Here is a 56409-nt window from a genome sequence, read left to right as displayed (position 1 = left end):
AGCTGCTCCACCATCTGGGACCGCGTCATGCGGGTGTAGTTCGCGGTGAAGATGATCGCCAGCACCAGCCACGGCAGCAGCAGACCGGACATCCAGGCGGCCGGGTTCTCGGTGATCGGCGTGTACGACGGCTGGCTGAGGATGCCCAGCTCCGACACCAGGAAGAACATCGCGATGTAGCCGACGAAGTAGATCTGGAGCGAGGATCCGAGCAGGGACACCGAGCTGGCGAACTTGTCCAGGAACTTGCCCTGCTTGAGCGCCGCGAGCATGCCCGCGCCGACGCCGACGATCAGGAAGACGACGGACGCGCCGAAGGCGAGCGAGAGGGTCGTCGGCAGCCGGTCCATGATCGTGCCGAAGACGGGCTCGTTGTTGGCGAACGAGTAGCCGAGGCACGGCGCGTCGCAGTAGCCGTATCCGGCGTAGTCCCGGCCGGCGAAGATGCCGGAGAGCCAGTGCCAGTACTGCATCAGGATCGACTCGTCGATGCCCAGGTTCTTCCGAATCTGCTCCAGGTTCTCCGGCGTGCAGTTCTTGCCGCAGGACATCATGGCGGGGTCACGCGGGATGGCGTAGAAGAGCCAGAAGGTGACGGCGCTGATGATCAACAGGATGACCATCGCACCGGAGACTCGGCGGACTAGGAAGCGGAGCATGGGGCGTGACTTTCCGGACGGGGCGCCGTCGCCGGGGAGGTGTGAGGGGGGTGGGCCGTCGGGGCGGCCACGCGGGTGGTGGCCGCCCCGGGGCGCGCGTGCCTACTTCTTCGCGTAGAGCTTGCAGAGCGCGATGCAGGTGTTGCCGGCGTCGTACACGACGTTGCCGACCTTGGATCCGTGCATCCAGTTGCGGATCTTGTGGTAGTCCGGCACGACCGGCGCCAGTTCCATGATCTGACGGTCGATGGCGCCCCAGGCCTTCTTGGCCTCCTCGGGGTCCGCGATCTTGGAGGCGGCGTCGATCGCCTTGTTGACGCCCGTGTCGTTCAGCTGGGCGTAGTTGTTGCCGCCTTCACGGACGGAATCGCCGTGCCAGCAGGGGTAGAAGACCGAGTAGCCGTTCGGCCAGTCCGGGCTCCAGCCGGCGGCGAACAGGTCGTAGCCGTTGTCGAGCTTGCCGATCTGGGTGTAGAAGGTCGACTTGTCGATCTGCTTGTTGACGACCTTGAAGCCGGCCTCTTCCAGGGCGTTCTTGATCGCGACGGCCTGCTTCACCGAGTTGTCCGACTGCTGGTAGGCGATCACCAGCTTCTGGCCGACCTTGCCGGCCTCCTTCAGCAGTGCCTTGGCCTTGGCGGGGTCACCGCCGGGCTTCTTGGTGGTGCCGTACTGGTCGAACTTGGCGTAGCCGGGGGTCACCGGGCTGAGGATCGTGGTGGCGATCTCGCTGCCGGAGGCACCGCCCTTGATCGTCTGCAGCTGCTGGTGCGGCCAGGCCCAGTTGATGGCCTGACGCACCTTGACGTCGGTGATGCGGGTGGTGTTGATCGGCCAGTAGTAGGTGACCGTGTCGACCTGGGTGAGCACGCGCTTCTTCAGCTCGGCGTCGGTGAGTACCTGGGCGACCCGCTCGGGCGCGACCTCGTTGAAGATCGACATCGTGTACTGGTCGTTGCCCCGGTCCGCGAGGTAGCGGTCGGTGGAGGCCAGCAGTTCGAAGCCGAACTGGAAGTGGAACTTGTCCGGGTACGCGTTGCGGATCGGGTCCGTCTTCGGGTCCCAGTGCTCGTTGCGCACGTAGGTCAGGGACTTGCCGGCGCTGCGGCTCTCGATCTTGTACGGGCCGCAGGAGAACGGACGCTTGTCGTACTTCTCCTTGGTGTCGTGCTTCTTGGGCACCAGGGAGTAACCGCGCATGCCGAGCGTGTAGTTGAAGTCGCCGCGTGCTTCGCTGAGGCGGAAGGTGATGGTGCGGCCGTCGATCTCGATCGAGTCGAGGTGCTTGCCCTCGTAGGGGCCCTTGTACTTGTCGCCGCCCTCCAGCCACGACTGGACGTAGTGCGGGCCCTCGGTGAGGAAGGAGGCGAAGAGGCGCTCGAAGGTGTGACGGACGTCGTCCATCGAGACCTCGGAGCCGTCCTCCCACTTGAGGCCCTCCTTGATGGTGAAGGACCAGGTCTTCCCGCCGTCCTTCACCGTGCCGGCGTCGGTGGCGGCGTCGCCGACCAGGGTGGTGGCGCCCTTGTCGTCGATCTTGTAGCCGGTCAGTCCGCGCATGATCGGGACGGTGATGGCGCCCTCGGTCGAGACATAGATCTGCGCCGGGTCCATGTGGTCCATGTCGAACTGGTCGAGCGAGTAGATCGTCCCGCCCTTCACCGCGCCCTTGACCTCGGGGGCGGGACCGGTGGAGTCGGCCTTCGTGCCGACCGGGATGTCCATCGTCTTGCTGCCGCTGACCTTGAGGCCGCTGTCCTTGGACGAGCCGCCCTTGTCACCGCCGCAGGCGGTCAGGACCGAGGAGGAGGCCGCGACGACACCGGTCGCTATGAGGAAGTTTCTACGGGAGAAAGCCATGGTGAACCTACCAAGGGTGGGCATACGGGACGGAGTGGGCCGGCCGGACTCCTGTGTACGGACCGGGGAGGAACGGGTCAGCGCTTGGACTTCGGGTCGAGCGCGTCGCGCACCGAGTCGCCGAGCAGGTTGAAGGCGAGGACGAAGATCACCATCGACAGGCCCGGGAAGAGCATGAAGGTGATGTCCTCGGTGTAGAACTGGGCACCGCGCTGGATCATGACGCCCCAGTCCGGGGTCGGGTCGATCATGCCGACGCCGAGGAAGGCCAGACCCGCTTCGGCGGTCACGAAGGCCGGGAGCATGAGCGTGGACTGGATGATGATCGGTGTCCACAGGTTGGGCAGCAGCTCCTTGAAGACGATGCGCCGCGGCGAGGCGCCCGTGACCTTGGCGGCCTCGACGAACTCCCGCTCGCGCAGGCCCAGGACCTGGCCGCGCAGCAGACGGGCGAGGGAGGCCCAGCCGAAGCCGGAGAGCACGAGGATCAGGGAGACGGCCCGCAGCCAGGTCGGGATGTTCTCGTCGGGGGCGACGAACAGGCCGTAGACGACCGGCATGAAGGCGATGAAGAACAGCGTGGACGGGAACGACAGCAGGATGTCGATGACCCGGCCGACGAGGTAGTCCGTCTTGCCGCCGAGGTAGCCCGCCGTGATGCCGATCACGATGCCGAGGAAGGCGGTGACCAGCGTGGCGGCCACCGCGATGCCCAGCGAGGTCCGGATGCCGTAGAGCAGGAAGGTGAAGACGTCCCGGCCGAGCTGCGGCTCGACGCCGAACCAGAACTCCGAGCTCATTCCGCCGTTGGGGCCGGCCGGGTACGAGAAGGCGTCGAGCAGTTCGGGGCGCTGGCTCGCGTACGTGGTGTACGGGTCCTTGCCGTACAGCTTGGCTATGAGCGGCGCGGCGAGCGCGATCACGAAGAAGAAGATCACGATGGCCGCGGAGGCGACACCCGCACGGTCACGCTTGAAGCGCTTCCAGGCCAGCCGGCCCGGGGAGCGGCCCTCGCTGCCCTGAGGAGTGGTGGGCGTGGGCGACGTGACGACGCTGTCGTCGGTCACCGCGAGCGGGGCAGCCGCTGATGGAGTTGGGGGGGTCATGGTGCTCCTGGCCCAAGGGAGGGTCTGATGACTCCGCAGGGCGTCCCCCTACGGGCTACGCCGGACTTTTTCAACGCAATTCGTTCAAGGTCAATAAAATCCGGAACGGCTTGGCTCTGTCTTTACCTTCTTTACTGTTGCTTGAGCGAACCATAGCTACGCGTGTAGCGTGCTGTGATCGATTCGTGCCCTACATCGGGCCAACTGGACTAATCGGTCAAGGTGTTCGTTATGCGGACGCTAGATCGTCGAAATGTGTACACCGAGGGTTCTGAATCCAACGGTTCCGCATCGGATGGTGAAGATCTGTTGCGCCCCGTGTTCAAGATCCTTTGCGCCGGGTAGAAGCGCTGCCCCCCGACGGACCGCCGGTCGGTGACGGTGTGCTGTGGGGTTCCTCCAAAGGGAGGTATGCGTGTGCGATGTGCACCCTTTGCCCTGATGCTGACCGGTAATGGACCAGAGGACGAGTCAGCGATCCAGCCGAACGAGCCGGACGAGTCAGGGCACGAGGAGGCACTCCATGCGCGGAGCCAGGCACGCCAGATGGGCCGCATGCGCTGCGGCGGCAGCCCTCGCGGCGACGGCCTGCGGAGGCGGTGGCGACAGCGGCGGGGACACCGGCGCGGTGCTCAGCTCCTCGTGGGGCGACCCGCAGAACCCGCTGGAGCCGGCCAACACCAACGAGGTGCAGGGCGGCAAGGTCCTCGACATGATCTTCCGGGGGCTGAAGAAGTACGACCCGAAGACCGGCGAGGCCCAGGACATGCTCGCCGAGAAGATCGAGACCTCCGACTCGCAGAACTTCACCGTCACCGTCAAGGACGGCTGGACCTTCAGCAACGGCGAGAAGGTGACCGCCCAGTCCTTCGTGGACGCCTGGAACTACGGCGCGAGCCTGAAGAACAACCAGCGCAACGCCTACTTCTTCAGCTACATCGACGGCTACGACAAGGCCCACCCCGAGGACGGCGGCGAGCAGAGCGCCGACACCCTGTCCGGGCTGAAGGTCACCGGGCCCCGCACCTTCACCGTCAAGCTCAGCCAGAAGTTCTCGACGTTCCCCGACACCCTCGGCTACCCGGCCTTCGCCCCCCTGCCCCGCGCGTTCTTCGACGACCACGACGCCTGGCTGAAGAAGCCGGTCGGCAACGGCCCCTACCAGGTCGACAACTACACCCGCGGCTCCCAGATGTCCCTCAGGAAGTGGGACCAGTACCCCGGTGACGACAAGGCGCAGAACGGCGGCGTCGACCTGAAGGTCTACACCGACAACAACACCGCCTACACCGACCTGATGGCGGGCAACCTCGACCTGGTCGACGACGTCCCGGCCGCCCAGCTCAAGAACGTCGAGAACGACCTCGGCGACCGGTACATCAACACCCCGGCCGGCATCATCCAGACCCTCGCCTTCCCGTTCTACGACGAGGCCTGGAACAAGCCGGGCTCCGAGAAGGTCCGCAAGGGCCTCTCCATGGCGATCGACCGCAAGCAGATCACCGACACGATCTTCCAGCAGACCCGCACCCCGGCCACCGACTGGACCTCACCCGTGCTCGGTGAGGACGGCGGCTTCAAGGAGGGCCTGTGCGGTGAGGCCTGCGAGTACAACCCGGAGGAGGCCAGGAAGCTGGTCAAGGACGGCGGCGGACTGCCCGGCGGCCAGGTGAAGATCACCTACAACGCGGACACCGGCTCCCACGGCCAGTGGGTCGACGCGGTGTGCAACTCCATCAACAACGCCCTGGAGAACGACCGCGCCTGCGTCGGGAACCCCGTCGGCACCTTCGCCGACTTCCGCAACCAGATCACCGACCGCAAGATGAGCGGCCCCTTCCGGGCCGGCTGGCAGATGGACTACCCCCTCATCCAGAACTTCCTCCAGCCGCTGTACTACACCAACGCCTCCTCCAACGACGGCAAGTGGTCCGACAAGGAGTTCGACGACCTCGTCGACAAGGCCAACGCCGAGGCCGACACCGCCAAGGCCGTCGGCATCTTCCAGCAGGCCGAGGAGGTCCTGCGGGACGAGATGGGCGCCATCCCGCTCTGGTACCAGAACGGCAGCGCCGGCTACTCCGACCGGCTGTCCGACGTGGAGCTCAACCCGTTCAGCGTCCCGGTCTACAACGAGATCAAGGTCGGCTGAGGGGGCGCCATGGGACGCTACGTCGTCCGGCGGCTGCTCCAGATGATCCCGGTCTTCATCGGGGCCACGCTGCTGATCTTCCTGATGGTCAACGTGATGGGCGACCCCATCGCGGGACTCTGTGGCGACCGGGAGTGCGACCCGGCGACCGCCGCGCAGCTGCGGAAGGAGTTCGGCCTCGACAAGCCCGTGTGGCAGCAGTACCTGACCTACATGGGCAACGTCTTCACCGGGGACTTCGGCACCGCCTTCAACGGTCAGCCGGTCACCGAGCTGATGGGCACGGCCTTCCCCGTCACCATCCGCCTGACGATCGTGGCGATCCTCTTCGAGATCGTCGTCGGCATCGTCCTCGGCGTCGTCACCGGCCTGCGCCGCGGCCGCCCGGTCGACACCGGGGTCCTGCTGCTCACCCTGGTCGTGATCTCCGTCCCGACCTTCGTCACCGGCCTGCTGCTCCAGCTGCTCCTCGGCGTCAAATGGGGCTGGATCGACCCGGCCGTCTCCTCCGAGGCGGCCTTCGGCGAGCTGATCGTCCCCGGCCTGGTCCTCGCCTCGGTCTCCCTGGCCTACGTCACCCGCCTGACCCGGACCTCCATCGCGGAGAACCGGCGCTCCGACTACGTCCGCACCGCCGTCGCCAAGGGCCTGCCCCGGCACCGGGTCATCACCCGGCACCTGCTGCGCAACTCCCTCATCCCGGTCGTCACCTTCATCGGCACCGACATCGGCGCCCTGATGGGCGGCGCCATCGTCACCGAGCGGATCTTCAACATCCACGGCGTCGGCTACCAGCTCTACCAGGGCATCCTCCGGCAGAACACCCAGACCGTCGTCGGCTTCGTCACCGTCCTGGTCCTCGTCTTCCTCGTCGCCAACCTCCTCGTCGACCTCCTGTACGCCGTACTCGACCCGAGGATCCGCTATGCCTGACCAGCAGCAGCCCTACGAGCCCGAGCGCGCCGTCGCAGGCACCGGCATGGGCGGCACGATGGACCTGGGCGCGAGCGAGGCGATCACGCTGGAGCAGCCGCCCGGCCCCGACGGAGCGCGCCCCGAGGACAAGCCCCGCAGCCTCTGGTCCGACGCCTGGCACGACCTGCGCCGCAACCCCGTCTTCATCATCTCGGCGCTGGTGATCCTCTTCCTGGTCGTCATCTCGATCTGGCCCTCGCTGATCGCGTCCGGCAGCCCCCTCAAGTGCGACCTCGCCAAGGCCCAGGAGGGGTCGCAGGCCGGCCACCCCTTCGGCTTCAACGGCCAGGGCTGCGACGTCTACACCCGCACCGTCTACGGCGCCCGCACCTCGGTGGCGGTCGGCGTCCTCGCCACGCTCGGCGTCGCCGTCCTCGGCAGCGTGCTCGGCGGGCTCGCCGGTTTCTTCGGCGGCGTGGGGGACTCGATCCTGTCCCGGATCACCGACGTGTTCTTCGCCATCCCGGTCGTCCTCGGCGGGCTGGTCCTGCTCTCCGTCATCACCAGCAACACCGTCTGGCCGGTCATCGGCTTCATCGTGCTGCTCGGCTGGCCGCAGATCTCCCGCATTGCCCGCGGCTCGGTCATCACCGCCAAGCAGAACGACTACGTCCAGGCCGCCCGCGCGCTGGGCGCCTCCAACTCCCGGCTCCTGCTGCGGCACATCGCGCCCAACGCCGTCGCCCCCGTCATCGTCGTCGCCACGATCGCGCTCGGCACCTACATCTCCCTGGAGGCGACGCTGTCCTTCCTCGGCGTCGGCCTCAAGCCGCCCAGCGTCTCCTGGGGCATCGACATCTCCGCCGCCGCCCCCTACGTCCGCAACGCCCCGCACGCCCTGCTGTGGCCCTCGGGCGCGCTGGCGATCACCGTCCTGGCGTTCATCATGCTCGGCGACGCGGTGCGCGACGCCCTCGACCCGAAGCTGAGGTGAGCCGCCGCATGCTGCTCGAAGTGCGCGACCTGCACGTGGAGTTCCGCACCAGGGACGGCGTCGCCAAGGCCGTCAACGGCGTCAGCTACGGCGTGGACGCGGGCGAGACCCTCGCCGTCCTCGGCGAGTCCGGCTCCGGCAAGTCGGTCACCGCACAGACGGTCATGGGCATCCTCGACGTGCCGCCGGGCCGGATCACCGGGGGCGAGATCCTCTTCGAGGGCCGGGACCTGCTGAAGCTCAAGGAGGATGAGCGCCGCAGGATCCGCGGCGCCGAGATGGCGATGATCTTCCAGGACGCGCTGTCGTCGCTGAACCCGGTCCTGACCGTCGGTGACCAGCTCGGCGAGATGTTCACCGTGCACCGGGGCATGTCCCGCAAGGACGCCCGCGCCAAGGCCGTCGAACTGATGGACCGCGTGCGCATCCCGGCCGCGAAGGAGCGGGTGCGGCAGTACCCGCACCAGTTCTCCGGCGGCATGCGCCAGCGCATCATGATCGCCATGGCGATGGCCCTGGAGCCGAAGCTGATCATCGCCGACGAGCCCACCACCGCCCTCGACGTCACCGTCCAGGCCCAGGTCATGGAACTCCTCGCGGAACTCCAGCGCGAGCTGCACATGGGCCTGATCCTCATCACCCACGACCTGGGCGTGGTCGCGGACGTCGCCGACAAGATCGCCGTGATGTACGCGGGCCGGATCGTGGAGACGGCACCGGTGCACGACATCTACAAGGCACCGGCCCACCCGTACACCCGCGGCCTGCTGGACTCCATCCCGCGCCTGGACCAGAAGGGCCAGGAGCTGTACGCCATCAAGGGCCTGCCGCCCAACCTCACCCGCATCCCGCCCGGCTGCGCCTTCCACCCCCGCTGCCCGATGGCCCAGGACGTCTGCCGCACCGACGTACCGCCGCTGTACGAGGTGACGGAGTCGGAGTCGGAGCGGGGCAGCGCCTGCCACTTCTGGAGGGAGTGCCTGCATGGCTGAGCCGATCCTGGAGGTCCGGGGCCTCGTCAAGCACTACCCGCTCACCACCGGCATCCTCTTCAGGAAGCAGGTCGGGGCCGTCAAGGCGGTCGACGGCGTCGACTTCCACCTCGACCGCGGCGAGACCCTCGGCATCGTCGGCGAGTCCGGCTGCGGCAAGTCGACGGTCGCCAAGATGCTGGTCAACCTGGAGCGGCCGACGGCCGGCGAGATCCGCTACAAGGGCGAGGACATCACCCGCCTCTCGGGCCGTGCGCTGAAGGCCGTGCGCCGCAACATCCAGATGGTCTTCCAGGACCCCTACACCTCCCTCAACCCCCGGATGACGGTGGGCGACATCATCGGGGAGGCGTACGACATCCATCCGGAGGTCGCCCCGAAGGGCGACCGGCGACAGCGGGTCCAGCACCTGCTCGACGTGGTCGGCCTGAACCCCGAGTACATCAACCGCTACCCCCACCAGTTCTCCGGCGGCCAGCGCCAGCGCATCGGTATCGCCCGCGGACTCGCCCTGCGCCCGGAGATCATCGTCGCGGACGAACCGGTCTCGGCCCTGGACGTCTCGGTGCAGGCGCAGGTCATCAACCTGATGGGCCGGCTCCAGGACGAGTTCGACCTGTCCTACATCTTCATCGCCCACGACCTGTCGATCGTCCGGCACATCTCGGACCGGGTCGGCGTGATGTACCTCGGCCGCATCGTGGAGACCGGCCGGGACGCCGAGATCTACGACCACCCCACCCACCCGTACACCCAGGCCCTGCTGTCCGCCGTGCCGGTGCCCGACCCTCGGGCCCGGGAGCACCGCGAGCGGATCATCCTGACCGGTGACGTCCCCTCGCCCACCGCCATCCCCTCCGGATGCCGCTTCCGCACCCGCTGCTGGAAGGCGCGGGAGCGGTGCGCCCTGGAGGTGCCGGCGCTCGCGGTGCCCGCGGAGTTCCGGCACGCCACCGGCCCCGCGGCCCATGACTCGGCGTGCCACTTCGCGGAGGAGAAGCAGGTGGTGCCGCCGGAGACGGACGCCGACGGCGACGGCGGACGGAAGGGCGGGCACGGCAGCGGGCCGGGGTGACATGGCACTCCCCGGCCCGCTCACGGCACCCGCACGGCCGCACGCTGAACAGCGTCACGCGTCCGTATATCGGTACCGCTTCGGTTGAGTTGCCCGCGTGTTAAAGCGGCCGGCGCGAACGCGTGACGTCAGCCGAGCGACCGCTTGAGGAAGTCCACCTGGAGCAGCAGCAGGTTCTCGGCGACCGACTCCTGCGGGGTCATGTGGGTGACGCCGGACAGGGGGAGCACCTCGTGGGGGCGGCCGGCGGCGAGCAGGGCCGAGGACAGGCGCAGGGAGTGGGCGACGACCACGTTGTCGTCCACCAGCCCGTGGATGACCATCATCGGGCGGTGCGGCTCTGCCGCGTCCACCAGGCCCGCGTCGTCGATCACCGAGTTGCGGCGGTAGACCTCCGGCTGCTCGTCGGGATGGCCGACGTACCGCTCCTGGTAGTGCGTGTCGTACAGGCGCAGGTCGGTGACCGGGGCGCCCACGACCGCGGCGTGGAAGACGTCCGGCCGGCGCAGGGCCGCCAGCGCCGCCAGGTACCCGCCGAAGGACCAGCCGCGGACGGCGACACGGTTCAGGTCGAGCGGGAAGTCGGCGGCGAGGGCGTGCAGCGCGTCCACCTGGTCCTGGAGCACGACGGCGGCCACGTCGTCCTTGATGGCCTTCTCCCAGGCGGGGGACCGTCCCGGAGTGCCCCGCCCGTCGGCGACGATCACCGCGAACCCCTGGTCGGCGAACCACTGCGAGGTGAGGTGGGCGTTGTGGGCGGCGACCACGCGCTGGCCGTGGGGGCCACCGTACGGGTCGAGGAGGACGGGGAGGGGGGTGTCACCGTGGTAGTCCCTTGGCATAAGCACGGCGCACGGGACACGGCGTGCGCCCCCCTGGGTGAGCGTCACGCGCGGGGACAAACCGGGGTCTTCGGCATAGGAGGCCACGGTCGAGACCGGCTTCCCGTCCCGCAGTACCTGAGCCCGGGCGCCGGGCCGGTCGAGCGTCGCGGAGACGAGAACGGTCACGCCCCCGGCGCGCACCGCCGAGTGCACGCCGGCCTCCTGCGAGACGCGCTCCACGCCGAGTTCGTTGACCCGGTACACATGCACTTCACCGATTTCCGGATCGGCCGCCTCCGCACCGGCGGACGCGGAGACCAGCACGTCGTCGCCCGAGACGTCCAGTACGGCCCGCAGGTGCAACTGCGCTCCGGTGAGCGGTCGTTCCCCCACCGCCAGCACCCGCGCACCACCCTCGTCGGTGATCCGTACGAGCTGTCCGGAAGGGCTCCAGCAGGGCACCCCGGGGAAGAGTTCCAGCCAAACTGGATCTTCGTCGGCGTGCACCATCCGGGTCGTGCCGGACTCGGTGTCCACGGCCAGGAACAACTGGCTGCGCTGGTCGCGCGCCTGGACGAGGAGGAGCGGCGCACCCGCCGCTGACCAGTGCACTCGCGCCAGATACGGATACCGCGCCCGGTCCCAGAGGACCTCCGTGCGCCCCCCGTCCAGCCCGATCAGGAACAGCCGTACGTCCGCGTTGGCGGTGCCCGCCGCCGGGTACGGCACGTGGTGTGGATCACGCTCGGGGTGGGCCGGGTCGGAGATCCACCAGCGGCTGACCGGCGTGTCGTCCACGCGCGCCACCAGCAGCCGGTCCGACTCCGGACCCCACCAGAAGCCCCGGCTGCGCGCCATCTCCTCGGCGGCGATGAACTCGGCCAGCCCGTAGGTGACGCCCTCCGCGTCGGCCTCGGCCAGTGCCCGGTCCCCGTCCCCCTCGGCCCCCACCACGCGCAGGGCGCCCTGGGCGACGTAGGCGACGTGCCGTCCGTCGGGGGAGGGGCGCGGGTCGATCACCGGCCCCGGGGCGGGCAGTTCGCGTGCCGTCCCGGCCCGCAGTTCGGCCGCGAAGAGCCGCCCCGACAGGGCGAAAGCGGCCAGCTCGACGGTCGAGTCGGTGGCATAGCCGACGATGCCGGCGCCGCCCTCGCGGCTGCGCTCGCGCCGGGCCCGCTCCTCGGGCGACAGGTGCTCCTCGGCGCCGCCGAGCAGGGCGCGGGGGTCGGCCGCGACGCGCTCCCCGCCCTCCTCGACGTCGAGGACCCACAGCGCGTTGGCCCGGTCCGCACCGGAACCGGAGCGCAGGAAGGCGACCCGTGAACCGTCGGGTGCCACGGTGAACGAACGCGGCGCGCCGAGCGTGAACCGCTGGGTGCGGGCGTGCCGTTTGGGGAAGGAATCGGACTCGGTCGTCATGCCCTGACCATATTGGCCATGCGCCCCCTTGTGCGGCTGTGCGCCGAGAGATGCGCGCGCACGGATAGTTATGATCACTAGCGCATAGTGGGTACCAACCAGTTGCCTGCTGCGTGGATTTATCTGCTCCGAGCTCTGACTGCGTCCGACCCCCCGTGTCCCTGGGCCCATTGGAGGTGAGCCGCCGTGGCACTCTCGATTTCGGCGGTTGTGCTGCTGGCGATCATCGTCTTCCTGCTGGTCAAGAAGTCAGGACTGAAGGCGGGGCACGCGGTCGTGTGCATGCTCCTCGGCTTCTACCTGGCCTCGTCGACCGTCGCGCCCACGATCAGTGAGCTGACGACGAACATCGCAGGGATGATCGGGAGCATCGACTTCTGACCCGGCCGTGCACCCGGCCGCACGCCGGCCCGCGCCCGGACGGTCTCCCGCGTGAGGAGGACGGGCGCGCGGCCTCATAGGGTGGTCCCATGACGGAACAGCCCGCCCGGCGTCTGCTGCTGGTGCACGCGCACCCGGACGACGAGTCGATCAACAACGGCGTCACCATGGCCAGGTACGCGGCCGAGGGCGCCCACGTGACCCTGGTGACCTGCACCCTCGGCGAGCGCGGCGAGGTCATCCCGCCCGAGCTGGCGCACCTGACCGGGCCCGCGCTCGGCGGGCACCGCCGCGAGGAGCTGGCGGCCGCGATGCGCGCGCTCGGCGTGGACGACGTCCGGCTGCTGGGCGGGCCGGGGCGCTTCGCCGACTCGGGGATGCTGGGCCTGCCCGACAACGAGGACCCCGGCTGCCTGTGGCAGGCGGACGTCGACCGGGCCGCAGCGCTCCTCGTCGACGTGATCCGCGAGGTGCGCCCCCAGGTCCTCGTCACCTACGACCCCGACGGCGGCTACGGCCACCCCGACCACATCCAGGCCCACCGCATCGCCATGCGCGCCGTCGAGCTGGCGGAGGAGGCCGGCTGCCCGGTCGCCAAGGTCTACTGGAACCGCGTGCCGCGCACCGTCGCCGAGGACGCCTTCGCCCGCCTCCGCGACGAGCTGCCCGGGCTGCCGTTCGACGAGGCGGCCGGGGTCGAGGACGTCCCGGGTGTCGTACCGGACGAGGTGATCACCACCGAGATCCGCGGCGACGCCCCCGCCCGCGCCGCCAAGGCCGCCGCCATGCGCGCCCACGCCACGCAGATCACCGTGGCCGAACCGTACTTCGTCCTCTCCAACGAACTGGCCCAGCCGCTCTTCACCACCGAGTACTACGAACTGGTGCGGGGCGAGCGGGCCGGCGACGCGGGCGCCCGCGAGGAGGACCTGTTCGCCGGGCTCGGACTCGGGACCGGGACCGGTACGGGCAACGGGACCGGGATCGGAGCGGCGTGGTGAGCGGGCGGAACGAGCCGTCGGCCTCCGCCCTGGCCCAGCCGCTGCGGGCGCCGTCCCTCGGCCGGGCCGCCCTGTACCTGGGCCTCTTCCTGCTCGGTGCCGTGGTCGGGGTGGCCGGGGCACTGCTCCAGCCCGCGTGGTTCCCGGGCGGGCTGCTGCTCGCGCTGGCCGCGGAGGCGGGCCTCTGCCTCGGCGCGGGCCGGGCCGTGGGGCGCCGGGGCGGGGCCGTCGCGCCCGCCGCGGGCTGGGCCCTCGCCGTGGTCCTGCTCACCACCAGCCGCCCGGAGGGCGACTTCCTCTTCGCCGCGGGAAGCGGCTCCTATCTCTTCCTGCTCGGTGGTATCGCCGTCGCTGTGATGTGCGCCACCCTCGCGCCGGTGCGGCAACCGGACGGCGGCGCCGACCGACTTCGCAAGTGACGTACTGCTTCGCCAAGACGTCGGCGTGGGAGTCCCGTGTGGGTTTCCCCGGCGGTCCCGGGATACACGCGGGAAGTGGCCAGTATGGTGGTGCGCGCCGCCGGGCCGCCCGCTCTGAAGGGGTGACGGGCGGCGGAGCCAACCGGGAGAACCTGCCTTGAGTCGTGAAACTGACAGTTCGTCCTCCGGGCCCCACGGGCGCGGCGGAGCCGCATACCCGTCGGGCACCCCGCCCTACGGGACACCCACGGCTCCCGATGCCGGTGCGGACGCGGGCCGTTCGGCCTCGCGGCCGGAGGAGCGCAAGACCGAGACGACGCTGACGACCCGCATCCGGATCAACATCCCCGGATCACGGCCCATCCCGCCGGTCGTCATGCGCAAGCCCGTCGCGGACGCCGAGGGCGACACCGCCGACGCGGAGACGGCCGAGCGGTCCGAGCCGGGCCCCGCCGTCCCCGAGAGCGCCGGCGAGACTCCCGCCGAACCCGCGCAGCACTCCGGCCCGGCCGACGACAAGCCGGCCAGCGACTGGTTCGCGCCGCGCAAGTCCGGCCCGGGCAAGGGCCCGCAGGGTGGAGGCGCGGCCAACGGCGCGGCCCAGCCCGGCGGTTCGACCCCGGCGCCGACCGCTCCCGGGGCCGGTGCTCCCGGCACCGGTGCCGGTGCCGCCGCACGCCCGGGCGGCGGGAGCGGCCGTCCCGGTGGCGTCGTCGGCTCCATGAACGTGCCGGGCGGCTCCCGGTCCGGGTCCACCAACGGCGCCGGGATGTCCGGAGCCACCGGCGGTCCGGTGGCGCCCGGCCACGGCGGCGGCACGGGCTCCTTCGACGTGACGGAGGCCCTGGCGGCGGGCCCGCTGGGCAACGGCAACGGCAACGGCAACGGCAACAGCAACGGCACGGGCACCGGCCCGGGTGCCGACGGCGGACCGCGCCGCGACGACCTGCCGTACTTCTCGGGGAACGGCCAGGGCCACCAGGCCGCCGCGCCCCGCGGCGAGCAGCACGGCCCGAACGGGCAGTCGCCCTACGGCGGTAACCCCGCGGGCCCGACCGGCGGCCCGGTCACCGGCGCCAGCCCGCTGACGCCGCCGCCCCCGGTCGCCGACCTCGGCCTCCCGGGCAGGCCCACGGGCACCGGCGCCCCCCAGGGGCAGACCGGGCCCGCGCCCGACGGAATGCGCGGCTCCGACGGCCTGCGCGGACCGGGCGGCCCCGCAGGACCGGGCGGCCCCGCAGGACCGGCTGGCCCGGGCATGCCCCAGAGCCCCGGTGCCGCCGCTGTCGGCCCCGACGCCACCCGGCGCGCCCCGGGCGGCGGGCTGAGCGACGACACCGCGATCCTCACCCCGCAGAAGCCGGTTCCCCCCGGCTACGGCAACCCGGACAACGTCTCCGGCAACACCGTCACCAGCGGTATCCCCGTCGTGCCGGCCGACCGGAGTACCCCGTTCCAGTCCGCCGCGCCCGCCGACGGACCGCTGTCGCACACCCCGCCGAAGCTCCCCGAGCCGGTCTCCACGCCCCCCGCCGGGGCCAGTAAGCCGGCCAGGAAGAAGGGGCGCGGTAAGCTTCCGCTGCTCGTCGGCGGCCTGGTCGTGATCGCCGGTGTCACCTACGGCGCCGGCCTGCTCATGAACCGCTCCGACGTACCCAAGGGCACCAGCGTGCTCGGCGTCGACATCGGCGGCGGCACCCGCGACGACGCCGTCGAGAAGCTGGACGACGTCCTCTCGGCCCGCGCGAGCAAGCCGCTCAAGCTCACGGTGGGCGGCGAGACCGTCTCCCTGAAGCCGGACCAGGCGGGCCTGCAGATCGACACCCAGGCCACGGCCAGCTCCGCGGCCAAGAGCGACTACAACCCGGTCTCCGTGATCGGCTCGCTCTTCGGACAGCAGCGGGTCGTGGAGCCGGTCATGCCCGTCGACGAGGAGAAGCTGCACGCGGCCCTGGAGGACGCCGCCGGTGGTGCGGGGGCGGCGGCCGAGGGCACGATCAAGTTCGAGTCCGGCAAGGCCGTGCCGGTGTACGGCAAGGCGGGACAGGGCATCGACGTCGACAAGTCGACCGAGGCCGTCGCGGCGGCGTACCGCGCCCAGGTGGAGACGGGCACCGCCACCTCCGTGAACGTGCCGACCACCAGCCGGCAGCCCACGGTCTCCAACGCCGAGGTCGACCGGATGCTGAAGGAGTTCGCCGAACCGGCGATGTCGGGCATCGTCACCGTCGAGGCGGGCGGGGTGGAGGTCAAGTTCAGCCCCCAGAACTCCCTGTGGAAGTTCCTCGCCGTCGAGCCGGTCGACGGCAAGCTGGTCGAGAAGTACGACAAGGCCGCGCTGAAGGAGCTGTACGGCGGCGCGTACGACGGCGTGCTGATCACCCGGGGCAACGGCAAGAAGACCCCCGTGACCCCGGAGGACGTCATCAGCGCCATGCGCCCGGCCCTGAAGAGCAAGACGGACCGCGTCGCGGTCATCGAGACCGACCCGACCTGACGCGACCCGACGGCAGGGGGCGCCCGGCGACCGCCGGGCGCCCCCTGCCGTTGTCGGGAAGGGCGGAAGGCACCGCCGGAGTGTGGGGGCGACCTCAGTTGAGCAGCGCGCGGGCCGCCCGGGCCTCCCCGCGGATCTCCTCCGCGACCGCCTCGTCCACCGCCGCCACCACCTCGGCGTACGCCTCCAGCTCACCGGCCCCCGCCGTGAACTCCCCGCGCTGCACCAGCAACCGGGCCCGCTCGTACCGCAGCCGCGCCGCATGGGCAGGCAGCAGCAGCGCCAGCTCGATCGCCCACAGGCCGACGTCCGACCGCTCCGGCCGGGCCGCCGCCCAGGCCCGGATGTTGTTCAGGATGCGCGCCACCACGTCCAGCGGCGCCGCGGGCTCCAGCATCGAGGCCCGCAGGCCGGCCCCCGTGGCGCCCACCACCAGCGCCTCCGCGTCGTTCCCGCTCAGTACCCGCCCGCCGTCGAAGGGATCGACGAGCACCCGCTCCTCCCGCGACCGGGACGCCGACCCGGACGCCGACCCGGACTCCGGACCGGACGCCGACCCGGACGCCGGACCGGACTCCGGCCCGAACCCGACCACGAAGTGCCCCGGCAGCGCGACCCCGTACACCGGGGCCCCCGCCCGCCGGGCCACCTCCAGCCACACCACGGACAGCATGATCGGCAGCCCGCGCCGGCGCCGCAGCACCTCGTGCAGCAACGACGACTCCAGGCGCTGGTAGTCCGCCGCGACCCCGTGGAACCCGTAGCGCTCGCCGAGCAGGTCCCGCACCGCCACCGCCCAGGCCTCCGGCGAACCCGGCCGGAACGGCAGCTGCCCGGCCAGCCGGTCCAGCTCCACCTGCGCGGCGTCCAGACCCGCCTCGTCCAGCGTCCCGTCCGCCTGCGCGCCCACCAGCAGGCAGAGCGCCGCCAGGTCGGGCCGTTCGGACCGCGCCTCCTCGGCGAACCGCCGCCGCAGGTCGGCGGAGCGTTCCGGTGACGGGGGACGGGGGTGACGCATAGCCGGTTCGTGCCCTTCCACGGAGATCGGTTTACCGGTCCGTCCCGGCATCCGCCGGTTCCCGGTAGTGGTGGTACGCGTGATGCGCGGCGAAGCCCATCCCGGCGTAGAGCGCCCGTGCCCGGGCGTTGTCCGTCTCGACCTGGAGCCAGGCCGCCGACGCGCCCTCGTCGAGCGCCCGCCGGGCCAGCGCGGCCATCACGGCGGTCGCGAGCCCCCGGCGGCGCAGCGCGGGATCGACCTCGACGGCCGCGAAGGAGGCCCACCGCCCGTCCACGACGCACCGCCCGATCGCGGCCGGGGCCTCCCCGTCCGCACCCGGAACCGTCGCGAACCACACCGACGGCCCCCCGCCCAGCACCCGCAGGGCCACCTCGCTCACGCCCTTGCGCCGGTACCGCGCGAGCCACGCCTCGTCCGCCTCCCGGGCCAGGGCCACACCGGCCCCCTCCGCCCGGTCGGCGACCGGTGCCAACGCGCCGGTCCACACCTCCGCCGACACCTCCCGCATCCAGCCCCGCCGCTCCAGCTCGCCGCAGAGCACCTCCTGGGTGCCCGCGGCACCGGTGGCGGTCTGCACGTACGCGGGCAGTCCGCGTGCGGCGTACCAACCGCGTACGGCGGTCAGCGCCGCGTCGAGCGGCAGACCCGGATCACCGAGCGGCAGCACCGAGTTGGCCCGCCGCGTGAACCCGGCGGCGGCCCGCAGCTCCCAGTCGCCGATCCACTCGCTCTCCACCGGCCGCCACGCCCGCGAGGCGGCCCGGGCCAGCTCCGCGTAGGTGGCGGAGGGGCCGCGTCGACGGGCGGGCGCGGACGGCACGACCTTGCCCGCGACCAGCGCGGATTCCGGGACACGCACGCTCTCGCCGCTCTTCCGTGTGATGAGCAGCACACCCTTGTCCCATGATGTGAGAACACCGACCGTATCGGTGAACTTCTCACCCGGCGCACCAGCCTCGCTCAAGCGCCGCACGGAGACTCGTTTGCCCACGTCAGCAGCGGTGATACGGACTTCGAGACGCCCAGCGGCAGAGATTTCCACGGGTCGGTCCACCCCTCCTGTTCGGATCATGCCCAAGAACGGAGATACTAGGGGCGGGCATCGACGACGCCGCGCTCCCGCGCGCCAGGCGGCGGAGCCTGAGGAGGCCCGCCAGCGCCCTATCGAGGAGGAACGACAGCGTGACCTACGTCATCGCGCAGCCTTGTGTCGACGTGAAGGACAAGGCGTGCATCGAGGAGTGCCCGGTCGACTGCATCTACGAGGGCCAGCGGTCCTTGTACATCCACCCGGACGAATGCGTCGACTGTGGTGCCTGTGAGCCGGTCTGCCCGGTCGAGGCGATCTTCTACGAGGACGACACTCCCGAGGAGTGGAAGGACTACTACAAGGCGAACGTCGAGTTCTTCGACGAGCTCGGCTCGCCCGGCGGCGCCAGCAAGCTGGGGCTGATCGAGCGCGACCACAGCTTCATCGCCGCGCTGCCGCCGCAGAACCAGTAGGAGCGGCCCCGCACCGCACCGCCTCGGTCCCGTACGGCTGATCGCCCCTGATCCGTGCCGTGCGGGACCGAGGCGTTTCCGCCGCTCGAGCCGCACCGAGCCGCACCGAGAAAGTGAGCCAGAAACCGTGTCCGCAGTCTCCGACCGCCTCCCCACCTTCCCCTGGGACAGGCTGGAGCCGTACAAGAAGACGGCCGCCGCGCACCCCGACGGCATCGTCGACCTCTCCGTCGGCACCCCGGTCGACCCGGTCCCCGAGCTGATCCAGAAGGCCCTGACCGACGCGGCGGACTCCCCGGGCTACCCGACGGTCTGGGGCACCCCGGCGCTGCGCGACGCGATCACCGGCTGGCTCGGGCGCCGTCTCGGCGCCCGCGACGTCACCCACCGCCACGTGCTGCCCATCGTCGGTTCCAAGGAACTCGTCGCCTGGCTCCCCACCCAGCTGGGCCTCGGCCCCGGCGACAAGGTGGCCTTCCCGCGCCTGGCCTACCCGACCTACGAGGTCGGCGCGCGCCTGGCCCGCGCGGAGTACGAGGCGTACGACGACCCGACCGAGCTGGACCCGGCCGGGCTGCGGCTCCTGTGGCTCAACTCCCCGTCGAACCCGACCGGCAGGGTCCTGTCCCGGGCCGAGCTGACCCGCGTCGTGGCCTGGGCGCGCGAGCACGGCGTCCTCGTCGTCTCCGACGAGTGCTACCTGGAGCTGGGCTGGGAGGCCGACCCGGTCTCCGTCCTGCACCCGGACGTCAACGGCGGCTCCTACGACGGCCTGGTGGCCGTCCACTCGCTCTCCAAGCGCTCGAACCTCGCGGGCTACCGCGCGGCCTTCCTGGCGGGCGACCCGGCGGTCCTCGGCCCGCTCCTGGAGATCCGCAAGCACGGCGGCATGATGACGTCCGCGCCGACCCAGGCGGCCGTGGTGGCGGCGCTCGGCGACGACGAGCACGTCCGCGTCCAGCGCGAGCGCTACGCGGCCCGCCGCACGGCGCTGCGCGAGGCGCTGACCGGTCACGGCTTCCGCATCGAGCACAGCGAGGCCAGCCTCTACCTCTGGGCCACCCGCGAGGAGTCCTGCTGGGAGACGGTGGCCCACCTCGCCGAGCGCGGCATCCTGGCGGCCCCCGGCGACTTCTACGGCCCGGCGGGGGAGAACTTCGTCCGGGTCGCCTTCACGGCGACCGACGAACGCGTCGAGGCGGCGGTGCGACGTCTGACGGCCTGAGCAGGGCGAGGGGGCCCGGGAAACTCCCGGGCCCCCTCGTCGCGCAGGTCGGAGACCGTCAGCCGAGCGGCAGACCCTGCACCGGCAGCGAACCGGCGGCGGGCAGGCCGCCCTTGCCCAGCGCGTCCGTCGGCAGGCCGCCCTGGGTGGCGGTCCCCGCGGTGTCACCGACGATCTCGCCGGCGGAGCCGGCCGCGTCCCCGGCGGCCTTCTGCGCCACGGGCGTGCTCTTCTTGACGACCGAGCCACCGGTCTTGCCCGCGGCCGGCACGGTCTTCTTGACGGCCTTGCCGCCGGTGTCGCCCGCGGTCTGCGTGACGTTCTGGGCCGCGGAGTCGACGGTGTTGCCGACGTTCGCCCCGTCCAGGGCGGTCAGTCCCCCGAGGTTCGGGGCGGCCGGCAGTTCGGGAGCCGCGCTGGCGGAGCCGGCCGCACCGACCCCGGCAGCCGCTCCCGCAGCGACGAGCAGCGCGGCACGGGCGATCCGGCGGGTCAGGGGGAGGGACATGATGCTCCTTCGACGGAAAGTCAACGATGGGTGATCCGACCGTGCCCGGCGAGTGATCCACCGGGCTCGGACGCAGTGACTACCGCTCGAAGGCCGCGAAGGTTGCGGCGGCGCAACGTAAAGAGTTGGTAATGCGTCGCATTATCGGGTGCACAGAAAAACGGGCAAAAGGTGGTCGGCCGGAAAGCCCGTCGCAGCCTCTCCGCCCTTGGATTCCCTGGCCTCCGGCGGGTTCGGGGGCGACGGCGCGGACATCCGCGCACCGGCCGGCCGGGCCTCGGCGCCGGCAACCCCTCGGAGTGACGGCTCGTACGGGCGAGCGCTACCGCGTGGAGGTGATCCGGACCGCGCCCGCGGCCCGCTCCGCGCCCTGGGCGCCGCCCGCGGCCGTCGGATCCCACTTGCTGTCGGTGTTCCCCGCGGTCCACTCCCGGCCCGCGTAGGAGACCCGCTGGATGTGCAGAGCCGAGGCGTTGGCGACCGCCCAGTGTGCCAGCTGCCATCCGCGCCGCCCCGGGTCCGCGTCCGCACCCTCCCCGGTGCCGGTGGCCACGGGGAGTGTCACGGTCCGCCCGTCGGCGCCGCCCGCGGACGCCGGGGGCGCGGGCGTGGCGGCCGGGGCGTCCGCCTTCGCGCCGGCCGGCTGGAGGACGTCCCGCCCGAAGTCCCGTACGAGCGCCTCGCGGACCGCGTCCGGCCCCTTGTCCCGGCTCGTACCGGGACGGCCCTCGCAGGTCAGCGTCGCGGCGGACCGCCCGGTCAGCGCGGCGGCGAGCAGCGTGGCGTCCGGCTCGTGCTTGGCGTACGCATCGGGGAAGCCGCTGCGCTGCACCCGCTGCGCGGCGACGGTCAGCGGCAGGCTCGTGTAGCCGGGCACCTTCACCAGATGGTCGTAGAACCGGCCCGCCGAGTACGCCGGGTCCATGATCTCCCCGGGCGCGCCCCAGCCCTGCGAGGGGCGCTGCTGGAAGAGGCCGAGCGAGTCGCGGTCGCCGTGGTCGATGTTCCGCAGCGACGACTCCTGGAGCGCGGTCGCCAGCGCGATCGTCACGGCACGCTCGGGCAGCTCGCGCGCGGTGCCCACCGCGGTGATCGTCGCCGCGTTGACCGCCTGCTCCGGCGAGAACTCGTAGGTCTTGCCGCCGTCCTCGCCCGAGACGACCCGGCAGCCCGGGGCACCGCCGCCCCCGGCGACGTACTGCACCACGAGGTATCCGGCGACCGCGAGCAGGACCACGAGGGCCGCCCCGGAACGGAGGAGACGGCCATGGCGTTTGCGAGGCGGCGGCGGAAGCACGCGTACAAGGTACTGGAGGGTAGGGAGTGGTGTACCCCGGGTACGGACAGTGCCCGGCCGGGCAGGGGCGTTAGGGTCGGGGCCATGGCCGATACCCCGCTTGACCTCACGCTGGACGCCGCGGAGCTCACCGCGCGGCTCGTCGACTTCCCCTCCGAGAGCGGCACCGAGAAGCCGCTCGCGGACGCGGTCGAGAGCGCCCTGCGCGCCCTGCCGCACCTGTCGGTCGAGCGGTACGGCAACAACGTCGTGGCCCGCACGGACCTGGGCCGGGCGGAGCGCGTGATCCTGGCCGGCCACATCGACACGGTCCCGATCGCGGACAACGTGCCGTCCCGGCTGGACGAGGACGGTGTCCTGTGGGGCTGCGGCACCTGCGACATGAAGGCCGGCGTCGCCGTCCAGCTGCGCATCGCGGCGACCGTCCCCGCCCCCAACCGCGACCTGACCTTCGTCTTCTACGACAACGAGGAGGTCGCCGCCGAGCTGAACGGCCTCAAGCACGTCGCCGAGGCCCACCCCGAGTGGCTGGAGGGCGACTTCGCGGTGCTCCTCGAACCGTCGGACGGCCAGGTGGAGGGCGGCTGCCAGGGCACGCTGCGGGTGCTGCTGAGGACGACGGGGGAGCGGGCGCACTCCGCGCGCTCCTGGATGGGCTCCAACGCGATCCACGCCGCCGCCCCGATCCTCGCGCGCCTGGCGGCCTACGAGCCGCGCCACCCGGTGATCGACGGCCTGGAGTACCGCGAGGGCCTGAACGCGGTCGGCGTCACGGGCGGGGTCGCGGGCAACGTCATCCCCGACGAGTGCGTGGTGACGGTCAACTTCCGCTATGCCCCGGACCGCAGCCCGGAGGAGGCCCTCGCCCACGTGCGCGAGGTCTTCGCGGACTGCGGGGTGGCGGAGTTCGTGGTCGACGACCACAGCGGCGCGGCCCTGCCGGGGCTCTCCCACCCGGCCGCGGCGGCCTTCATCGAGGCGGTGGGCGGCACCCCGCAGCCCAAGTACGGCTGGACGGACGTGTCGCGCTTCTCGGCGCTCGGCGTCCCGGCGGTCAACTACGGCCCGGGCAACCCGCACTTGGCGCACAAGCGGGACGAGCGAGTGGAGACGGCCAAGATCCTCGCGGGGGAGGAGCGCCTGCGGTCCTGGTTGACGGCGTGATCACCCCCGTGGTTTAGCGCGGCGCGTGGCGGACATGCTGAGGTCCCTCGTACGTAACCCGCGTAGATCTACGCTGAGGCGGAAGAACCTGCAACTGGAGGGAGCGCCCATGCCGACCGGCAACCCCGAGGGCAAGAAGCAGCCGCCGGAGGAGCAGCGCCTGGGCCCTGTCCTGCGACGGCGGGGTCAGGTCCAGAAGAGCACCACGGACCAGCGCCTGCTGGACGAGCGTGCCCCGACGGACTGGGTCCACACCGACCCGTGGCGCGTCCTGCGCATCCAGTCCGAGTTCATCGAGGGCTTCGGCACCCTCGCCGAGCTCCCGCCCGCCATCAGCGTCTTCGGTTCCGCCCGCACGCCGGCCGACTCGCCGGAGTACGACGCCGGGGTGCGGCTGGGCCGCGGTCTGGTCGAGGCGGGCTTCGCCGTCATCACCGGCGGCGGGCCCGGCGCCATGGAGGCGGCCAACAAGGGCGCCCTGGAGGCGGAGGGCACGTCGGTCGGGCTCGGCATCGAGCTGCCCTTCGAGCAGGGCCTGAACCCGTACGTCGACATCGGCCTGAACTTCCGCTACTTCTTCGTCCGCAAGATGATGTTCGTGAAGTACGCGCAGGGGTTCGTGGTCCTGCCCGGTGGTCTCGGCACCCTCGACGAACTCTTCGAGGCCCTCACCCTGGTGCAGACCCAGAAGGTCACCCGCTTCCCCATCGTCCTGTTCGGCTCCGAGTACTGGGGCGGCCTCGTCGACTGGCTCCGGGGCACCCTGGTCGCCCAGGGCAAGGCCGCGGAGAAGGACCTCCTCCTCTTCCACGTCACGGACGACGTGGACGAGGCGGTGGCCCTGGTCTCCAAGGAGGCGGGCGTGTAGCGCACGCCGTCGGCGGGCGGGGGAGGCGCCGGGATGCCCGGGCCGCCCCCCGCCCGGGCCGACCCTCCCTAGGCCAGCCCCCGCCGGGCCACCGCGGGGGCCCGGTGCCCGGCGATCGTCGCCACCATGTCCAGCACCTGCCGCGTCTCCGCCACCTCGTGCACCCGGTACACCCGCGCCCCCAGCCACGCCGACACCGCCGTCGTCGCCAGCGTCCCGAGCACCCGCTCCTTCACGGGCCGGTCCAGCGTCTCCCCGACGAAGTCCTTGTTGGACAGGGACACCAGCACCGGCCACCCCGTGTCCACCATCTCGCCGAGCCGCCGCGTCGCCTCCAGGCTGTGCCGCGTGTTCTTCCCGAAGTCGTGCCCCGGATCGATGAGCACCGACTCCCGGGGCACCCCCAGCGCCACCGCCCGCTCGGCCAGCCCCAGCGTCACCTTCAGGATGTCGGCCATGACGTCGTCGTAGGCGACCCGGTGCGGCCGGGTCCGCGGCTCCGCGCCACCCGCGTGCGTGCACACCAGCCCCACCCCGTACCGCGCCGCGACCTCCGCGAGCTTCGGGTCGACGCCGCCCCACGCGTCGTTCAGCAGGTCGGCCCCCACCTCGCACACGGCCTCGCCGACCTCGTGCCGCCAGGTGTCCACGCTGATCACGACGTCCGGGAACCGCCGCCGCACCTCCGCGACGAACCCCACCGTCCGGCGGGCCTCCTCCTCGGCCGACACCTCGTCCCCGGGCCCGGCCTTCACCCCGCCGATGTCGATGATCGCGGCACCGTCGGCCACCGCCCGCTCCACGCGCGCGAGGGCGGGCTCGTCGTGGAAGGTCGCCCCCTGGTCGTAGAAGGAGTCCGGGGTCCGGTTCACGATCGCCATGATCACCGGCTCGTGCGCCGTGAATTCACGCCTGCCCAGCCTCAGCGTCCCCTGCGACATCGTCTCGTCCACACCGTTCTCTCGTCCCGGACCCGGCCCCGGGGACCGGCCTTCGGCCGCCTGCGGCCCCGACTGTCAGACTCGCATGGCACGATCGGACCCGACACAACCGACTCCCACTCCAGTTCCGACTCCGATCCGACCAGCGACGCGTCCCGCCGACCAGCGCGGTGACCGCGTCCCGCCCGACCATGGGGGCCCCAGCGATGGTCATGTTCCTGTTCCTCGTCGTCGCGCTGGCCGTCGTGGTCGCCGCGGTGACGCTCGCCGTGGTGAGCGGCGGCGACAGCGGGCCGCTGCCCGACGCCGCCCCCGAGCGGCTGCGGGACTCCCTGCCCCCCGACCGCCCGGTCGGCCGGGCCGACGTGGAGCGGCTGCGCTTCCCGCTCGTCGCCCGCGGATACCGCATGGCGGACGTCGACGACGCCCTCGGCCGCCTCGGCGCCGAGCTGGCCGAGCGCGACGCCCGCATCGCCGACCTGGAGTCCGCACTGGCCGGCGCCCGGGCCGCCGTCACGCACCAACACGTCTCCATGGAGAAGCCGGCCCGGGAGGAGCAGCAGTGAGCGCCGGGGAGGCCGTGGCGGGCCCGGACGGCGCGCCGCGCTGCCCCTGGGCCCTGTCCACCGCGGACTACGTGACCTACCACGACGAGGAGTGGGGCCGGCCCGTCCACGGCGACGACGCCCTGTTCGAACGCCTCAGCCTGGAGGCCTTCCAGTCCGGCCTCTCCTGGATCACCATCCTGCGCCGCCGGCCCGGCTTCCGCAGCGCCTTCGCCGGCTTCGCGATCGCCGAGGTGGCCGCCTTCACCGACGAGGACCGCGCACGCCTGCTCGCCGACGCGGGCATCATCCGCAACCGCGCCAAGATCGACGCGACCCTCGCCAACGCGCGCGAGCTGGCCCGGTGGGCCCCCGGCGAGCTGGACGAGCTGATCTGGTCGCACGCCCCCGACCCGGCCACGCGCCCGGTCCCGAAGACCCTCGCCGACGTCCCCGCCGTCACACCGGAGTCGACGGCCCTGTCCAAGGCGCTGAAGAAGAGGGGCCTGCGTTTCGTCGGCCCGACGACGGCGTACGCGCTGATGCAGGCGTGCGGACTGGTCGACGACCACCTGGCGGCGTGCGTGGCGCGGCGGGCCTGAGCCGTCCGGCCGGCCCGCCGCCCCGGGCTCAGCGCCCCAGGTACTTCGGCTTCTCCTTGTTCACGAAGGCGCGCACCGCGATCGCGTGGTCCTCGGAGGAGCCGGCCCGCGACTGAAGCTCGTCCTCCTTCTCCAGCGTCTCGGAGAGCGAGTGCGTCAGCCCGTACGCCATGGCCTCCTTGAGCGCCGCGTACGCCACCGTCGGGCCCTCGGCCAGCGCACGAGCCGTCCGCTCGGCCTCGGCGCGCAGGTCGGCGGCGGGGACGACCCGGTTGGCGATGCCCAGCTCGTACGCCTCCCGGGCGCCGATGCTGCGCGGGAAGAGCAGCAGGTCGGCGGCGCGCCCGGGACCGACGACGCGCGGCAGCGTCCAGGAGATGCCCGAGTCGGCGGTGAGCGCGACGCCCGCGAAGGACGTGTTGAAGGCCGCCGTGTCCGCCACGATCCGGTAGTCGGCCGCCAGCGCGAAACCGAAGCCCGCCCCGGCCGCCACGCCGTTCACGGCGGCGACCACCGGCTTCTCGGCCTCCGTAAGCGCCCGCACGATCGGGTTGTAGTGCTCACGCACCGTGCTCATCGTCTCGCCGGACCCCGTCTCCCGGTCGGCGGCCAGCAGCCCGATGTGCTCCTTGAGGTCCTGGCCGACGCAGAAGGCCCGGTCGCCGGCGGCGGTCAGCAGCACCGCCCGCACGGCGTCGTCCGCAGCCGCGGAGCGCACCGCGTCCCGGAGCGCGACCTTGGTCTCGATGTTCAGCGCGTTCATCGCCCCGGGGCGGTTCAGCGTGATCGTCGCGAGCCCGTCGCTCACCTCGTAGAGCACGGTGTCGGCCATGGGTTTCCCCTCCGCGTCGTGGTCGGTCGTCGTCGACCGTGTGGGTCCGGGAGACAGCATGACGGAGATCACCGGCGCCGGACCGCTCCTGAGATGTGAGCTGCGTCAAAGGAATCCGGTCCGTTTTCCCTCGGTGGAGGGGCGCGGGGGCGCGCAGTATCGCAGTCACATCGCCGAATTGAGTGGTTTTGCTCGCGCGCGTTGCCCAAGCGATGCCGACCGATGTTGGTCATCGGGTCCTGGGATGCGGGATAATGGCTGGGAAGCAATGTGTTCGATGCCGGTGTCGCGTGTCCGGGCCGGACTGCGCGTGCCCTCACGGGCCGTCGGCGGTGACGGTGAGCTGGTATCAGGAAGGGGAACGAGCATGGCGGCCATGAAGCCGCGGACGGGCGATGGCCCGCTCGAGGTGACCAAGGAGGGGCGGGGCATCGTCATGCGCGTTCCGCTCGAAGGCGGCGGTCGACTCGTCGTCGAGCTGACCCCCGACGAGGCCGACGCACTCGGCGACGCCCTCAAGAAGGTCGTCGGCTGACGCGCGAGCGACCATACCCGTTCGATCGCCCCGGTACCGCACATGGTGCCGGGGCGATCGTCCTGCCGGGCCTCCCCGCTTCCCCCGAGGGGCGCCGGGCCGGCCTCCCGGGGTGCTCGCGGGGCGGTGGTTCACCGTTTGGCGGCACACAGCAGCCCGTCGCCCACCGGAAGCAGTGACGGCACCAGTTCCTGACTCTCCCGGACCGCGCGCAGCAGCTCCCGCAGCCGCAGCACCTCGGTGGGCTGCGGACCGGAGTCGATGGTCCGGCCCGCGCCGAAGACGCCCTCGAAGGCGACGAGGCCGCCGGGGCGCAGCAGACGCAACGATTCGGCGAGGTAGTCCAGGTACTCCAGACGGTCGCCGTCGCAGAAGACGAGGTCGTAACCGGAGTCCGCGAGCCGGGGGAGGACGTCCAGGGCGCGGCCCGGGATGAAGCGGGCCCGGTTGCTGGCGAACCCCGCGGCGCGGAAGGCCTGGCGGGCGAACTGCTGGTGCTCCGGCTCCGGGTCGACGGTGGTCAGTACGCCGTCCGGCCGCATTCCCTGCAGCAGATGGATTCCGGAGACCCCGCAGCCGGTGCCGATCTCCGCGACCGCCTTGGCGTCCACGGCGGCGGCGAGCAGTCCCAGCGCGGAGCCCGTACCCGGGGTCACCGAGCGCAGGCCCGCCTCGCGGGCCCGGTCGCGTGCCCAGAGCAGCGCGTCGTCCTCGGCGACATAGGCGTCGGCGAACGCCCAGCTCGTCTGCCGGTTGCCGGTAATGACCCTCTCCTGTCCCCGTCGTTGCCTCGGCGTGACTGTATCCGTTGGCGTCGGGAACCCGCAGATGGGACCGGTCGTTTGAAGGGGAGGACGAGACGACGTCCGAAGACGGACGAGAGGCCGGACGGCGACGGGGGGCGGCGAAGTGGGCCATGGTGCCGAGCAAGTGCTGACGCAGCCGTACGAGCCGTGTCAGCCCAGATCAAATTCTCGTAAAACCGCTTATCCGGAGCTAACGGGCGAGGTGGCTATGGTAGGGGCTCCACTGGACACCACCAGAGCCGACAGGGGAGGTGCGGCCGTTCCCGCGGATCGGGGCGGAGTGCTGCGGCGCTTCCTCGGATCGGCAGGCAGGCCGAAATCCGTGAACGACACCGCTGCTGACCACAGCCACGCAGGCCGTCCCGCCACGGGACACACCCAGACCGCGACCTTCTCCAGCGACGCGGACGGGCAGGCGTGGACTCCGCCCACCTGGGAGGAGATCGTCAGCACCCACAGCGGCCGGGTCTACCGCCTCGCCTACCGCCTCACGGGCAACCAGCACGACGCCGAGGACCTCACCCAGGAGGTCTTCGTCCGCGTCTTCCGGTCGCTGTCGACCTACACGCCGGGCACCTTCGAGGGCTGGCTGCACCGCATCACCACCAATCTCTTCCTGGACATGGTCCGCCGCAAGCAGCGCATCCGCTTCGACGCGCTCGGCGACGACGCGGCCGAGCGGCTGCCCAGCAGGGAGCCCAACCCGCAGCAGGTCTTCCACGACGCACACTTCGACGCGGACGTCCAGCAGGCCCTCGACACCCTCGCGCCCGAGTTCCGCGCGGCCGTCGTCCTGTGCGACATCGAAGGGCTGTCGTACGAGGAGATCGCCGCGACCCTCGGCGTCAAGCTCGGCACGGTCCGCTCCCGGATCCACCGGGGCCGGTCCCAGCTGCGCAAGGCGCTCGCGCACCGCGCTCCCCGGACACGCGCCGAGCGCCGTTCGTTCGCGGCCCGTGTCCCGGCACTGGGAGGAGGGGGCACGAGCGCGTGAGTGGGTCACGGCCTGAATCCGAGGGGCACCTCGCAGAGCAGCATCTGGGAGACCGACTCTCCGCCCTGGTGGACGGAGAGCTCGGTCATGACACGCGTGAGCGTGTGCTGGCGCACGTGGCGACCTGCCCGAAGTGCAAGGCCGAGGTCGACGCGCAGCGCCGTCTGAAGAACGTCTTCGCCGAGGCGGCCCCGCCGGCCCCGTCCGAGAGCTTCCTGGCCCGCCTCCAGGGTCTGCCCGGAGGAGCCGACACGGACGGCGGCGGAGTGTCGCCGGGCGATGGGTTCGGCACGGGTTTCGGGGGCTTCGACGGGGTCTTCGGGACCCGTCGGGAGGAGCGCTTCGAGTTCGGCTACGCCCCCGCGCGGACGCACTCCTCCGTGCTGACGCCCTCCGCGCCGGGCCGCGGCTTCCGTATCCACGACGTGAGCCGGCAGGAGTCGGAGCGGTCGTCCTCGCGCGGCCTGCGGTTCGCGTGCGCGGCCGCCGGAGCGGTGTCGCTGGCCGCGATCGCGCTGGGCGGTGTCACCGTGGGCACGCCGGACACCTCCATGGAGGCACGCGGCTCCGGCACTGGCAGCAATGTGACGCCCGCGCGCACCGCCGGTGCCGGAGTCCTCACGAGCCACGAGAGCCAGCGCCGTCGTGCGGGAGGTCCGCTGGTCGGGCAGGTCCAGGGGCAGCGGACGCTCGGCGACACCCCTGTCGCTCCGACCGCGGTGTCGGCGCCGCTGCTGCCCGGGCTGCCGGCCCCCGCGGGGGCCGACCCGCGGCAGCACGCGCCGCGCACCCCGAACGCCGCGGAGGCGGCCGGGACGGAGACCGCCGGGGCCGCGGCCAGGTCGCCGTTGATACGTCCGCTCGAGGCCGTTCCGCCCCTCGCGCTCACCGCGTGGTCGATGATCTCCGAGGCCCGGCCCCCCGCCCTGCTCGCCGCACCCGTCCCCGACCCGGTGCCGCCGCCCTACCCGGCGGCAGCACCCGGCGCCTCCCACCGTCCGGCTCACTGACCGGGCTCTGCGCGCCGGCCCGGGAACCTGATTGAATCCGGGGTGGCGCCAGAGCCCTTGGGGCCGACGATCTGCGGCCGGCTGCGGGGGAGAACATGAACGAGGGGAAGCCCACGAAGGCGAAGTGGTGGTCGCGTCCCCGATCGGCGGACGTGCCCGACGGTGACTTCGAACTGGAACGCCCCCGTGCGGCCGACACCGGTGACGACGGGGCCGGCGGGGGCGACTTCGAGCTGGAGCGTCCGGCCCCGCGCCCCGCGTCCGGCGCGGGGGACTACGAGCTGGAGCGCCCGGCGCCCGGATCGGTCGAGGACGCGGTGACGGACCCGGCGACGGTCCCTGACCCACGCGCGGGCTCGACCGCCACCGAGGGGCACGTGGACGCGGCCGACGCCCCGCACGCGGAGGCGGCCGCGGACGCCCGTCCTCACCCGGTCGTGCCGGCCCGGCCCGGCCCGGACGGCGACGCCGCCACCGACGCACCCGCCACCGACGCACCCGTCGCGGACGCGCCTGTGGCCGATGTGCCTGTCGCCGACGTGCCTGTCGTCCCGGGGCCCGGCTCCGACGAACCTGCTGCCGACGTGCCCGTCACGCCCGGGCTCGTCGCCGAAGCGCCCACCGCCCCGCCCCTCACCGAGCGGCCGAAGCCGCTGCACGAGCCCGACCCGTACAGCACCCCGCCGTACGGCGAACCGGGCCCCTGGGCCCCGGCTCCGCCCGTGCAGCACCCGGCGGCGGGGCCGGCTGCCCTGGCCGAGGGACAGCCCGCAGCGGCAGTCCCCGACCCGAGGGCGGCGGGCGTCCCGGAGCCGGCTCAGGCCGCACCCGGCACGGCGGCGCCGGCACCCGGCGCACCCGGCGCACCCGGCACGGCTGCCGGGCCCGCCGCGCCCGCCGGTGCCGCGCCGCCCGCGGGTGCCGTCCCCGACCCGGTCTTGGCGGACGCCCCACCGCCGGCCCCTCCGGTGGCTGCCGCCGCGCCGTCCGCTGCGGCGCCGGTGCCCGGGCAGGCGACGTACGACGCCCCGGCGGCCGACACCCCGGGCGCCGACCCCTGGCGGCGCTACGACCCCTGGGCCGCCTCGGCCGCCACCGCGCCCTGGCAGCAGAGCGGTGCGGCCGTGCCGACGCGGGACCAGCGACGCGGGCGGGCCAGGAAGGCACTCATCGGCGCGGCACTCCTGATCGCCCTCGTCTCCGGCGGCATCGGCGGCGGTGTGGGCGCCTACCTGGAGCGCAACGGCGGTGTCGGGACCGTGGAGCTGCCCCAGGCCGGCAAGGAGGCTGCCGAGCGGGCGCCGGACAGCGTCGCGGGGATCGCCGCCCGGGCCCTGCCCAGTGTGGTGACCCTGCACGTGAGCGGCGGCGACGCGGCCGGCACCGGCACCGGGTTCGTGCTCGACGACCGCGGTCACATCCTGACCAACAACCACGTCGTGCAGCCGGCCGGGTCGGGCGGCGGGATCACCGTCACCTTCAACAGCGGTGACACCGCCGAGGCCACGGTCGTCGGCCGCGACAGCGGCTACGACCTCGCCGTGGTGAAGGTGAAGGGCGTCCGCGGCCTCACCCCCATGCCCCTCGGCAACTCCGACAACGTGACGGTCGGCGACCCCGTCGTCGCCATCGGCGCCCCCTTCGACCTGGCCGGCACGGTCACCTCCGGGATCATCAGCGCCAAGGAGCGGCCCATCACGGCGGGCGGCGAGGAGGGCGACGGCAGCGACGTGTCGTACGTCGACGCCCTGCAGACCGACGCGCCGATCAACCCCGGCAACTCCGGCGGCCCGCTCCTGGACGCCCGGGGCCGGGTGGTCGGCATCAACTCCGCCATCCGCTCCGCGGGCAGCGGAGGCGCGGAGCCGGACGGCGGCCAGGCCGGTTCCATAGGGCTGGGCTTCGCCATCCCCATCAACCAGGGCAAGCGCGTCGCCGAAGAGCTGATCAACACCGGCAAGGCCACCCACCCGGTCATCGGCATCACCCTCGACATGGCCTACGCGGGCGACGGCGCCCGCGTAGGCACCCGCGGCAGCGGCGGCGGGCCCGCGGTCACCGCGGGCGGCCCCGGCGCCGAGGCCGGCATCGAGGCGGGGGACGTGATCACCGCGGTCGACGGCCAGCGCGTGCACTCCGGCGAGGAACTCATCGTCAAGACCCGCGCCCACCGCCCCGGCGACCGCCTCGAACTGACGCTGGAGCGCGACGGCGAGGAGACGAAGGTCTCACTGGTCCTGGGCTCCTCCGGCGGCGACTGAACCGGCGCACAGGTCCGACAAGGGACCAGGAAGGCAAACAATTCGGAAAGCGCCCGCGTACAGGCGCTCGGGGCCCGCGGGACGGTACCGGTCGGACGGGATCGGCGGGTACCGTGGGGGCGGCCCGGACATCCCAAGGAGCTTCAGGTGTTCAATGACATAGGCGCACTCGAGCTGGTGACACTCGTCGTCCTCGCCGTGCTCGTGTTCGGCCCGGACAAGCTCCCCAAGGTCATCCAGGACGTCACGCGGACCATCCGCAAGATCCGGGAGTTCTCGGACAGCGCCAAGCAGGACATCCGCCAGGAGCTGGGCCCCGAGTTCAAGGACTTCGAGTTCGAGGACCTCAACCCCAAGACGTTCCTCCGCAAGCAGCTGGACAACGACGACCTGGGGCTCAAGGAGATCCGCAACGGCTTCGACCTGAAGAAGGAGATGGCCGAGGTCACCGACGCGGTCCACGGCCGCGAGCCGGAGTCGTCGTCCTCTTCCGGTGCCGCGTCCGCGCCCGGCACCACCGGCGGTCGCGTCGACATGTCGAAGAAGCCCGAGCCTCCCGTCGACCGCCCGCCCTTCGACGCGGACGCCACCTGACCTCACCCGGCGGGCCGCCGCCCGCCCCGGGGCCCCGCCCCGGCGCCCCGTGTGACGCGTATCACGCCTCGTACGCCGCGCGCGGGGGCTGAACACGACGCCCGCGCGACCCACGCGCCGGGCGCTTTCCCGGCTGTCGCCCCTGGGGTGGCTATGCTGCCCGAGTTGTTGTGCGGACCGGACGAGTGCGCCCGAAGGGGGGCGGGCCGTTCCGTTCCGACGAGAGCGAGGAGGCGTCCGGGCACATGGAGACGACGAGTCAGGCGGTCGCGCAGACGCCGGGCACGGAGGATGGACAAGAGGTCCCCTCCGCCCGGCGGACGATCGACGGCTATCTGCGTGCGCCCTTCCCGTGGTACGGCCTCGACGAGGCCTTCACGGGTCGGCGCTGGCTGATGCAGGTCGGCGCGGCGGCCGACGGAACGGTGGAGCACGGCTCGATCGGGCACGGCGACGAACCGTCGGTGCGCAACGAGCACGTGTCCGGTGACGACCAGGACGCCAAGGAGAAGTTCGCGGTCGTCGTGACCGTCGCGGCCAACCCCGACCGGCGCAGCGCCGACGGCACGGGCCTGCTGGAGGCCACCTCGGTCTCCTCCGCGGCCTGGCTCGCCGGCGTGGGGCTGCTCTCCTTCACCTGGCCCGGCCAGATGGACCACTCGCTGCGGGACGACTGGCTGGAGCAGCAGACGGAGACCGCGTGGGTCCTCGCCGACGACCTCGAGGGGACCGACTGGACGTCGCTGTCCCTCCCCGTGGACGGCGTACCGACGCCCTTCCACTACCGGGAGTCCGAGTTCGGCTGGGTGCTGGCCGGTTCCACCGAGCAGGGCGTCCACCTGGGGGCGTACGGGCGGGGGATGAGCGCGTACGGGCTCGCCTTCTCCGTGGTCAAGGACGTGGCCGAGTACGCCTGACGGCACCACGGCATCGGGGGCGCCGTCCGGTCGGACGACCCCCCCGATGCCGTGGTAGAACGGCGCGGAACAGTCAGAACTTGTTCTTCGGGGTGATCCCCAGCGACAGCCCCGACAGACCCCGCTGCCGGCCGCCGAGCTTCCCCGCGATCGCGCGCAGGGCCGCGCCCGCCGGGGAGTCCGGGTCGGACAGGACGACGGGCTTGCCCTCGTCGCCGCCCTCGCGCAGGCGGACGTCGATCGGGATGGAGCCGAGGACCGGGACCGAGGCGCCGGTCGTGCGGGTCAGGCCGTCGGCGACCGCCTGACCGCCCCCGGTACCGAAGACGTCGACCATCTCGCCGCAGTGCGGGCAGGGCAGGCCGGACATGTTCTCGACCACGCCGACGATCTTCTGGTGGGTCTGGACGGCGATGGCGCCCGCCCGCTCGGCCACCTCGGCCGCGGCCTGCTGAGGGGTCGTCACGACCAGGATCTCCGCGTTGGGCACGAGCTGCGCCACCGAGATCGCGATGTCGCCGGTGCCCGGCGGCAGGTCGAGCAGCAGGACGTCCAGGTCGCCCCAGTACACGTCCGCCAGGAACTGCTGGAGCGCGCGGTGCAGCATGGGGCCGCGCCAGACCACCGGCGCGTTGCCCGGCGTGAACATGCCGATCGAGATGACCTTCACGCCGTTGGCCGAAGGCGGCATGATCATGTTCTCGACCTGGGTGGGCCGCCCGTCGGCGCCCAGCATCCGCGGCACGGAGTGGCCGTAGATGTCGGCGTCGACGACACCGACCTTCAGGCCGTCCGCCGCCATCGACGCGGCGAGGTTCACCGTCACCGAGGACTTGCCGACGCCGCCCTTGCCGGAGGCGACCGCGTAGACCCGGGTGAGGCTGCCGGGCTTGGCGAAGGGCACCTCGCGCTCGGTCTGGCCGCCGCGCAGGGCGGTGGCCAGCTCCTTGCGCTGCTCGTCGCTCATCACGTCCAGCTCGACGTCGACGCGCGTGACGCCCTCGACCCGCGACACCGCCTCCGTCACGCGCTGCGTGATGGTGTCCCTCATGGGGCAGCCGGAGACCGTCAGGTACACGGCGACCGCGACCGCTCCGTCCGCACCGATCTCCACCGACTTGACCATCCCGAGCTCGGTGATGGGCCGGTTGATCTCGGGGTCGTTCACCGTCGCCAGTGCTTCGCGCACCGCGTCTTCCGTAGCCATAGGACGATGGTACGGCGCCGCCCACGGGGCACGGAAAGCCCCGTCAACGGTCGTGTACGTCACGCCCCGCGGACCGTTCCGCCGGGAATACCCCGCGGTCGGGGTGGTGGCCGTTCTGCCGTTCCTCCAGGTCCCTGAGGACGTCCTGCAGCTCGGAGCGGATCCAGTCCCTCGTCGCGACCTCGCCGAGACCGATCCGGAGGGCGGCGATCTCCCGCGTCAGGTACTCCGTGTCGGCGATCGAGCGCTCGTTCTGCTTGCGGTCCTGCTCGAGATTGACCCGGTCCCGGTCGTCCTGCCGGTTCTGCGCGAGCAGGATCAGAGGCGCCGCATAGGAAGCCTGTAGCGAGAGCATCAGCGTCAGGAAGATGAACGGGTACTCGTCGAAGCGCAGCCCGCTCGGCGCGGACACGTTCCACACCACCCAGCAGATGATGACGACCGTCATCCAGACGATGAACCGCCCGGTGCCCAGGAAGCGCGCCACGCGTTCCGACAGCCGGCCGAAGGATTCCGGGTCCCACTCGGGCAGCAGCCTGCGGCGCGGCGGACGCGGCTGGTCCAGCCGGGTCCGGCCGCGGGAGGCCGCCGTGGCCCCCGACGCCGCCCGCTCCCGGGGCCCGCTCTCACGCTCAGGCACCATCGGCGCCCACCTCCCCCGCCGCGTCCTCCAGGTGGTACTCGGTCTCCCGCCAGTCGTCGGGCAGCATGTGGTCCAGTACGTCGTCCACGGTCACCGCGCCCAGCAGCGACCCGGAGTCGTCCACGACCGGCGCCGCGACCATGTCGTACGCGGCGAAGAACCCGGCGACCACGGGCAGCGCGGCGTCCGGCTCCAGGGGTTGCAGGTCGGCGTCGAGGATCGAACCGACCAGGGTGTACGGGGGGTCGCGCAGCAGGCGTTGGAAGTGGACCGTGCCCAGGTACTTGCCGGTCGGGGTCTCCTCGGGCGGCCTGCACACGTAGACCTGGGCGGCGTGCGCCGGGGACAGGTCGGGGTTGCGGATGCGGGCCAGGGCGTCCGCGACGGTCGCGTCGGGCCGCAGCACGATCGGCTCGGTCGTCATCAGACCGCCGGCCGTGTGCTCCTCGTACGCCATCAGGCGCCTCATGTCGGCCGCGTCGTCGGGCTCCATCAGGCTCAGCAGCCGCTCCTTGTCGGCCTCGGGCAGTTCACCGAGCAGGTCGGCCGCGTCGTCGGGGTCCATCGCCTCCAGGACGTCCGCGGCGCGCTCCTCCTTGAGCTTGCCGAGGATCTCGATCTGGTCGTCCTCCGGCAGCTCCTCCAGCACGTCGGCCAGGCGGTCGTCGTCGAGGGCGGCGGCGACCTCGGCGCGGCGCTTGGCCGACAGGTGGTGCAGCACGTTGGCGAGGTCGGCGGGGCGGAGCTGCTCGAAGGTGGCGAGGAGGTTCTCGGCGCCCTGTCCCTGCTCCTCCACGGAGAAGCCGGTGACGCCGGACCACTCGACGGTCAGCGTCTCGCCCTTGTTGCGCCGGAAGGCGCTGCCCTTCTTCCCCTTGCGGACGAAGACCTTGTCGATCTCCCAGTCCCGGCGGGCGGGCAGTTGCTGCACCGACAGGTCGAGGACGGTGACCTCCTCGGCGGTGTCCGTGAGGGTGACCCGCCGGTCGAGCAGCTCGCCGAAGACGAGGCGCTCGGTGGGCCGCTGCTCGAAGCGCCGCACGTTGAGGACCCCGGTGGTGATGACCTGGCCGGACTCGATGCCGGTGACCCGGGTCATGGGCAGGAAGATGCGGCGGCGGGTGGTGAGTTCGACGACCAGCCCGAGCAGCCGCGGGGGTTTGCGGCCGACGCGGAGCATGACGACCAGATCGCGGACGCGTCCCACCTGGTCACCGGCCGGGTCGAAGACGGCGATGCCGGAGAGGTGGGAGACGAAGATCCGGGGGGCGCCCGCTGCCATGGCCGCGGCTCCTTTTCGTAAGCGTGCGTCAGAGTGCGTGAGAGCTGATTCGTACGGTGTCTCTTCCCGAATTGCCCGCTCGGACGGGCTTCAGGCTAGCCCGTCCCGAACGGCTCCGCCCTGGTGGGCGGTCCGGACGGACTGGCTCCGTCCGCCGTCCGCGGCCCCGGTACGCTGCGGTACGCCGCCCGGCCGCCGGCCGGCTCCGTGCCGGCCCCTGTCAGAAAGGCAGTCCCACCTGTGTCTGTGACTCCCCGGCGCCGCATCCGCAGAGTCGCTCTGATGGGCGCGGTGTGCGCCCTGGTGGTGACGGGCGGAGGGCTGACGGGATGCAGTAGTGACGAGGACCCCGACGCGGGCACCAACGGCGTGGGCAAGCTCTCGGCCGACAAGATCCACGCCAGGACCCGCACGGTCGCCGGGACCGCCCGGGCGGTGCACCTGCACGGCTCCGTGGAGGCCGGCGGGAACACGTACCGCCTCGACATGCGGCTGAAGCCCGAGGGCGGGACCGGGTCGGTCGCCGCCGAGGGGACGACGTTCGGGCTGCTGCGCGTCGGCGAGCAGCTCTTCCTGAAGGCCGACGCCGGTTTCTGGAGCCACGACGGCGGCGACGCCAAGGCCGCCGAGAAGCTGGCCGGCAAGTACGTGAAGGTGCCGGAGAGCGACCCGGTGTTCAAGAAGTTCAGCGGCTTCACGGACAAGGACGTCCTCCTCGGCGGTCTGCTGACCCTGCACGGCACGGTGGAGACGGACGGGCGCCACGAGCAGGCGGGCGTGCGCACCGTCCGGATCACCGGGGACGAGGGCGCCGGCGGCACCCTGGACGTCTCCCTGGAGGGCACGCCGTACCCGCTGCGCCTGGTGCGGGCGGGGAGCGCGGGCACGATCAGCTTCTCGGAGTGGAACCAGGACTTCGCGCTCCAGGAGCCGGGCAAGGACGACACCCTGGACTACGGCGGCCAGCTGCCGACCTCGTAGCGAACGCCGGCACGCGTCCCGGGCGGCTCTGACGCCTCTGGCAGCGCTGACGCTTCTGGCAGCGCTGACGCTTCTTGCGGCGCTAACGCTTCTTGCGACGCTTGAGCAGCAGCCGCGGCAGCCCCGCCGGCACCGGCTGCCGCGTCGTGGCGGAACTGGGCAGCGGTGCCTCGGCCAGGGAACCGTCCGGCAGAGGCGCCGTCGCCCCCGTCGGCTCCAGGCGCAGCACCCGGCACTCGCGGGCCCAGCGGCCGGTCATCGCCTCGCCGTCCGGGGCGTTCAGGCGCTTGCCCTTGAGGTCGGCGACGGCCGCCTGCCACGCCTCCGTCCCGGACTCCAGCTCCACGACCCGGGCCGCCCAGGAGACCAGCCGGCCGCCCTTGTCCTTGCTGCGCACCGTCACCTCGGCCGCGACGCCGTCGGCCAGTCCCGGCAGCGGCTGCTCACCGAGGCCGTCGCCGACGACCAGGGCGGCGCCCTCGTGCCAGACGTGCCACAGCGCGCGGGCGGGCGCCCCGGCCCCCTTGACCCAGATGAGGCCGGACTTCTTCGTGGCCTCCTCGACGAGGGCCTGGTCGAGCAGCTCGCTTGTCATGCGGTCAGCCTATCCAGGAGCACTCCGGCGGGCTCAGAGCCAGCCGTTGCGCTTGAGCGTGCGGTGGATGCCCAGGCAGAGGCCGACCGTGATGGACAGGACCAGTGGGTAGCCGAACTTCCAGTGGGTCTCCGGCATGTAGTCGAAGTTCATGCCGTACACCCCGCACACCATCGTCGGTACGGCGATGATCGCTGCCCACGAGGTGATCTTGCGCATGTCCTCGTTCTGCGCGACGGACGCCTGGGCGAGGTTGGCCTGGAGGATCGAGTTGAGCAGCTCGTCGAAGCCGACGACCTGTTCCTGCACCCGCGCCACGTGGTCGGCGACGTCCCGGAAGTACTTCTGGATCTCCGGGTCGATCAGCCGCATCGGCCGCTCGCTGAGCAGCTGCATGGGGCGCAGCAGCGGCGCCACCGCCCGCTTGAACTCCAGCACCTCGCGCTTGAGTTGGTAGATCCGTCCGGCGTCGGTGCCGCGCGGCGTGCCCTTGCGGCCCGGCGAGAAGACCTCCGTCTCGACCTCGTCGATGTCGTCCTGCACCGCGTCGGCGACCGCGATGTACCCGTCGACGACGTGGTCGGCGATGGCGTGCAGCACCGCCGAGGGGCCCTTGAGCAGCAACTCCGGGTCGTCCTGGAGGCGGTGGCGCAGGGCACGCAGCGAACCCTGGCCGCCGTGCCGGACGGTGATGAAGAAGTCCCGTCCGGTGAAGCACATGACCTCGCCGGACTCGACGACCTCGCTGTTGGCGGTGAGTTCGTCGTGGTCGACGTAGTGGATGGTCTTGAAGACCGTGAACAGGGAGTCGTCGTAGCGCTCCAGCTTGGGCCGCTGGTGGGCCTGGACGGCGTCCTCCACGGCCAGCGGGTGGAGGCCGAACTCCCGGGCGATGCCCGCGAATTCGTCCTCGGTGGGCTCGTGCAGTCCGATCCACACGAACCCGCCGTCGCGGCGCACCTGACGCATCGCCTGGTGCGGGCCCAGCGGCGTGTCCGTCTCGACGCGCGCGCCGTCGCGGTAGACGGCGCAGTCGACGACGGCGGTGGCGGTCGCCGGGTCGCGGGTGGTGTCGTAGACGCCGCCGCTGTCCTTGCGCAGGGAGACTCGGGACGGGCGGACCGCGGCGCGCAGGTCACGGATCATCGACATGGCGGGCTCCTTCGCTACGGGCAGCGAACGGCGCCGGGACGGGTGGAACCACCCGGAATGAGGACGTCCTGACCGTACGTGCTCGGCACGTCCACAAAGCGGGGTGCACCGCACCGTCGCGGTGGCCGACTTCGCTGCTGATTCAGCTGCTGACCGGATCGATCGACCGGGTCAGGCACAACGAGACGAAGTGCTCTTCCGAAGGACGGCGCGCGGATGAGGGGGAGCGGCGGTGGCGAGGAGCCGGAGCAGCTGCATCAGCGGCCGGAAGAGCGGGTGGTACTGCACGGTCGACTTCGGTCCATGCCAGCCCCACCTCCTCCGGCCGGTCCCTCGTGAGGGACGATCGATTCCCTCTGTTTGGGAGGGTTCCCCGTAGGGGAGTCTTCAGGCGTCGGGGTCGTGACCGCGACGCTTCTGCGTGCTGCCCCGAACGCTGGCCAGAGTACCAGTCACGTGACCTGTCAAGGCGCCGCTTTGCCGCTTCCCTACGAGTTCTATGCTCGCCGCATGGCTGATGTTCTTCCTCTGGTCGAAGCCCGGTTGCTGAGCGCGCTGGGCGAGCCGGACGCGCGCGCGGCGGTCACCTTCCTCGGCACCGACCGCATCGAGGTGCTCCGCTTCCCGGGCGGTGGCCAGGAGGGCGACATCGTCCGCTACGCCACGCTCGGCATGTCGGCCCAGCCCATGGCGGACCCCACGGCGGTGCTCGCCGACCCGGTCAAGGGCCCGCGCGCCGAGCTGGTCCTCTCCGTCCGGGACGGCCTGGCCGACACCGGCAAGGTGCTCCGCCCGCTCGCCGTGCTCGCCGCGTCGCCGCAGGTCGAGGGTGTGATCGTGGCGCCCGGCGCCTCGCTGGACGTCGGTGAGCCGCTGTGGCCGGGGGCCCCTTTCACCTCGGTCCTGGTGGCCGAGCCGGGCGGCCTGGTCGAGGACCTGGAGCTGGACGCGCCGCTGGACGCCGTACGGTTCCTGCCGCTGCTGCCGATGACGCCGAACGAGGCCGCGTGGAAGCGGGTGCACGGCGCGCAGGCGCTCCAGGAGCGCTGGCTGACGCACGGGACGGACCTGCGCGATCCGTCCCGCAGGTCCGTCCCGCTGGAGTGACGGAACTCACCGCACACCGCACACCGCTCGTCGGTCGGTGGCGTCGGTGGCATCGGTGGTCAGTCGGCGAAGACCGCGACTCCGTCCTCGGTCGCGTGCCCGGGCTCCAGCGCCTCCGCCTCGTAGGTGAGCGCGCGACGCCGTACGACGACCACGACCGCGCCCAGGGCGGCGGTGACCGCCGCGACCACGAAGGGGAGGTGGATGTCGGTCCACTCCTCGATCTTCGGCGCGAAGTAGGGGGCCGCGGCCGCGGCGAACCAGCGCACGAAGTTGTAGCCCGCGCTCGCCACCGGACGCGGCGCGTCCGACACGCCGAGGGCCAGCTCGGTGTAGACCGTGTTGTTCACGCCGATGAAGGCGCCCGACAGGATCGTGCAGACGATGGCCGTGGTGTGGTCGCCGTAGCCGAGGACCAGGACGTCGGCGGCGAGCAGCACCAGTGAGCCGCCGAGCACCTTCAGCGAGCCGAAGCGCTTCTGCATGCGCGGTGCCACGAGGACCGAGAAGACGGCGAGCAGGACGCCCCACGCGAAGAACACGGCGCCGGACTTGTACGGGGACATGTTCAGCACGAACGGCGTGAAGGCCAGCACGGTGAAGAACGTGTAGTTGTAGAAGAACGCCGAGACCGCTGCGGAGGCGAGACCGCCGTGGCCCAGCGCCCTGAGCGGGTCCAGCAGGGAGGTCCTGCGGGCCGGCCTCGGCTGTTCCTTGAGGAACACCGTGATGCACAGGAAGCCGATCGCCATCAGGAACGCCGTGCCGAAGAACGGGTAGCGCCAGCTGGCGTCGCCGAGCAGGGCGCCGAGCAGCGGCCCGCAGGCCATTCCGAGGCCGAGGGCGGACTCGTAGAGCAGGATCGCCGCGGCGCTGCCGCCGGCCGCCGCGCCGACGATGACGGCGAGCGCCGTGGAGACGAACAGCGCGTTGCCGAGGCCCCAGCCCGCCCGGTAGCCGACCAGCTGGCCGACCGTGTCGGAGGTGCCCGCCAGGCCCGCGAAGACGATGACGAAGGCCAGGCCGAGCAGCAGGGTCTTGCGTCCGCCGATGCGGCTGGAGACGAAACCGGTGACCAGCATCGCCAGGGCGGTGATGAGGAAGTACGAGGTGAACAGGAGGGAGACCTGGCCTGCGTCGGCGTCCAGGCCCTTGGCGATGGACGGCAGGATCGGGTCGACGAGTCCGATGCCCATGAAGGCCACGACGGACGCCCCGGCGGTCGCCCACACCGCCTTGGGCTGCCGCAGGATGCCGCCGGCACCCGCGTCGAAGGGGTCCATGCTTGCTCCGTGACGACGTGAATGGTTGGTGTTTACACATAGTATGTTAGCCCGGCTAATAAATGCAACATACATCTAATGTTGCCGGGGTCGGCCCGGTCCGACGGGCCCCTTCCGCCCGGATGGGTGATCGTCCTTGACGCGGGCGGGTGCGGGTAGGACCGTGGGGCTCTATGAGGGGCGAACCCAGTTGCCCGAAGTGTGGTGGCCGGGTCAGGGCGCCCGGCCTCTTCGCCGATTCCTGGCAGTGCGACCTGCACGGGACCGTGCACCCGATGCAGCCCGTGCTTCCGCCCAGCGTCGAGGCGCTCGGCGTCGTGGTGCACCGCACTCAGGTGCCGGTGTGGATGCCGTGGCCGCTGCCGGTCGGCTGGCTGTTCACCGGCGTGGCCTGCGCGGGCGACGACCGCAGCGGCGGCCGGGCGACAGCCGTGGCCTGCTCCGGGCCCGGCCCCCTCGGGGGCATGGGTGAGCTGATCCTGATCGCCGAGGAACTCGGCGTCGGTCTCGGAGCGCGCTACGCGGGCATCGACGCCCCGGACCCGGGGCCGTACATGAACGTCGAGAAGCCGCCCCAGGCCAAGGTGCTGGCCGCGGGCCGCCCGACTCCCCTCTGGCACGTCTCCGGCGCCCCCGCCGACCGGGCCGTCTTCGCCGGCGAGGCCCTCGGGCTGTGGCTGTGGGCCGTCGTGTGGCCTGAGCGGTCGGGGCTGCTGATGTACGAGGAACTGGTGCTGACCGATCTGCGGGACGCGGGCGCCGAGGTCGACCTGGTGCCGTGCGGGGCGCTGTCACCGCGCTTGCTCCGGCCATAGGGGTCGGTTCCCCGCCGGACCTCACGGGTGCGGGGAGGTGCCGGGCCGATGCGGCGGGCGTGGGGAGGCGCCGGTCCGTCCGCGGAGGGGCGCCGACGGCCGTGTAGGGGGCGCAGGGCTGCTTCGGGTGTGACGGTGGGGGCCGGAGTTCCGGTTATCCTTGAGCGTCCCCTTCCGTCCCGTCACCGCTTGGAGTCAGCGTCGTGCGCATCGATCTGCACACCCACTCCACCGCGTCCGACGGCACGGACACCCCGTCCCAGCTGGTGCGCAAGGCCGCCACGGCCGGGCTGGACGTCATCGCGCTGACCGACCACGACACCACCCGCGGCCACGCCGAGGCCGTCGCCGCGCTCCCCGAGGGGCTCACCCTGGTCACCGGCGCGGAACTCTCCTGCCGGGTCGACGGCGTCAGCATGCACATGCTGGCCTACCTCTTCGACCCCGAGGAGCCCGCCCTGCTCGCCGAGCGCGAGCTGGTCCGGGACGACCGGGTGCCGCGGGCCCAGGGCATGGTCGCCAAGCTGAACGAGCTGGGCGTGCCCGTCACCTGGGAGCAGGTCGCGCGCATCGCCGGTGACGGCTCGGTCGGACGGCCGCACGTCGCCTCCGCCCTCGTCGAACTCGGCGTCGTACCCACCGTGAGCGACGCCTTCACCGCGGACTGGCTGGCCGACGGCGGCCGGGTCTTCGTGCCGAAGCACGAGACCGACCCCTTCGAGGCGCTCCGGCTGGTCAAGGGCGCGGGCGGCGTCGCCGTCTTCGCCCACCCGGCCGCCGCCAAGCGGGGCCGCACGGTGCCGGAGGCCACGATCGCCGAGCTGGCGGCCGCCGGACTCGACGGCATCGAGGTCGATCACATGGACCACGACGCGGACACCCGGGCCCGGCTGCGGGGCATGGCGAAGGAGCTGGGGCTCCTGACGACCGGCTCCAGCGACTACCACGGCAGCCGGAAGGCCTGCGTGCTCGGCGAGTACACGACGGACCCCGAGGTGTACGGGGAGATCACGCGACGGGCGTTCGGGGCCTTCCCCGTGCCGGGGGCCGGCGGGGTCTGAGACCCGCCTCCCGCACGCCCGCCCTTCACTTCTCCGCAAGGCCAGTACCTCACCCATGTTCGACGTCGCCGTCTTCGGCTCCCTCTTCCTGACCCTTTTCGTGATCATGGACCCTCCCGGGATCACGCCGATCTTCCTCGCGCTGACCTCCGGTCGCCCCGCCAAGGTGCAGAAGCGGATGGCCCTCCAGGCCGTCTGCGTCGCCGGTGGCGTGATCACCGTGTTCGGTCTGCTCGGGCACCAGATCCTGGACTACCTGCACGTCTCCGTGCCCGCGCTGATGATCGCCGGCGGTCTGCTGCTCCTGCTGATCGCGCTGGACCTGCTCACCGGCAAGACGGACGAGCCCAAGCAGACCAAGGACGTCAACGTCGCCCTCGTCCCGCTGGGCATGCCGCTGCTCGCCGGGCCCGGGGCGATCGTGTCGGTCATCCTGGCGGTGGAGAAGGCCGACAGCGCGGCCACGCAGGTGTCGGTGTGGGCGGCGATCCTCGCCATCCACGTGGTGCTGTGGCTGGTGATGCGCTACTCGCTGCTGATCATCCGGGTCATCAAGGACGGCGGCGTGGTCCTGGTGACCCGCCTCGCCGGCATGATGCTCTCCGCGATCGCCGTGCAGCAGATCATCAACGGCGTGACGCAGGTGATCCAGACCGCGTGAGCGGACATGCGCGGGGCCCCGCACGGCGTTCCGTGCGGGGCCCCGGTGTTGTCGGGCGCGGGTCCGCGCTACGACGCCGTGGTGTCGGCGGGGCGGATCCACAGGCGCTGCCCTATGGCGGCGGCCTGCTGAACGATGCGGTTCACGGAGGCGGCGTCCACGACGGTCGTGTCCACGGGGGTTCCGTCGACGTCGTCGAGTCGCATGACTTCAAAGCGCATGGCCTCTCCCTTGATCTGGTCATCCTCCTGAGGAGAACTACTGGTGTGGCTCCCGGGTCGTCGGTGCCCGGGGCTTCCGTACCTAGTCAACGGGCTGCGTGTTACAAATATTCCTTACGCTAAGGAAATTTTTCGAACGTCTAACTACTGACCGGTACGCGATGCACCCCGGGCGGGCGGCCCGCACCCATACAAACCCGGTACAGGTCCCGGTACAAGACTGACGGGGACCAGTTGTGTTCGCAGCGTGACCGCCGGGACAATGGAGGCGATGAACGACGACCTCGCGTCCATGAACGCCCGCATCGATCGCACCAACGAGCTGCTGCACCGCATGCTCGCCGAGGTGGCCAAGACGCCCTCGACCCACGCGATCTTCGTCGACGCCGGCTATCTCTACGCGGCGGCGGGGCGCCTGGTGGCCGGCACTGAGGACCGCCGGGCCTTCGATCTGGACGCCGAGGGGCTGATCGAGGCCTTCATCGACACGGCCCGCACGATCTTCGCCGACAGCCGCCTGCTGCGGGTCTACTGGTACGACGGCGCCCGGCGCCGCATCCACACCGCCGAGCAGCAGTCCATCGCCGAGCTTCCGGACGTGAAGGTCCGCCTCGGCAATCTCAACGCCAACAACCAGCAGAAGGGCGTCGACTCCCTCATCCGCTCCGACCTGGAGTCCCTCGCCCGGCACCGCGCCATCAGCGACGCGGCCCTGCTCGGCGGCGACGAGGACCTGGTCTCCGCGGTCGAGGCGGCCCAGGGCTACGGCGCCCGCGTCCACCTGTGGGGCATCGAGGCCCCGGAGGGTCGCAACCAGGCCGATCCGCTGCTGTGGGAGGTGGACAGCCAGCGCACCTTCGACCTCGACTTCTTCAAGCCGTACGTCTCCCGCCGCACGGCCCAGGTCCACGAGGTGACGGGCGGCTCCCGTCCGGCCCGCGAGGACGTCCGGTTCGTCGGCGCGCAGGTCGCCGCGAAGTGGCTGGCCGCGCGGGGCCGCGAGTCACTGGTCGAACTCCTCCCCGGTCACCCCTACCTCCCCGGGTCGGTGGACCAGGACCTCCTGGTGGAGGCCGAGGGGCTGTTGCAGTACTCGCTCCGTGGCCAGTCCGACCTGCGACGGGCACTGCGGGACGGCTTCTGGGAGCATCTTCAGGCGCAGTACTAGGCCGTCGTCGGGAGGCGGCGCCGGACATCGTCGAAGAAGTCGGCCAGCGCGCGGGCGGTGGGCAGCGGCTGGTCGGTGTTGGGGGAGTGCTCGGCGCCGTTGATCACGGTCCGGCGCGCGTCCAGTCGTAGGGCCATCTCGTCCAGGAGGGGCACCGGCCAGGTGTCGTCGTAGGCGCCCGACAGCACGTGGCAGGGGGGCGCCACCGCGGCGAGTTCGGCGACGCGGTCCGGTTCGCTGCACAATTGGTGCCCGGTGGCGAGGAGTTGGGCGGGCCTCGTGCCCAGCCAGCGGCTGCGCAGCCGTTCCGGGTCCCCGGGGCCGACGGCGGGACCGCCGACCTCCTCGGGTGGGCCCATCGCCTGGATCACCTTCCAGACCTCGGCCATCGTCATCGTGTCGAGCGCGTCCCGCAGCAACTTCACCCGCTGCTGCTGGGAGACCGAGATCCGGGCCGGGCCCGAGGACATCAGGGTGAGGGACACGAACGGGGCGCGGTCGAGCAGGACGGCGGCGCGTGCGATCTGGCCGCCGAGGGAGTGCCCGACCAGATGCACCCGCACCCCGAGGGCGGCCACCTGCGCCAGCACGTCCTGCGCCAGCTCGGTCTGCGCGTAGGCGGCCTCGTCGTGCTCCGGCCCGTCGGACTCGTACTGCCCCCGGCCGTCCACGGCGACCGTACGGTAACCGCGCGCGCCGAGCGGTTCGTGCAGCAGCGTGAAGTCCTCCTTGCTCCCCGTGAAGCCGGGCAGCATCAGCACCACCCCCTTCGGCTCGGCCCCGCCGGCCACGGGTGAGTCGACGACGGCGAACTCACCGCGCGCGGTACGCAGTCGGTACGTGCGGGCGTCCGGGGGCGGGGCGAAGGCGGCGTTCCTGCTCACGGGCCGAGGTTATCCGGGGCGGGGGACGCGGGGCGGGGTGGCGGGTGGGTGTCGGATCGCGACCAGGCCGCGACCAGGCGGAGCAACGCCGTCGGCCCGGCCCCGCCTGGGTGGCGGGACCGGGCCGACGGTCGGAGGGAACGGTGCCGATCAGCTCTCGCCGGACTCCGATGCGGGCCGGCCGGCGGCCGCCGCCTTGCGGGTACGGCGGGCCTTCGGCTTCGCCTCGGCGTCGGGAGCCGCAGCGGGCGCCTCGACGGTCGCGGCGGCCTTACGGGTCCGACGCCGCGGTGCGGCCTCCGGCTCCTGCGAGGCCTGGGCCGGGATCCCGGCGGCGGCTTCGACGGGCTCGGCCGCCTTCCGGGTGCGGCGGCGCGGCTTCGCCTCGGCCGCCTCGACCGTGCCTTCGGCGGTGTCGACGGTGGCTTCGGCCTTGGTGGCGGCCGTCTTGCGGGTGCGGCGGGGCTTGGCCTCGGTGGTTTCCGGTGCCTGGGTCGCCGTCTCGACGGTCTCGGCGGGCTCCGCGGTCTTGCGGGTGCGGCGGCGCGGCTTGGTCTCCGCTGCCTCGGCCGTGCCTTCGGCGGTGTCGACGGTGGCTTCGGCCTTGGTGGCGGCCGCCTTCCGGGTGCGGCGGGGCTTGGCCTCGGCCGCTTCCGGCTCCTGCGCGCTCTGAGCCGGGATGCCGGCCGTGGCGCCCGCGGTCTCGACGGGCTCGGCCGCCTTCCGGGTGCGGCGGCGGGGCTTCGCCTCGGCCGCCTCGACCGTGCCTTCGGCGGTGTCGACGACGGCTTCGGCCTTTGCCGCGGCCGTCTTGCGGGTGCGCCGCGGCTTGGTCTCCGCGGCCTCGGCGGTGTCGACGGCGGTCTCCGCCTGGGCGGCGGCCGTCTTCCGGGTGCGGCGCGGCTTCGTCTCCGTCGGCTCGGAGACGGGCTCGGCCGTTCCCTCCGCCGTGGCGAGCGTCGCCTCGGCGGGTTCGGCGCCCTTGCGGGTGCGGCGGCGCGGCTTCTCCGCGGGCGCCTCGGTCACCGGAGCCGCGGCGATCACCGGCTCGTCGGCCGCCGGCTCGACCACAGCGGTGGTCTCCGGCAGGGCGGCCGGCGCCTCGGCCGACTTACGGGTACGGCGACGGCGCGAGCCCGACGGGGCGTCCGTGATCTCCGCGGTCTCGGAGGCCGCGACCGCGGTGCCCTCCGCCGCCTGCGCGACGGGGACGTCGGTCGTGGTGGCCGACGCCGGCCGACGGGACGACTCCCCACCACGCGTACGGCGTCGGCGGCGCAGGGTGCGGGGACCCTGGGCGGCGTCCGTGGCCGCGTCGGCGGCGGTGTCCGCGGCGTCGGTCACGGCCTCGGGCGCGCTGGTCGTCGCGGAGGTGTCCGCGTCCACCGGCGCTCCACCGCGCATCCGGCGCCGGCGACGCGGCGTCGTACCGGACGAACGCTCGCGCTCGGCGGGACGGGACTCGTCCCGACCGCCTCGGCCACCGCGGTCACCGCGGCCACCCCGGTCGCCGCGCGTGCGGCCACCACGGCCACCCGGCTCGCCCAGGTCCTCCAGCTCCTCCGCGTCCAGCCCGGCCCGCGTGCGCTCGGAGCGCGGGAGGACGCCCTTGGTGCCCTCCGGGATGCCCAGGTCGGTGTAGAAGTGGGGGGAGGTGGAGTACGTCTCCGGCGGGTCGTTGAAGCCCAGCTCGAGCGCCTTGTTGATCAGCTGCCAGCGCGGGATGTCGTCCCAGTCGACCAGCGTGATCGCCGTACCCTTGGCGCCCGCGCGGCCGGTGCGGCCGATGCGGTGCAGGTACGTCTTCTCCTCTTCCGGCGACTGGTAGTTGATGACGTGCGTCACGCCCTCGACGTCGATGCCGCGGGCGGCGACGTCGGTGCAGACGAGGACGTCCACCTTGCCGTTGCGGAAGGCGCGCAGGGCCTGCTCGCGGGCGCCCTGGCCGAGGTCGCCGTGGACCGCGCCGGAGGCGAAGCCGCGCTGCTTGAGCTGGTCGGCCAGGTCGGCGGCCGTGCGCTTGGTGCGGCAGAAGACCATGGCCAGTCCCCGGCCGTCGGCCTGCAGTATGCGCGCCACCATCTCGGGCTTGTCCATGTTGTGCGCGCGGTAGACGAACTGCTTCGTGTTCGCGACCGTCGCGCCCTCGCCGTCCGGGGAGGTGGCGCGGATGTGCGTGGGCTGCGACATGTAGCGGCGGGCGAGGCCGATGACCGCACCCGGCATGGTGGCCGAGAACAGCATGGTCTGGCGCCGGGCCGGCAGCATGTTGATGATCTTCTCGACGTCGGGCAGGAAGCCCAGGTCGAGCATCTCGTCGGCCTCGTCGAGGACCAGGCACTTGACGTGCTTCAGGCTGAGCTTCTTCTGGCCCGCCAGGTCCAGCAGGCGGCCCGGAGTGCCGACGATCACGTCGACGCCCTTCTTCAGGGCCTCCACCTGCGGCTCGTAGGCCCGGCCGCCGTAGATCGCCAGGACGCGCACGTTGCGGACCTTGCCGGCGGTCAGGAGGTCGTTGGTGACCTGCTGGCACAGCTCGCGCGTCGGGACGACGACGAGGGCCTGCGGGGCCTCGGTCAGGGCTTCGGGCGCGGCGCGGCCCGCCTCGACGTCGGCGGGTACGGTCACGCGCTCGAGGAGCGGGAGGCCGAAGCCCAGCGTCTTGCCGGTGCCGGTCTTGGCCTGGCCGATGACGTCCGTGCCCGACAGGGCCACGGGGAGCGTCATCTCCTGGATGGGGAAGGGGTTGATGATGCCGACGGCCTCGAGGGCTTCGGCGGTCTCGGGGAGGATTCCGAGGGAACGAAACGTCGTAGTCAGGGTGCTGCCTCTTCTGTGTACGTGGTGCGAGGCGAGCGCGCGGGTCGTGCCGGACCGTGTGTCGGGGACGTCGGCTGTCCTGCGGGAGAGCCGTAGGACACGGGACCTCTGTCGACGCTCCAGCGCTCGTACCACTGAGGGTCCCCCTCCGGATTCCGTACACAGCGTGGTGTACGGCAAGGGAGGGCTGTCGGGTCGGAGCCGATCGGGCCACCGACCGGGCATCCTCATGCGTGCGGCCCGACGACGATGTCACGTACCCGTACGTCACATACTCGGCAGGCGCATTACCACCATACCCCGGATTCGCGCACACGCGATGGCCGATTTGGTCACGTAGTCGTCGTCACACCGACTGACCAGGTACGAGCGGGGGCGGATCGGGATCGGACGGAGGCCGACCGGGGGCCTTCCGGCGGCCGGCGGGCGGGTTATTGTGCGCTGCATGACGAGCTCTGACAAGCCTGGCAACGCCGCAGCCGCCTCCGCCGGACCCACCGAACCCACCGGTGCCACCGGAGTAGCCGCCCAGGACTGGGCGACGGCCGCCGCCGACCCCCAGTACCGTGCCGCGGTCGTGGACCTGCTCGGCGCCCTCGCCTACGGCGAGCTGGCGGCGTTCGAGCGACTCGCCGAGGACGCCAAGCTGGCGCCCACGCTGGCGGACAAGGCGGAGCTGGCGAAGATGGCGTCGGCGGAGTTCCACCACTTCGAGCGCCTGGGCGGCCGCCTCGCCGAGATCGGTGAGGAGCCGACCGGGGCGATGGAGCCGTTCGTGGCCGCCTACGACGGTTTCCACAAGCAGACGGACCCCTCGGACTGGCTGGAGGGACTCGTCAAGGCCTATGTCGGCGACTCCATCGCGAGCGACTTCTACCGCGAGGTCGCGGCACGCCTCGACTCCGACACCCGTGAGCTGGTGCTGGCCGTGCTCGACGACACCGGGCACGCCGGTTTCGCCGTGGAGAAGGTGCGTGCGGCCATCGACGCGGACCCGCGGGTCGGCGGGCGGCTCGCGCTGTGGGCGCGGCGGCTGATGGGGGAGGCGCTCTCGCAGTCCCAGCGGGTGGTGGCCGACCGGGACGCGCTGTCCACGATGCTCGTGGGCGGGGTCGCGGACGGGTTCGACCTCGCCGAGGTCGGCCGGATGTTCTCCCGCATCACGGAGGCGCACACGAAGCGGATGGCCGCGCTGGGTCTGGCCGCCTGAGCCGGATCGCGGTCGGGCCCGACGGTACGGGATGACGCCCGGGTCGCAGGTGGGGCATGCGGCCCGGTCGCCGCTCGGGGCGCCCGGGCCGGCCCTCGGTCAGGCGGCCGGTCAGGCGGTCGCCGATCGGCGGCGGAGCCTGCCGGCGGGCCGCAGGAGCAGGGAGAGCGAGGCCGCGGAGATCACGGCCGAGCCCAGCAGGACCGGCAGGAGACCACCGGCACCCAGTGCGGTGTGCGTGACGAACGCCCCGAAGAGGGCTCCGGCGATCCCGGTCGGCAGGACCAGGACGCGGGCCGGGAGACGGTGCGGCAGTCGGTGGGCGGCGGCCCATGCCAGGGCAAGGCCGAGAAGTGTGGCGCTGAGCGCTTCCAAGAGCATGTCGGGGTCCCTCCCACGTGGCCGGCCCGCCCGAAACGGTCACAGTCTGGTTACCCCTGACCTGCGGAATGCAACCCTCCCCCTGTGGGTGAACTGTGCTCCGTCCGACATGAGGGAGGGGCCCGGCGGTGAGTCACCGCCGGGCCCCTCCCTTACTGCTTCCGCCCGTTACAGCGCGCCGAAGCCCACCTTGCGCGGGGTCGACTCGCCGATCTCGACGTAGGCGAGACGGTCGGCCGGTACCAGGATCTTGCGGCCGTGTTCGTCCACGAGGCTCAGGAGCTGCGACTTGCCGGCGAGCGCCTCGGCCACCACGCGCTCGACCTCCTCGGCAGTCTGACCGCTCTCCAGAACGATCTCGCGGGGCGCGTGCTGCACGCCGATCTTGACCTCCACGGCTATGTCCCTCCGACGGTCAGTGAAGTGCGCGATCTTCCGCGCCGTACTCCGCACACATTAGCCCGGTGAGGGGACGTACACGCTGCGTCCGAGAACGCCAAGAGCGAACAGCCGGCGGGAACAGAACCGGCGTGAACCGGCGCCGTCAGTGCTGCTCGCTGCCGTGCAGCGGGAAACCGGCGATGCCGCGCCAGGCCAGCGAGGTCAGCAGCTGCACCGACTGGTCGCGGGGCACGCTGCGGTCGCTGTGCAGCCAGGAGCGGGCCACCACCTGGGCGAGGCCGCCCAGCCCGGAGGCCAGCAGCATCGACTCGGCGCGCGAGAGACCGGTGTCCTCGGCGATGACGTCGCAGATCGCCTCGGCGCACTCGTTCGTGACCTTGTCGACGCGCTCGCGCACGGCGGGTTCGTTGGTCAGGTCCGACTCGAAGACCAGCCGGAAGGCGCCGCCGTCGTCCTCGACGTACGCGAAGTACGCGTCCATCGTGGCCCGGACGCGCTGCTTGTTGTCGGTCGTCGAGGCGAGCGCGCTCCGTACGGACTGGATCAGGGACTCGCAGTGCTGGTCCAGCAGGGCGAGGTAGAGGTCGAGCTTGCCCGGGAAGTGCTGGTAGAGCACCGGCTTGCTGACCCCTGCGCGCTCGGCGATGTCGTCCATGGCGGCCGCGTGGTAGCCCTGGGCCACAAAGACTTCCTGCGCGGCGCCCAGCAGCTGGTTGCGTCGGGCTCGGCGGGGAAGGCGTGTGCCCCGCGGGCGTACCGCCTCTGTCTGCTCGATGGCTGTCACGCCGCCTCCCATAGTCGTCCACGTGCGGTGTGCGCCGCCTCGTCATCGTACTTTTCGGTAACCGTGCTGTGCGCGGTGCGAGCGCAGAATTTCACGGACCGGACGGTGGCGATAGCTGCACAACAGGTTTCAAAAGGGTCCAGGCCGGGCAGAAGGCGGCGCTCCTTTCCGCTGGGCAAGTCGCTTCGCCGCCATTCGGCGGCGTCCCGTCTCAGCGGTAGTCGTCCTCGTCGTGGGAGACCACCCGCGCCTGTTCGGCGAGGTCGGCCTCGTTGGCACGGTCCGGTTCGATGCCGGTCAGCGGGTCGTCGCGCTCCGGGGCGACGTCCGTCCGCTGCTCGGCCGCGTCGGCGTCCGGCGCCTCGACGTCGATTTCCTTCGCGTCCTGCGCCCCGGTCTCGAAGGTCTCGGGGTCGGTGGGGTCGACGGTCATGCTGGGCTCCCTTCCTACGAACGTCCCTGGAGGTTCAGGGGGTCACACGCGGGTGCCCACTTCATGAGCCTAGGAGACACCCGTTCCGGACGCCATGCGTCGGGCGGGGCCGCGGGCGGCGGGGTGAGGGTCGAGGGCCGAGGTGAAGGGGAGTGGTGGACGGGGCGGACACGCCGGTCCGACTTGTGACGGCGAACACATGAACCACTGCGTGATCGTCTCGTAACATTGCCGCATGCCTTCGACCGAGCCGCCGTCACTGTCGCCCGCGAACGTGCTGCCGAAGGTCGCGGCCGTCAAGGTCGCGGACGGCGAGCGCCTCCGGTCGGTCCAGCTGCCCGGCGTCACGCTGACGGTGCGTTCGAGACCACCGGCCCGCGAAGGGCTGCCGCCCGCGCTGTACGTGCACGGCCTCGGCGGTTCCTCGCAGAACTGGTCGGCGCTGATGCCGCTGCTGGACGGTGTCGTCGACAGCGAGGCCGTCGACCTCCCCGGCTTCGGCGACTCCCCGCCGCCCGACGACGGGGACTACTCGATCACGGGGCACGCGCGCGCGGTGGTCCGCCTCCTCGACGCGGCCGGGCGCGGTCCCGTGCACCTCTTCGGCAACTCCCTCGGTGGCGCCGTCGTCACCCGCGTGGCCGCGGCCCGCCCGGACCTGGTGCGGACGCTGACCCTCGTGTCGCCCGCGCTGCCGGAACTCCGTGTGCAGCGCAGTGCCGTGCCGACGGGGATGCTGGCGCTGCCCGGCGTGGTGGCGCTGTTCACCCGGCTCACCAGGGAGTGGACCGCCGAGCAGCGGGTGCGCGGCGTCACGACGCTCTGCTACGGGGACCCGGAGCGGGTGTCCCCGGAAGGCTTCCGCAACGCCGTGGAGGAGATGGAGCGGCGGTTGCGGCTGCCGTACTTCTGGGACGCGATGGCGCGTTCGGCGCGCGGGATCGTGAACGCGTACACCCTGGGCGGCCAGCACGGGCTGTGGCGACAGGCCGAGCGGGTTCTCGCGCCCACGCTCCTGGTCTACGGTGGACGCGACCAACTCGTCGGCTACCGCATGGCCCAGCGCGCCGCCCGAGCCTTCCGCGACTCCCGGCTGCTGACCCTGCCGGACGCGGGACACGTGGCGATGATGGAGTATCCGGAGGCCGTGGCCAGGGCGTTCCGCGAACTGCTCGCGGACACCGGGCAGCCTGCCACCGGCGAGAGGACCGCCAGGGCCGTGGACGACGAGCCCGCCGACCAGAGCACAGGAGGCTGAGGCGCGACGTGGGACGCCACAGCCGCCGCGGGCCCGCACCCAAGGCCGACGACGCGGACATCACCGCAGCAGCGCGGGAGGGCCGGCCCGGCCTGCTGGGCCGCCGCCGCGCGCCCGGCTCCCGGACCGGGGAGCAGACGTCACCGGCATCCGGGACCGCCGGGGGACCCGGCGCGCCGGCCCGTGGGGTCCCGGGTGGGGCCGCCCGGGGCGAGGGCCGTGGTGGGCCCGGGGAGTATCCGGGGCCGGGGCGGTGGCTTCCGGAGGGCACGCCGGGACCGTCGGGGCGGCAGTCTCCGGACGGCGCCCCGGGGCGTGGCCGTCCGACGGATTCGAGGGGTACGCCGGCGCAGGGGTTTCCGAGGGTGCCGGACGGTACGCCGGCGCATGGGGTTCCGCGGATGTCCGACGGGACTCCTGCGCACGGGTTTCCGCGGATGTCCGATGGAACTCCGGCGCGTGGCGTGCCGAGGTTCGATGACGGGACTCCGGCACGTGGTGTCCCGAGGCTCGCCGACGGGACGCCCGGTGGGGGTTTTCCCCGGGTGCCGGACGGTACGCCGGCTCACGGGTTTCCGCGGGTGGCGGACGGGACTCCGGCCCATGGGTTTCCGCGGGTGGCGGACGGGGCTCCGGCGCGCGGTGTGCCGGGGTTCGGTGGTGGCGCCCCGGTGCACGGAGGGCCGAGAGCTGCCGACGGCACGCCCGCGCACGGCGTGCCGCGCGTGCGTGGTGGTCATCCCGAGCAGCGTGAATCCGGCGGCGGGTGGGGCGAGCTGGACGGGCGCGGGCGCGCGGGCGCCGGTCACGCCACGCCGGCCGGCCCGCCTTCGGGTGCCGCCGCGCGCCCCGGGGCGCCCTTCCCGCGGCAGCGGCAGGGTCCGCCGGGAGGTCCGCGGCAGGAGTACCTGGACGCTTTCGGTGAGCGCGACGACGTCTTCACGGCCCGGCCCCCGCGCCGTACGCCCGTACCCGCGCAGCCCTTCGACCCGGGGCCCTCGGACCCGTACTCCACCGTCACCGACTGGAGCGCCGACGACGGCAGCGGCAGGGGCAACGGTGGTACCGCCTCCGGCGCCGACGACGCGGCGCCCACGGGCGACCCCGCGCCGGTCAAGGGCGGCAAGGGCAGGACCTTCACCGGCATCGCCGCGGCGGCCGTCACGACCGTGCTGGCGGTCGTCGTGGCCGGTCAGGTCGCCGACGGGGCGGACGGTGACGACATGCGGTCGCAGGCCGCCACCGACCAGGCCCGTGACGTGCACGACTCCGCCTCGCGGGCGGAAGGGCGGCCGACGCCCTCCACGCCGGAGACCACGGTGCCGCTGACGTACGCACAGAAGATGGGGAAGACGTATCCGCTCGGCGCCACGCTCAAGGGCTCGGGCCGGTTCGACGCGATCCCCGGCATCGCCAAGGGGCCCGGAAAGGGGGAGAAGTACACCTACCGTGTGGACGTCGAGCAGGGGCTCGGCCTGGACGGGGAACTCTTCGCCGAGGCCGTGCACAAGACGCTCAACGACGACCGGAGCTGGGCCCACGACGGCGCCCGCAGCTTCGAGCGGATCCACTCCGGACAGCCCAACTTCGTGATCACGCTGGCCAGTCCCGGCACCACCGCCGACTGGTGCGCCAAGTCCGGCCTGGACACCACCGAGGACAACGTCTCCTGCGACTCCGCCGCCACCGAGCGCGTGATGATCAACGCCTACCGCTGGGCGCAGGGCGCGGAGCCCTTCGGCGACGCGATCCACGCGTACCGGCAGATGCTGATCAACCACGAGGTGGGCCACCGCATCGGCTTCAACCACGTCAGCTGCGACAAGGACGGCGAGCTGGCCCCCGTCATGCAGCAGCAGACCAAGTTCGTCGATCACGACGGGATCGACTGTCGGCCGAACGCCTGGGCGTACCCCAACAGTTGACGGGTCCGGCGCGCCTGCAGAGGCGCGAGGGTGACGCACGGTGATTTCTTGATCCCTTAGCGCGACGGAACGCCGTTCGTGCGGGAAAGTTACGACCGTTCACCCCTTTTGGTGGGGGGGGGGGAAAACCTCCCTCCCCCCCCCCCCCCCCCCCCCCTCCCTCCCCCCCCCACACCCGACCACCACCAGTTTCCCCAACAAGGAGACCAAAGTTCTACA

The 56409-nt window shown here is 72.1% G+C and carries 54 protein-coding genes (1 of these 54 running past the window's edge); 30 read left to right on the top strand and 24 right to left on the bottom strand.

All coding sequences use genetic code 11. The annotated features are described in order from the left end of the window. From AC07FV_RS18460 to AC07FV_RS18450, 3 genes are all read right to left on the bottom strand, one after another. Nucleotides 1–659: the 5' portion of an ABC transporter permease gene (locus AC07FV_RS18460; RefSeq protein WP_479088412.1), read on the bottom strand. Its footprint begins 322 nt before the window's first position; only the first 659 of its 981 coding nucleotides appear in the window; it begins with the start codon at nt 657–659; the stop codon falls past the left edge of the window. A gap of 102 nt (nt 660–761) precedes the next feature. Further along, nucleotides 762–2519, bottom strand: coding sequence for an ABC transporter substrate-binding protein (locus AC07FV_RS18455; protein ID WP_479088410.1), 1758 nt, complete (start codon nt 2517–2519; stop codon nt 762–764). Nucleotides 2520–2596: 77 nt separating this feature from the next. Beyond that, a complete protein-coding gene (locus AC07FV_RS18450; RefSeq protein WP_479088409.1) occupies nt 2597–3625 on the bottom strand; it encodes an ABC transporter permease in 1029 nt (342 codons plus the stop codon). Nucleotides 3626–4148: 523 nt separating this feature from the next. Between AC07FV_RS18450 and AC07FV_RS18445 the strand changes: the two genes are divergently transcribed. From AC07FV_RS18445 to AC07FV_RS18425, 5 genes are read left to right on the top strand one after another with little or no spacing between them, the layout of a single operon-like run. After that, a complete protein-coding gene (locus tag AC07FV_RS18445; protein ID WP_479088407.1) occupies nt 4149–5777 on the top strand; it encodes a peptide ABC transporter substrate-binding protein in 1629 nt (542 codons plus the stop codon). 9 nt (nt 5778–5786) lie between these two features. Then, on the top strand, nt 5787–6710 hold the full coding sequence (locus AC07FV_RS18440; protein ID WP_479088405.1) for an ABC transporter permease: 924 nt from the start codon (nt 5787–5789) through the stop codon (nt 6708–6710). Then, nucleotides 6703–7686 carry an ABC transporter permease gene (locus tag AC07FV_RS18435; RefSeq protein WP_479088403.1) on the top strand — a complete coding sequence of 328 codons (984 nt, stop codon included), beginning with the start codon at nt 6703–6705 and terminating at the stop codon, nt 7684–7686. Before AC07FV_RS18440 ends, AC07FV_RS18435 begins: the two co-directional genes overlap by 8 nt. Before the next feature lie 8 nt (nt 7687–7694). Further along, the gene (locus tag AC07FV_RS18430; RefSeq protein ID WP_479088402.1) at nt 7695–8678 is read left to right on the top strand and encodes an ABC transporter ATP-binding protein; all 984 of its coding nucleotides are present in this window, start codon (nt 7695–7697) and stop codon (nt 8676–8678) included. Next, on the top strand, nt 8671–9753 hold the full coding sequence (locus tag AC07FV_RS18425) for an ABC transporter ATP-binding protein (RefSeq protein ID WP_479088400.1): 1083 nt from the start codon (nt 8671–8673) through the stop codon (nt 9751–9753). The genes AC07FV_RS18430 and AC07FV_RS18425 overlap by 8 nt, the downstream gene beginning before the upstream one ends. A gap of 128 nt (nt 9754–9881) precedes the next feature. Here the strand turns inward: AC07FV_RS18425 and AC07FV_RS18420 are convergent, their stop codons facing one another. Further along, complete coding sequence (locus tag AC07FV_RS18420; protein WP_479088398.1) at nt 9882–11996, bottom strand: S9 family peptidase; 2115 nt, start codon at nt 11994–11996, stop codon at nt 9882–9884. A 186-nt stretch (nt 11997–12182) separates the two neighbouring features. On the opposite strand from AC07FV_RS18420, the gene AC07FV_RS18415 reads away from it, so the two are divergent. The 4 genes from AC07FV_RS18415 to AC07FV_RS18400 all read left to right on the top strand — a co-directional run bounded on the left by AC07FV_RS18415 (nt 12183) and on the right by AC07FV_RS18400 (nt 16294). Further along, nucleotides 12183–12377: a hypothetical protein gene (locus tag AC07FV_RS18415; RefSeq protein ID WP_383644924.1), complete on the top strand. Its 195-nt coding sequence runs from the start codon at nt 12183–12185 to the stop codon at nt 12375–12377. An 89-nt stretch (nt 12378–12466) separates the two neighbouring features. Further along, nucleotides 12467–13378 (top strand): N-acetyl-1-D-myo-inositol-2-amino-2-deoxy-alpha-D-glucopyranoside deacetylase, encoded by a 912-nt coding sequence (gene mshB, locus AC07FV_RS18410; protein ID WP_479088396.1) that lies wholly within the window; start codon nt 12467–12469, stop codon nt 13376–13378. After that, a complete protein-coding gene (locus tag AC07FV_RS18405; RefSeq protein ID WP_383644930.1) occupies nt 13375–13797 on the top strand; it encodes a DUF6113 family protein in 423 nt (140 codons plus the stop codon). Before mshB ends, AC07FV_RS18405 begins: the two co-directional genes overlap by 4 nt. A gap of 157 nt (nt 13798–13954) precedes the next feature. Continuing rightward, nucleotides 13955–16294, top strand: a complete 2340-nt coding sequence (locus AC07FV_RS18400) for a hypothetical protein (RefSeq protein WP_479088395.1) — start codon at nt 13955–13957, stop codon at nt 16292–16294. 94 nt (nt 16295–16388) lie between these two features. Here AC07FV_RS18400 and AC07FV_RS18395 read toward each other — a convergent pair whose 3' ends face one another. Together AC07FV_RS18395 and AC07FV_RS18390 are read right to left on the bottom strand one after the other, a co-directional pair. Next, nucleotides 16389–17312 (bottom strand): transglutaminase-like domain-containing protein, encoded by a 924-nt coding sequence (locus AC07FV_RS18395; RefSeq protein ID WP_479088394.1) that lies wholly within the window; start codon nt 17310–17312, stop codon nt 16389–16391. A gap of 31 nt (nt 17313–17343) precedes the next feature. Further along, nucleotides 17344–18357 carry a GNAT family N-acetyltransferase gene (locus tag AC07FV_RS18390; RefSeq protein ID WP_479088392.1) on the bottom strand — a complete coding sequence of 338 codons (1014 nt, stop codon included), beginning with the start codon at nt 18355–18357 and terminating at the stop codon, nt 17344–17346. A gap of 140 nt (nt 18358–18497) precedes the next feature. On the opposite strand from AC07FV_RS18390, the gene fdxA reads away from it, so the two are divergent. Together fdxA and AC07FV_RS18380 are read left to right on the top strand one after the other, a co-directional pair. Continuing rightward, nucleotides 18498–18818, top strand: a complete 321-nt coding sequence (fdxA, locus tag AC07FV_RS18385; RefSeq protein WP_006603298.1) for a ferredoxin — start codon at nt 18498–18500, stop codon at nt 18816–18818. 127 nt (nt 18819–18945) lie between these two features. Next, nucleotides 18946–20043, top strand: a complete 1098-nt coding sequence (locus tag AC07FV_RS18380) for a bifunctional succinyldiaminopimelate transaminase/glutamate-prephenate aminotransferase (protein ID WP_479088391.1) — start codon at nt 18946–18948, stop codon at nt 20041–20043. A gap of 58 nt (nt 20044–20101) precedes the next feature. On the opposite strand, the gene AC07FV_RS18375 is transcribed toward AC07FV_RS18380, so the two are convergent. Continuing rightward, a complete protein-coding gene (locus tag AC07FV_RS18375; RefSeq protein ID WP_479088390.1) occupies nt 20102–20551 on the bottom strand; it encodes an ATP-binding protein in 450 nt (149 codons plus the stop codon). A 322-nt stretch (nt 20552–20873) separates the two neighbouring features. After that, entirely contained in the window at nt 20874–21848 is a 975-nt protein-coding gene (locus tag AC07FV_RS18370) for a heavy metal transporter (RefSeq protein ID WP_479088388.1), read from the bottom strand. 84 nt (nt 21849–21932) lie between these two features. On the opposite strand from AC07FV_RS18370, the gene dapE reads away from it, so the two are divergent. Together dapE and AC07FV_RS18360 are read left to right on the top strand one after the other, a co-directional pair. Further along, nucleotides 21933–23012, top strand: coding sequence for a succinyl-diaminopimelate desuccinylase (gene dapE / locus AC07FV_RS18365; protein ID WP_479088386.1), 1080 nt, complete (start codon nt 21933–21935; stop codon nt 23010–23012). A 109-nt stretch (nt 23013–23121) separates the two neighbouring features. Then, the gene (locus AC07FV_RS18360) at nt 23122–23880 is read left to right on the top strand and encodes an LOG family protein (RefSeq protein ID WP_479088385.1); all 759 of its coding nucleotides are present in this window, start codon (nt 23122–23124) and stop codon (nt 23878–23880) included. 68 nt (nt 23881–23948) lie between these two features. Here the strand turns inward: AC07FV_RS18360 and folP are convergent, their stop codons facing one another. Further along, entirely contained in the window at nt 23949–24821 is an 873-nt protein-coding gene (gene folP / locus AC07FV_RS18355) for a dihydropteroate synthase (protein ID WP_384694193.1), read from the bottom strand. Nucleotides 24822–25027: 206 nt separating this feature from the next. Here folP and AC07FV_RS18350 point away from each other — a divergent pair, with 206 nt between their 5' ends. Beyond that, entirely contained in the window at nt 25028–25387 is a 360-nt protein-coding gene (locus AC07FV_RS18350; protein ID WP_479088610.1) for a DivIVA domain-containing protein, read from the top strand. Continuing rightward, nucleotides 25384–25968 (top strand): DNA-3-methyladenine glycosylase I, encoded by a 585-nt coding sequence (locus tag AC07FV_RS18345; protein ID WP_383644956.1) that lies wholly within the window; start codon nt 25384–25386, stop codon nt 25966–25968. Before AC07FV_RS18350 ends, AC07FV_RS18345 begins: the two co-directional genes overlap by 4 nt. 28 nt (nt 25969–25996) lie before the next feature. On the opposite strand, the gene chcB is transcribed toward AC07FV_RS18345, so the two are convergent. Beyond that, nucleotides 25997–26800, bottom strand: a complete 804-nt coding sequence (gene chcB, locus AC07FV_RS18340; RefSeq protein ID WP_383644959.1) for a 2-cyclohexenylcarbonyl CoA isomerase — start codon at nt 26798–26800, stop codon at nt 25997–25999. 367 nt (nt 26801–27167) lie between these two features. On the opposite strand from chcB, the gene AC07FV_RS18335 reads away from it, so the two are divergent. Next, nucleotides 27168–27335, top strand: coding sequence for a DUF3117 domain-containing protein (locus AC07FV_RS18335; RefSeq protein ID WP_003966491.1), 168 nt, complete (start codon nt 27168–27170; stop codon nt 27333–27335). Nucleotides 27336–27466: 131 nt separating this feature from the next. Here AC07FV_RS18335 and AC07FV_RS18330 read toward each other — a convergent pair whose 3' ends face one another. After that, nucleotides 27467–28165, bottom strand: coding sequence for an O-methyltransferase (locus AC07FV_RS18330; RefSeq protein ID WP_384694198.1), 699 nt, complete (start codon nt 28163–28165; stop codon nt 27467–27469). Nucleotides 28166–28463: 298 nt separating this feature from the next. Between AC07FV_RS18330 and sigE the strand changes: the two genes are divergently transcribed. From sigE to AC07FV_RS18305, 5 genes are all read left to right on the top strand, one after another. Then, nucleotides 28464–29135: an RNA polymerase sigma factor SigE gene (gene sigE, locus AC07FV_RS18325; RefSeq protein WP_479088382.1), complete on the top strand. Its 672-nt coding sequence runs from the start codon at nt 28464–28466 to the stop codon at nt 29133–29135. A gap of 68 nt (nt 29136–29203) precedes the next feature. Then, entirely contained in the window at nt 29204–30145 is a 942-nt protein-coding gene (locus AC07FV_RS18320) for an anti-sigma factor family protein (protein WP_479088380.1), read from the top strand. Nucleotides 30146–30240: 95 nt separating this feature from the next. After that, nucleotides 30241–32406 (top strand): S1C family serine protease, encoded by a 2166-nt coding sequence (locus AC07FV_RS18315; protein WP_479088378.1) that lies wholly within the window; start codon nt 30241–30243, stop codon nt 32404–32406. A gap of 147 nt (nt 32407–32553) precedes the next feature. Then, on the top strand, nt 32554–33000 hold the full coding sequence (locus tag AC07FV_RS18310) for a sec-independent translocase (RefSeq protein WP_479088377.1): 447 nt from the start codon (nt 32554–32556) through the stop codon (nt 32998–33000). A 245-nt stretch (nt 33001–33245) separates the two neighbouring features. Continuing rightward, nucleotides 33246–33917, top strand: coding sequence for a hypothetical protein (locus AC07FV_RS18305; protein WP_479088375.1), 672 nt, complete (start codon nt 33246–33248; stop codon nt 33915–33917). Nucleotides 33918–33990: 73 nt separating this feature from the next. On the opposite strand, the gene AC07FV_RS18300 is transcribed toward AC07FV_RS18305, so the two are convergent. The 3 genes from AC07FV_RS18300 to AC07FV_RS18290 are packed head-to-tail and all read right to left on the bottom strand — an operon-like array spanning nt 33991 to nt 37049. Continuing rightward, entirely contained in the window at nt 33991–35124 is a 1134-nt protein-coding gene (locus AC07FV_RS18300) for an Mrp/NBP35 family ATP-binding protein (protein ID WP_383644969.1), read from the bottom strand. Between the two features lie 43 nt (nt 35125–35167). Further along, nucleotides 35168–35767, bottom strand: coding sequence for a DUF1003 domain-containing protein (locus AC07FV_RS18295; protein ID WP_479088372.1), 600 nt, complete (start codon nt 35765–35767; stop codon nt 35168–35170). Beyond that, complete coding sequence (locus tag AC07FV_RS18290; RefSeq protein ID WP_479088370.1) at nt 35757–37049, bottom strand: magnesium transporter MgtE N-terminal domain-containing protein; 1293 nt, start codon at nt 37047–37049, stop codon at nt 35757–35759. Before AC07FV_RS18290 ends, AC07FV_RS18295 begins: the two co-directional genes overlap by 11 nt. A gap of 282 nt (nt 37050–37331) precedes the next feature. On the opposite strand from AC07FV_RS18290, the gene AC07FV_RS18285 reads away from it, so the two are divergent. Continuing rightward, the gene (locus AC07FV_RS18285; protein ID WP_479088368.1) at nt 37332–38030 is read left to right on the top strand and encodes a hypothetical protein; all 699 of its coding nucleotides are present in this window, start codon (nt 37332–37334) and stop codon (nt 38028–38030) included. An 82-nt stretch (nt 38031–38112) separates the two neighbouring features. Here the strand turns inward: AC07FV_RS18285 and AC07FV_RS18280 are convergent, their stop codons facing one another. Both AC07FV_RS18280 and AC07FV_RS18275 read right to left on the bottom strand, forming a co-directional pair. Then, entirely contained in the window at nt 38113–38625 is a 513-nt protein-coding gene (locus AC07FV_RS18280) for a hypothetical protein (RefSeq protein WP_479088366.1), read from the bottom strand. Between the two features lie 33 nt (nt 38626–38658). Further along, nucleotides 38659–39777 (bottom strand): magnesium and cobalt transport protein CorA, encoded by a 1119-nt coding sequence (locus AC07FV_RS18275; protein ID WP_356604308.1) that lies wholly within the window; start codon nt 39775–39777, stop codon nt 38659–38661. Nucleotides 39778–40287: 510 nt separating this feature from the next. Between AC07FV_RS18275 and AC07FV_RS18270 the strand changes: the two genes are divergently transcribed. Continuing rightward, nucleotides 40288–40884 (top strand): suppressor of fused domain protein, encoded by a 597-nt coding sequence (locus AC07FV_RS18270; protein ID WP_479088364.1) that lies wholly within the window; start codon nt 40288–40290, stop codon nt 40882–40884. A 59-nt stretch (nt 40885–40943) separates the two neighbouring features. Here AC07FV_RS18270 and AC07FV_RS18265 read toward each other — a convergent pair whose 3' ends face one another. Further along, complete coding sequence (locus AC07FV_RS18265) at nt 40944–42167, bottom strand: MFS transporter (RefSeq protein WP_479088363.1); 1224 nt, start codon at nt 42165–42167, stop codon at nt 40944–40946. Nucleotides 42168–42340: 173 nt separating this feature from the next. Here AC07FV_RS18265 and AC07FV_RS18260 point away from each other — a divergent pair, with 173 nt between their 5' ends. The 3 genes from AC07FV_RS18260 to AC07FV_RS18250 all read left to right on the top strand — a co-directional run bounded on the left by AC07FV_RS18260 (nt 42341) and on the right by AC07FV_RS18250 (nt 44704). Beyond that, nucleotides 42341–42982, top strand: coding sequence for a DUF6758 family protein (locus AC07FV_RS18260; RefSeq protein ID WP_479088361.1), 642 nt, complete (start codon nt 42341–42343; stop codon nt 42980–42982). Nucleotides 42983–43185: 203 nt separating this feature from the next. Next, complete coding sequence (locus AC07FV_RS18255; protein WP_479088360.1) at nt 43186–44043, top strand: PHP domain-containing protein; 858 nt, start codon at nt 43186–43188, stop codon at nt 44041–44043. A 55-nt stretch (nt 44044–44098) separates the two neighbouring features. Further along, nucleotides 44099–44704: a MarC family protein gene (locus tag AC07FV_RS18250; protein ID WP_479088359.1), complete on the top strand. Its 606-nt coding sequence runs from the start codon at nt 44099–44101 to the stop codon at nt 44702–44704. 68 nt (nt 44705–44772) lie between these two features. Here AC07FV_RS18250 and AC07FV_RS18245 read toward each other — a convergent pair whose 3' ends face one another. Next, a complete protein-coding gene (locus AC07FV_RS18245; RefSeq protein ID WP_320774363.1) occupies nt 44773–44925 on the bottom strand; it encodes a hypothetical protein in 153 nt (50 codons plus the stop codon). 262 nt (nt 44926–45187) lie between these two features. Between AC07FV_RS18245 and AC07FV_RS18240 the strand changes: the two genes are divergently transcribed. Then, a complete protein-coding gene (locus AC07FV_RS18240) occupies nt 45188–46093 on the top strand; it encodes an NYN domain-containing protein (RefSeq protein WP_479088609.1) in 906 nt (301 codons plus the stop codon). On the opposite strand, the gene AC07FV_RS18235 is transcribed toward AC07FV_RS18240, so the two are convergent. Both AC07FV_RS18235 and AC07FV_RS18230 read right to left on the bottom strand, forming a co-directional pair. Further along, nucleotides 46090–46977, bottom strand: a complete 888-nt coding sequence (locus tag AC07FV_RS18235; RefSeq protein WP_479088357.1) for an alpha/beta fold hydrolase — start codon at nt 46975–46977, stop codon at nt 46090–46092. The genes AC07FV_RS18240 and AC07FV_RS18235 overlap by 4 nt on opposite strands. Nucleotides 46978–47127: 150 nt before the next feature. Further along, the gene (locus AC07FV_RS18230; RefSeq protein ID WP_479088355.1) at nt 47128–49704 is read right to left on the bottom strand and encodes a DEAD/DEAH box helicase; all 2577 of its coding nucleotides are present in this window, start codon (nt 49702–49704) and stop codon (nt 47128–47130) included. Between the two features lie 538 nt (nt 49705–50242). On the opposite strand from AC07FV_RS18230, the gene AC07FV_RS18225 reads away from it, so the two are divergent. After that, nucleotides 50243–51007, top strand: coding sequence for a ferritin-like domain-containing protein (locus tag AC07FV_RS18225; protein WP_479088353.1), 765 nt, complete (start codon nt 50243–50245; stop codon nt 51005–51007). 111 nt (nt 51008–51118) lie between these two features. On the opposite strand, the gene AC07FV_RS18220 is transcribed toward AC07FV_RS18225, so the two are convergent. The 4 genes from AC07FV_RS18220 to AC07FV_RS18205 form a co-directional block, all read right to left on the bottom strand. Continuing rightward, complete coding sequence (locus AC07FV_RS18220) at nt 51119–51388, bottom strand: hypothetical protein (RefSeq protein ID WP_383645005.1); 270 nt, start codon at nt 51386–51388, stop codon at nt 51119–51121. A 168-nt stretch (nt 51389–51556) separates the two neighbouring features. Next, a complete protein-coding gene (locus AC07FV_RS18215; RefSeq protein ID WP_479088351.1) occupies nt 51557–51784 on the bottom strand; it encodes a DUF3107 domain-containing protein in 228 nt (75 codons plus the stop codon). 148 nt (nt 51785–51932) lie between these two features. Continuing rightward, nucleotides 51933–52574 (bottom strand): TetR/AcrR family transcriptional regulator, encoded by a 642-nt coding sequence (locus AC07FV_RS18210; RefSeq protein ID WP_053142796.1) that lies wholly within the window; start codon nt 52572–52574, stop codon nt 51933–51935. Nucleotides 52575–52785: 211 nt separating this feature from the next. After that, entirely contained in the window at nt 52786–53007 is a 222-nt protein-coding gene (locus AC07FV_RS18205; RefSeq protein ID WP_479088349.1) for a hypothetical protein, read from the bottom strand. A 235-nt stretch (nt 53008–53242) separates the two neighbouring features. Between AC07FV_RS18205 and AC07FV_RS18200 the strand changes: the two genes are divergently transcribed. Both AC07FV_RS18200 and AC07FV_RS18195 read left to right on the top strand, forming a co-directional pair. Beyond that, nucleotides 53243–54265 carry an alpha/beta fold hydrolase gene (locus AC07FV_RS18200; protein ID WP_479088347.1) on the top strand — a complete coding sequence of 341 codons (1023 nt, stop codon included), beginning with the start codon at nt 53243–53245 and terminating at the stop codon, nt 54263–54265. A gap of 437 nt (nt 54266–54702) precedes the next feature. Further along, a complete protein-coding gene (locus AC07FV_RS18195) occupies nt 54703–56190 on the top strand; it encodes a DUF3152 domain-containing protein (RefSeq protein WP_479088346.1) in 1488 nt (495 codons plus the stop codon). Nucleotides 56191–56409 lie beyond the last annotated feature (219 nt).

This window comes from Streptomyces sp. NPDC045956, assembly GCF_056430705.1.
Note: the sequence above shows the minus strand (reverse complement) of the source record. Positions and strands in the feature narration are given on the sequence as shown.

Bases quoted from the DNA above. Each gene is read 5' to 3' on its own strand.
- AC07FV_RS18220 (WP_383645005.1), bottom strand. From the start codon at position 51,388: ATGCTCTTGGAAGCGCTCAGCGCCACACTTCTCGGCCTTGCCCTGGCA.
- AC07FV_RS18195 (WP_479088346.1), top strand. From the start codon at position 54,703: ATGTCCGATGGAACTCCGGCGCGTGGCGTGCCGAGGTTCGATGACGGG.
- AC07FV_RS18270 (WP_479088364.1), top strand. From the start codon at position 40,288: ATGGCTGATGTTCTTCCTCTGGTCGAAGCCCGGTTGCTGAGCGCGCTG.
- AC07FV_RS18450 (WP_479088409.1), bottom strand. From the start codon at position 3,625: ATGACCCCCCCAACTCCATCAGCGGCTGCCCCGCTCGCGGTGACCGAC.
- AC07FV_RS18260 (WP_479088361.1), top strand. From the start codon at position 42,341: ATGAGGGGCGAACCCAGTTGCCCGAAGTGTGGTGGCCGGGTCAGGGCG.
- AC07FV_RS18275 (WP_356604308.1), bottom strand. From the start codon at position 39,777: ATGTCGATGATCCGTGACCTGCGCGCCGCGGTCCGCCCGTCCCGAGTC.
- AC07FV_RS18280 (WP_479088366.1), bottom strand. From the start codon at position 38,625: ATGACAAGCGAGCTGCTCGACCAGGCCCTCGTCGAGGAGGCCACGAAG.
- AC07FV_RS18295 (WP_479088372.1), bottom strand. From the start codon at position 35,767: ATGGTGCCTGAGCGTGAGAGCGGGCCCCGGGAGCGGGCGGCGTCGGGG.
- AC07FV_RS18205 (WP_479088349.1), bottom strand. From the start codon at position 53,007: ATGACCGTCGACCCCACCGACCCCGAGACCTTCGAGACCGGGGCGCAG.
- AC07FV_RS18430 (WP_479088402.1), top strand. From the start codon at position 7,695: ATGCTGCTCGAAGTGCGCGACCTGCACGTGGAGTTCCGCACCAGGGAC.
- AC07FV_RS18245 (WP_320774363.1), bottom strand. From the start codon at position 44,925: ATGCGCTTTGAAGTCATGCGACTCGACGACGTCGACGGAACCCCCGTG.
- AC07FV_RS18265 (WP_479088363.1), bottom strand. From the start codon at position 42,167: ATGGACCCCTTCGACGCGGGTGCCGGCGGCATCCTGCGGCAGCCCAAG.
- AC07FV_RS18420 (WP_479088398.1), bottom strand. From the start codon at position 11,996: ATGACGACCGAGTCCGATTCCTTCCCCAAACGGCACGCCCGCACCCAG.
- AC07FV_RS18350 (WP_479088610.1), top strand. From the start codon at position 25,028: ATGGTCATGTTCCTGTTCCTCGTCGTCGCGCTGGCCGTCGTGGTCGCC.
- AC07FV_RS18305 (WP_479088375.1), top strand. From the start codon at position 33,246: ATGGAGACGACGAGTCAGGCGGTCGCGCAGACGCCGGGCACGGAGGAT.
- chcB (WP_383644959.1), bottom strand. From the start codon at position 26,800: ATGGCCGACACCGTGCTCTACGAGGTGAGCGACGGGCTCGCGACGATC.
- folP (WP_384694193.1), bottom strand. From the start codon at position 24,821: ATGTCGCAGGGGACGCTGAGGCTGGGCAGGCGTGAATTCACGGCGCAC.
- AC07FV_RS18375 (WP_479088390.1), bottom strand. From the start codon at position 20,551: ATGTCCCTCCCCCTGACCCGCCGGATCGCCCGTGCCGCGCTGCTCGTC.
- AC07FV_RS18200 (WP_479088347.1), top strand. From the start codon at position 53,243: ATGCCTTCGACCGAGCCGCCGTCACTGTCGCCCGCGAACGTGCTGCCG.
- dapE (WP_479088386.1), top strand. From the start codon at position 21,933: ATGGCCGATACCCCGCTTGACCTCACGCTGGACGCCGCGGAGCTCACC.
- AC07FV_RS18425 (WP_479088400.1), top strand. From the start codon at position 8,671: ATGGCTGAGCCGATCCTGGAGGTCCGGGGCCTCGTCAAGCACTACCCG.
- AC07FV_RS18300 (WP_383644969.1), bottom strand. From the start codon at position 35,124: ATGGCTACGGAAGACGCGGTGCGCGAAGCACTGGCGACGGTGAACGAC.
- AC07FV_RS18290 (WP_479088370.1), bottom strand. From the start codon at position 37,049: ATGGCAGCGGGCGCCCCCCGGATCTTCGTCTCCCACCTCTCCGGCATC.
- AC07FV_RS18250 (WP_479088359.1), top strand. From the start codon at position 44,099: ATGTTCGACGTCGCCGTCTTCGGCTCCCTCTTCCTGACCCTTTTCGTG.
- AC07FV_RS18230 (WP_479088355.1), bottom strand. From the start codon at position 49,704: ATGACGCTCCCCGTGGCCCTGTCGGGCACGGACGTCATCGGCCAGGCC.
- AC07FV_RS18440 (WP_479088405.1), top strand. From the start codon at position 5,787: ATGGGACGCTACGTCGTCCGGCGGCTGCTCCAGATGATCCCGGTCTTC.
- AC07FV_RS18335 (WP_003966491.1), top strand. From the start codon at position 27,168: ATGGCGGCCATGAAGCCGCGGACGGGCGATGGCCCGCTCGAGGTGACC.
- AC07FV_RS18315 (WP_479088378.1), top strand. From the start codon at position 30,241: ATGAACGAGGGGAAGCCCACGAAGGCGAAGTGGTGGTCGCGTCCCCGA.
- mshB (WP_479088396.1), top strand. From the start codon at position 12,467: ATGACGGAACAGCCCGCCCGGCGTCTGCTGCTGGTGCACGCGCACCCG.
- AC07FV_RS18285 (WP_479088368.1), top strand. From the start codon at position 37,332: ATGGGCGCGGTGTGCGCCCTGGTGGTGACGGGCGGAGGGCTGACGGGA.
- AC07FV_RS18225 (WP_479088353.1), top strand. From the start codon at position 50,243: ATGACGAGCTCTGACAAGCCTGGCAACGCCGCAGCCGCCTCCGCCGGA.
- AC07FV_RS18455 (WP_479088410.1), bottom strand. From the start codon at position 2,519: ATGGCTTTCTCCCGTAGAAACTTCCTCATAGCGACCGGTGTCGTCGCG.
- AC07FV_RS18240 (WP_479088609.1), top strand. From the start codon at position 45,188: ATGGAGGCGATGAACGACGACCTCGCGTCCATGAACGCCCGCATCGAT.
- AC07FV_RS18360 (WP_479088385.1), top strand. From the start codon at position 23,122: ATGCCGACCGGCAACCCCGAGGGCAAGAAGCAGCCGCCGGAGGAGCAG.
- AC07FV_RS18445 (WP_479088407.1), top strand. From the start codon at position 4,149: ATGCGCGGAGCCAGGCACGCCAGATGGGCCGCATGCGCTGCGGCGGCA.
- AC07FV_RS18395 (WP_479088394.1), bottom strand. From the start codon at position 17,312: ATGCGTCACCCCCGTCCCCCGTCACCGGAACGCTCCGCCGACCTGCGG.
- AC07FV_RS18435 (WP_479088403.1), top strand. From the start codon at position 6,703: ATGCCTGACCAGCAGCAGCCCTACGAGCCCGAGCGCGCCGTCGCAGGC.